The organism is Streptomyces sp. NPDC001508, assembly GCF_040298665.1.
Lineage (GTDB): Bacteria > Actinomycetota > Actinomycetes > Streptomycetales > Streptomycetaceae > Streptomyces.
On the sequence record NZ_JBEPAP010000041.1, the window covers coordinates 1 to 44,971 of the forward strand.

Below are 44,971 nucleotides of genomic sequence, written 5' to 3' on the forward strand. Positions count from 1 at the left end.
GAAGCCGGTTTCCAGAAACGCGAGATCGAACGCAACGCCTACCGCATCGCCCAGGAGACCGACACCGGCACCCGGACCGTCGTCGGCGTCAACACGTTCCGGCTCGACGAGGAAGAACCCTACGAACCACTCCGCGTCGACCCCACCATCGAGACACGACAGGCCGAGCGGCTTGCGGCGCTGCGGGCCGGGCGGGACCGGGGCGCGGTGGACTCGGCGCTGGCCGCGCTGCGGAAGGCGGCCGTGGGCGAGGACAACGTCCTGTACCCGATGAAGGAGGCGCTGCGGGCCCGGGCGACGGTCGGCGAGGTGTGCGACGCGCTGCGGGAGGTATGGGGCACCTACGCCCCGTCGGACGCCTTCTGAGACCCACCGGACCGGGGGCGGGCGGGGTTGTCGTACTCCTGTGCGACACTCCTTTCCGTGTTCGGTGTCATCGATCTCCCCACCTATCTGGCAGGACTCGTCGTGATCGTCCTGCTGCCCGGCCCCAACTCCCTGTACGTGATCTCGGTGGCCGCCCGCCGCGGGATCCGGGCGGGGTACACCGCCGCGGCCGGGGTCTGGTGCGGGGACACCGTGCTGATGACGCTGTCCGCCGCGGGGGTCGCCTCGCTGCTCAAGGCGAACGCCGTGCTCTTCGGCATCGTGAAGTACGCGGGCGCCGGCTATCTGACCTGGCTGGCCATCGGGATGCTGCGGGCCGCGTGGGGCATGTGGCGGACCCGCCGGGAACAGACCGCGGAGGAGGCGGCCCCGGCTCCGGCCGCCGGGGAGCGGCCGTTCAGCCGCGCCCTGATCATCAGCCTCTTCAACCCGAAGGCGATCCTGTTCTTCGTCGCCTTCTTCGTGCAGAAAGTTACAGAATCGGAACGCTCTGACCGGTTGAGCGAGACGATATTGCCCGGCCGGTTGTAGTACACCCAGCTCACGTCCACGCCGACCGGCAGGACATCCAGCACGTATTCGCGTCTCGTGTCCAGGCTCGCGTACGCCTGACGCCCGTCCTCGCGCTGCATCGGGGGGTTGTCAAGAAAGTGCTTGACCATCCAGTCGAGAGCCGCTGTGGCGTCCGGCCAGGTGCGCTCATGGGCCGCCTGGTTCCGCTTCATCAGCCAGTGCCCGGACATCATGGGCGGCAGGTTCGAGGTCGGGAACTCGGCCATCACTTCGCGGTACCGCTGAAGGATGCGGATGGCCACCTTGTCCTCGTGCGCGGGAGGAGCAGGGGGGTCAGGATGCGGAGGCCGCCGGTCGCCTTCCCGGTGGTAGCTGTCCTCAGGTAAAGCACCTGCTGCGCCTTGGGGCTCACGCTGCACCCGTCCCGCTAGGTGACCGTGGGGATCGAGGTGTCGTTCCGGGTGGTGCCCGCCTTCTTGAGGCGGGGGCCGAGGGGGCGCTCCACATAGCGGTGGATCAGCCAGGCGAGGCCCAGCATGCCGAGCACCGTGACCGTGAGCGTCGGCCACGGCGGCAGGCCGAGGCCGCGGTGCAGCACCCGGATGACGCACCAGCCCAGGTGCTCATGGACCAGGTAGAAGGGGTACGTCAGCACGCCTGCCGTGGTCAGCCAGGGCCGGCAGGCCCAACGCGTCCGGCCCAGCGCGACGGCCGCGACCGCGGCGAAGCCGAGCGTCAGCAGCAGCAGGATCACATACGGGCTGCGGTGGAAGTCGCCGGCGGCGCCCGGACGCCACAGCCCGGTCGTCACGGTCTCCTGGCCGAGCAGCCAGGAGACGCCCACGATGCCCCACAGGGTCGGGTTCCCGCCGCACCGGTGGATCAGATACAGCGCGAGCCCGCCGACGAAGAACGGCGCGTGCTCGGGCATGACCAGCTGGGCGGTCAGCTCGTTGCCGGCGCCCTTGCAGATCACCGCGGCCAGCGTCCACACGCAGCAGAACAGCACCACCCGCCGGTAGGTGACGCCCCGCAGCACCACGCACACCGCGAACAGGGCGTAGAAGCGGACCTCGGCCCACAGCGTCCAGCACACGCCCAGCACCCGGGGCACGCCCGTCGGCATCTGAAACATCGTCAGATTGACCAGGACCTGGTCGAGGCGCAGCGGTTGGAGGGCGGCGGGTACGACGAAGGCGGCGCCGGTGACCAGCAGCACGGCCGCCCAGTACGCCGGGTAGAGACGGGCGACGCGGGACCGGAAGAAGTCGCCCGGGCTGCGGCCCCAACTGCTCATGCAGATCACGAAGCCGCTGATGACGAAGAAGAACTGCACGCCGAGACAGCCGTAGACGGCCGCCGTGGCGAGGTCCGGGAAGATCCGGGCCGGCGACTGGCCCCAGGAGCGGGAGATGTCGCCGCCGCGTCCGGCGAAGTGGTAGAGGCAGACCATCAGCGCGGCCAGCAGGCGCAGCCCGTCCAGGGCGGGCAGCCGCTCACGGCGGCCGGCGGGGCCGTGGAGGGGAGCCGTGTCCGCGGCGGGAACGGGGGGAGAGGGAACGGAGGCGAGGGTGGAGGAGGTAGCTGCCATCGTGCGGCACGCCTACCCTCTGCGGTCGGCCCGTCGCGGCTTCGCGTCCGGATGTCCCCAGGACGAAGGAGCGCTCCCACCGGCAGCTGGGGGAATCACAGGATCACCGCGGTCCACCGCCCAACGATTCTTCCGTAGTCCCCGGTGTGTTAACCCGCGCGTCGTTTTTACTTCCTAGTTTCTCCATCCATCCCCACGCGTCGGCAAACGCGCGGCATGCGGCGGTAAATTCAGTCTTTGCTTGGCAAAACAGGAGAGTTATGACGAGGGTCCAGAACAGGCGGGCACCAGCGCGCGGAGGGGAGCTGGACGACTGCCTGCGCGCCTGTGCGGTGCACAGCGGCAAACTCGTCGGCAGCCTCGACCGCCGCCGCGCGGAACTCGCCGAGCAGCTGCGCAAGCTGCTCGTGGTCCACACCACGGTCGGCACGGCCACCCCCGTACCCGCCCCGGCAGGCGGCGCCACCGCCCTGCTCAAGCGCGCCGTCAAGGGCGCCACCGCCCCCGCCGGCGGTATCGGCAACGAGCTGCTGGACGCCCTGCTGGCCGTGGCCAACAAGGCGCTCGAATGCGGCTACGACGACGAGCTGAACCTCGCCCTGGTGATCAGCGAGACCGTCCTCGCCCAGCGGAAGAACTCCCGCGCCGGCTGGCGGCTGCGCGCCCGCGTCCTGGAGGCGGCCGGCGAGGAACGCGAGGCCATCGAGGCCTACGAGCGCTACCTGGAGCTGACCGACGAGGACGGGTTCGGCGTGGCGGCCCGGATCGCCGGGATGCGCCGGGCCGAGGAGCGCGAGCGTGAACTGCTCGACCTGCTGAAGCGTCAGTGCCCGCGCGCCACCGACCACACCCGTGGCCCCGCCACCGACATCTGGGCCGAGGGCCTGGCCCTGCACGCCCTCGGCGACTGGGCGGAGGCCGAGCCCCGGCTGGTCGGCGCCCTGCTCGTGCTCGCCGCCGACGAGGCCCCGGTCGCCGACCGGCAGGAAGTGCTCGGCCAGTACCTCGATCTGCGTACCGGCCTGGCCGACGCCGACCCGGCTGCCCTCGGCGAGGCCGTCGCGCTCTACGCAGAGCAGCGCCGCATCCGGATGCGCGGTCCGGTCGCCGATCCGACGATCGGCGGCGTGCAGTGGATCACCCTCGGCGAGTTCCGCAACCTGATCGCCGGCAAGTCCATCTGTCTGATCGCCAACTCCGGCCGGGTCGGCGCCAGTTCGCTGGGCAAGGAGATCGACGACTACGACCTGGTGGTCCGCTTCAACTCGTACAAGATCGACCCGAAGCACACCGGCACCCGGACCGACATCCACGCCACCATCCACAAGCACGGTTTCAACTGGGACAAGCCGGTGACCACCCGGCTGGTCTTCGGCGGCATCTCCGGCGACTGGAAGCACTCCCTGCGCAACCGCCTGGTGCCCGGTGCCCAGCAGTACCTCGGCGACGAGTCGCTGCGCTGGCCGCTGCGCAACATCGGACACATCGGCGCCGACGCCTGGTCCGGCATCCCCACCACCGGCTTCAACATGCTGTGGCTGCTGGACTTCCTGGACGTCAGCCCCACCCTCGACCTGATCGGCTTCGACTTCTACGAGAGCGGCGCCTACCGCGTCCAGGAGGCCATGAAGCTCGCGATCACGTCCGTGCACGAGTACACCAGCGAGAAGGCATGGGTCATGCAGCGGGCCCAGAGCGTGACCGACATGAGGATATCCCTGCGATGACCACGACCTCCCCCACCGGCGCCGCCATCGTCAGCCCGGCGGCCTCGGCGTCCGCCCACGCCCTCACCGGCAAGCGGCGCATCGCCTTCGCGAGCTACGTCGACGAGAACTACCTGCCCGGATTCCTCGTCCTGCTGCGCAGCCTCGCCCTGTCCAACCCGGGTGTCTGCGAGGACTTCGTCGTCCTCTACGACGATCTGCGCCCCTCCTCCATCGCCCGGATCCGCGCCCTGCACCCGCGCATCGTGCTGCGCCGGGTCGAGGACGAGCGCTACGACTCCTACGTCAAGGGCGACCAGGACAACTACCTGGTACGCAAGGCGTACTTCATCCTCGACATCTTCCGGCTGCGCGACTACGACACGGTCATCACCCTGGACACCGACATGGTCGTCCTCGGCGACCTCGGCGAACTGCTCAAGCTGCGCGAGGGGCTGGCCGCCGTCCCGCAGTTCTTCTACGGGCAGCACAAGCTCAACTCCGGGCTGCTGGTCATCCAGCGCGAGTACCTGTCCGACGAGTTCTGCGCGAAGATCGACCAGACCGGGCGCAGCGGCGAGTACGAGCTGGACAAGCACGACCAGGGCATCCTGAACGCCGTCCTCGACGGCGACTTCGTCCGCCTCGACGCCCGCTACAACTTCGTCAAGCGGCGGCTGTCCGGCGATCTGCCGGTGCCCGAGGACACCGCGATCCTGCACTTCACCGGCCGCCACAAGCCGTGGCAGGGCGGCGAGTCCGGGTACTCCCTGGCGGAGGAGCGCTGGCGCGGCTTCGACATGACCGACGCGGAGTTCCACGCCGCGTACGTGGCGCTCGGCGGCGCCCACCACGATCTGCTCGTGCACTTCGGCACCCCGCATGTGCGGCGCACCGGCGATGTGGAGATCGCCCGCAAGCTGGCCGCCACCCACATCGCGGCCGGCGAGTACCAGGAGGCCGTGGACGTCCTGTCCTCGGTGCGAATACCCCTGGACGCGGCCTGGCCGCACGAGGTGCTGGGCCACGCCCTGATGAGCGTCTCCCGCTACCCGGAGGCGAAGACCCAGCTGCTGATGGCCACGGCCGCCCCCAACCGGGCCGCCACCGCCTACGCCCGGCTCGCCCAGATGGCCTGGGTGCACGGCGACAACGCCGAGGCGCTGCGGTACGCCACCGCCGGTCTGTCCGTCGACCCCACGCACCGCTCCGACCGGCTGTGGGCGCAGCGCGCCGCCGTCGTGCCCCCGCAGGAGCAGGGCGCGCCCGACGACCAGCTCGCGCACGTCGCCTTCTACATGGACCGGCAGGGCAACGCCGGTGACAAGCTGCTGCCGGAGACCGTCCGGCTCGGCTTCGGCCCCGACACCACCTCGCGCCGCTGGCACTCCGTGCACGCCCACCGGCTGTTCGACGCCGCCGCCCTGGAGCGGGTCAACGCCCGGCGCGGACTGGTCATCGGCGGCGGCGGGCTGTTCATCCCGGACACCATGCCCAACGGCAACAGCGCCTGGCAGTGGAACGTCCCGGACGAGCATCTGCGCGCCATCGACGTGCCGATCATGGTCTACGCGGTGGGCTTCAACGCCTTCGACGGCCAGTCCTACCGGGCCACCCGGTTCAATGAGAGCCTGCGCCTGCTGGTGGAGAAGGCCGCTTTCTTCGGGCTGCGCAACCACGGCTCCATCGCGAAGGTCCGCGCGCTGCTCCCGCCGGAGCTGCGCGACAAGGTGGTCTTCCAGCCCTGTCCGACCACGGTCACCCGGCAGCTGATCGCCGGCTGGAGCGACCCGCTGTACCGCGACGACACCGTGATGCTGAACGCCGCCTACGACCGGGCCGGGCTGCGTTTCGGACACGACTACGGGCACTTCCTCGGCCAGATGGCCGAGGCAGTCCGCAAGATCGGCGCGCACACCGAGGTCAAGTGCGTCGCGCACTCCCTCGACGACGAGCGGATCGCCTTCGACCTGCGCCGCGAGCACGGGATCTCACTGCCGGTGATCCCGATGTACGACTTCTCCAACGACGAGATCCGCGAGACCTACGCCAAGGCCCGGCTGGTCATCGGGATGCGCGGGCACGCCGGGATGATCCCCTTCGGGGTCGGTACGCCCATCATCAGCCTGATCTCGCACCCGAAGATGGCGTACTTCCTCAACGACATCGAGCGCCCCGAGTGGGGTGTCTCGGTCCATGAGCGGAACCTGGGCGCGGTGCTCACCGAGCGGGCCCTGCACATGCTGGACAACCACAGCCGGACCGTCGCCGACGTGCACGACCGGCAGGAACTGCTGTGGAAGGTCACGCAGGAGAACGCGGCCCGGATCCAGCAGATCCTGGCCCGCTGACCAGAAGGGCGTGGGGCGGGCCCCGTCAAGGACCCACCCCACGCCCGAAAAGCGCTCACGCGCCCCACGCACCGCGGCCCCCGCGCCGAGGGCGGCACCGACCGGCACATACCAAGCCGAGACAACGCCACGACGGCCGCCCCGTTCAGCGGCGTACCGCCCGGCGCAGGCTGCGGGCCTTGCGGGCGACGCGGCGTACGGTGGCGTTGCGCGGAATGAACGACAACTGCGCCGGGACCCCGCCCGGCAGTGCCAGCGCGGTCAGCCGCTTGCGCTTGAAGTAGCGCAGTGTGTGCGGGTTCAGATGCTTCGCCAGATAGCCCTCGGCCTCGGTGCGCAGCTCCGGGTAGATCTTCGGCTGCATGGTGAAGCCGACGGCCCGGACGAGTTCGCCGAGCGCCGTCACGTCCAAGCCGGGCCGCTGCTCGGTGACCGCGGCGCGGTCCGTCAGATCGGGCAGCAGCGCGTCGACGAGGGTGACCGGGACGCGGTTGCTGTTCTCGAACGGGGACAGCCGGTCCAGCAGGGTGTCCGTGCCCACCCGGGCGGTGGGCAGGCCGTACAGCGCGGACGCGGTCAGCAGCGCCGTGGAGAAGCAGCCGACGACCAGCGCCGGGCGCATCCGCTGGTACAGCACCTCCGCGAGGACCGGCGTGTCGAGGACCGTGAGGTCGGCGCCGAGCCGCTCGGCCTCCCGCTCCAGCGTGCTCGTGAAGCGTGCCGGGGCCGACGGATGCGGCTTGAACACGATGCGCTCGTGGCCGAGTTCGACGGCGCCCTTCAGCATCCGCACATGAAGGTCCTCCTCCTGCTCCGCGCTGAGGATGCCGAGCGCCGACAGATACTGGCCGAGCAGCAGCGCGGGCTCCTCGATGTCCGGCAGCCCCGCACCGCCGCCGGCGAGTTCGGCCAGCACCTTGGTGAACGCGGCCGTCGGCACGATCTGGGCCGGCACGTCGAACTCGGTGAGCAGCAGCGGCCTGAGCCCCGGCACCAGGTCGAGATGGAGCAGCCGGTCCACCCGGGTGCCGACCAGCGGATCGATCTTGTTGCGGGTGGGGCCGTAGCTCATCAGGCCGTCCGCGTAGACCGTCACGGGCGCGCCGGTGAACATCTGCGTGAGGCTGAGCGACGGGTTGACCTGGATCGACTCGACGGCGAGTTCGATGTCGTCGTCGCCGAGACGCCAGGCGAGCCGCAGGTGGCGTTCCCACAGCGGCAGGTCCTCGGGCCGCGGTGCCCAGCCGCCCGGGTGGAACGGGAAGATCGTCTCGTTGTACGAGATCACGTCGTCGAACCGCTCCCGCAGCCGCTCGAAGCCCGGCATCGCGTCCGGGCCGGGCGTCGTCTCGGGCGTCGCGGCGTTGTTGCAGACCAGCAGCACACGCCGGTCGGCGGGGCGGAAGGCGCCTGAGTCCAGGGCGGCGGCCAGCGTGGCGGTGCCGTACAGCGTCGACACCTGGAAGATCTGCGTGGTCACGCGGCGGCCCCCGAGGCGGCGGGGCGGCGGCGCAGCCGGCGCAGCTTCGTGGCGCGCGCCAGGTCCATGGAGTCCAGGGCTTCGTCCAGGACGCCCTGCGGCATGCGCCGCAACGCGGCGGCGCTCAGTGTCTTCAGCTTCTTCGCCACCGCGGGCTCGAACCTTTCGATGGATCCCAGATGATGGGAAATGATGGCGCAGTAGGTGCGAACGGCCTTCGGCAGCAGCGCGTCCGCCTCCGGGTCCTCGGCGGTCTCCTCGATGACCTGATCGAACGCGCGGATGAAGTCGAGCTGCCGGACATCACCGATCTGGGTGAGCGAGGAGGCCACGCCGCGCCGATAGAAGACGCCGAGCAGGCTGCTCACCGCGAACGACTCCGCCTCCCGGTGCAGCTTCCAGATCCACGGCCGGTCCTCGGCCGTGCGCAGCCCGTCGGTGAAGTGCAGCAGCCCGCGGTCCACCAGCCGGCGGTGGTAGATCCCGGCCCAGGCGTAGGCGTAGTCGACGGACGTGGTCCGGTGGGTGGGCAGGATGGCGTCGCGGGGGCGCATCACCACATTGCGCCGGCCGTGCGGCACCAGATGCACCGCGCGCGCCCGCCCCGTGCACTGCACATGGTCGGTGCGCAGGAAGTCGCAGCCCAGGTCGTCCAGGGCGGCGACGAGCCGGGGGTAGTAGCCGGGGGCGAGCCAGTCGTCGCCGTCCAGGAACGTCAGATACTCGCCGCGGGCCCGGTCGATGCCGGTGTTGCGCGCGGTCGCCAGCCCCCCGTTCTTCTCGTGTCTGACATGTACCGCGCCTGGCAGCTCACGCTCGGCGCGCGCAAGGATCTCTGGCGTCCCGTCGTTCGAGCAGTCGTCGACGAGAATGAATTCGAAGTCCTCACGGGCGTTCGCACGCAGGCTTCTGAGCGTGTCTGGCGCGTATTGCTGCACGTTGTAGAACGGCACGATGACGGAGAGCTTGAGCACACGGTGGACGTTAGGGCGGGGCCCGTCATTCGTCTTGACCGTCACCTTGATATCAGGTGAACGACGTGTGGCGAAGCCGTGAACCGGGGCCTTTTCCCGCTGGCTCCCGGGCTGATTCGCCATCCGTCGACGTGCTGTTAACCGTTTGTTGTGTTCGGGTTGGGCGGAACCTCTCAATGCCTTCCTAGCGTCTTCGGCGTGCCAATCAGTGCAACGAAGTCCCTGCGGGTCGCCGTGCTCGCGGATTCCGACACCCGCTGGAAGTGGGGCGCCCTCACCGCGGGCCGCATCGCGGGCGGCGGCCGGGCCGAACCCGTCGAGTCGGGCATCCGCCTCGACGGCTATCTGCTGCGGGGTCGCGCCACCCCCACCGCCCGCCAGCTGCGTGAGGTCGGCGTGCACGCCGACTCCCTGCGTGAGGTGACCGCCGTCGAGTTTCTGCGCGCCATGAACGCCATGAACGACGAGCCGTACGACGTCCTCGTCCTCGCCCTCGTGGGCGGAGGCGTCCAGGCCATGCTGCACGGCCTGAAGCGGGTCTGGGAGGACCGCACCGAGCGGCCCGTCGTCGTCACCGGCTATGTCGGCGTCGTCTACGAGAAGCTCGCCGACGGCCTGCTGCTGCGGCACGGCGCGGACCTCGTCCTCGCCAACTCCCGCCAGGACGCGGACCGTTTCCGCGATGTGTACGAGGGCGTGGGCGCCGACGCCTCCTGCGTGACCGAGGTGGCGCTGCCGTTCCTCGGCGGCGCGCCCTACTCCGGCGAGCCCGCGCCCGCCACCCAGCCGGAGGGCAGGCCCTACACGGTGGTGTTCGCGGCCCAGCCCTCGGTCCCGGAGAGCCGCAAGGACCGTACGTACCTGCTGGACCGGCTGATCCGGCACGCGCAGGCGTTCCCCGACCGCGAGGTGCTGCTGAAGCTGCGCTCCCGGCCGGGCGAGCACACCACGCACATCGAGGAACTGCCGTACCAGAAGCTGGCGCAGAGCCGCGAGCTGCCCGCCAACCTCCGCCTGGTGTACGGGCACATGGGCGAGGTCCTGGACCGCACCGACCTGCTGGTCACCATCAGCTCGACGGCCGCCCTCGAATCGCTGCACCGCCGTATCCCCACGGTCGTCCTGACCGACCTCGGGGTCCGCGAGATGCTCGGCAACCACCACTTCGTCGGTTCCGGCTGCCTCGCCTCCTGGGACCAGCTGGACGCCGGTCACCGGCCCGAGCCCGATCCCGAGTGGGTGGCACGGCAGGGCGTCGCCGCCGACGGCACGTACGGCACGGCCTTCGACGCCGCCCGGCACCGCCTCACCCGGCTGCTGGGCCGGCCCGGCGGGCTGCCGCCGCTGAACCCCTACTACACGACCGAGACCGCGCCCGGCTATCTGCCGGGGATCCTCGCCCGCCACCACCTCGGCCCGGACGGCTCCCCGCTGCCCGGCGCGCCCGCTGCTGACAAGACGCCGGGCCCGGTCCGGCAGATCGTGCGCCGGGCGGCGCGCGGCGCCTACCGCCACGGCGTCCAGCGGGTGGCACCTGTGATCCGACGAATGGGAGAGCTGTGAGCGACCGGATCCCGCGTCAAGGAGGAGAACCCATGTCCAACTCCCGGGCGGGCCAGGGTGCTTCGGTGCGCCGGGTGCTCGCCGTGATCCCCGCGCGCGGTGGCTCCAAGGGCGTGCCCGCCAAGAACCTCGCCCCCGTCGGCGGGGTGCCGCTGGTGGCCCGCGCGGTGCACGAGTGCCGGGCCTCCCGGCTGGTCACCGATGTCGTCGTGTCCACCGACGACCAGGCCATCGCGGCGGCCGCCCGGCAGGCCGGCGCCGAGGTCGTGCTGCGGCCCGCCGCCATCGCCGGCGACACCGCCACCTCCGAGGCCGCCGTGCTGCACGCCATGGACGCCCACGAGGCGCTGCACGGCGCCACCGTGGACGTCGTCCTGCTCGTGCAGTGCACCAGCCCGTTCCTGATCCGCGAGGACGTGGACGGGGTCGCGGCGGCCGTCGTCGAGAACGGCGCCGACACCGCGGTCACGGTGGCCCCCTTCCACGGCTTCATCTGGCGGGAAGCGGGCGACGACCCGGTCGCGGTGGAGCCCGCCCGCGAGCAGGCCGCCGCTGGTCCGGTTGCGGCGGAGTCCATCCGCGAGCAAGCCGCTGGTGGTCCGGTTGCGGTGGAATCCCGCGAGCAGGCCGCCGACGGTGCCACCCGCGTCGCCGACTCCACGGCCACCCGCGGCGGTTACGGCGTCAACCACGACAAGTCGTTCCGCCCGCGCCGGCAGGACCGCCCCCAGGACCTGCTGGAGACCGGCGCCGCCTACGCCATGGACGCCACCGGGTTCCGCGAGCACCGGCACCGCTTCTTCGGCCACACCGAACTGGTCCGCACCGACCCGGCCCGGGTGCTGGAGATCGACGACCCGCACGACCTCGCCCGCGCCCGGGCCCTGGCCCCGCTGTTCGACGCGGCCAGGCCCGGCGCCCTTCCGGCCAAGGACGACATCGACGCGGTCGTCCTCGACTTCGACGGCACCCAGACCGACGACCGGGTGCTGATCGACACCGACGGACGGGAGTTCGTCTCCGTGCACCGCGGGGACGGACTCGGCATCGCCGCCCTGCGCAAGAGCGGCCTGAAGATGCTGATCCTGTCCACGGAGCAGAACCCGGTCGTCGCCGCCAGAGCCCGGAAGCTGCGGATCCCGGTGCTGCACGGCATCGACCGGAAGGACCTCGCCCTCAAGCAGTGGTGCGAGGAGCAGGGCATCGCGCCCGAGCGCGTGCTCTACGTCGGCAACGACGTCAACGACCTCCCGTGCTTCGCCCTCGTGGGCTGGCCCGTGGCGGTCGCGAGCGCCCACGACGTCGTGCGCGGCGCCGCACGCGCGGTCACCACCGTCCCCGGCGGCGACGGCGCCATCCGAGAGATCGCCAGCTGGATCCTCGGCCCCTCTCTCGATTCCCTCACCAAGTAAGGACATCCCCTGATGAGCACCAACTCCCGCATCCGTGCCTTTGGTTCGCGTGAGGCCGGCCCCGGCCGCCCCGTCTACATCACCGGCGAGATCGGCATCAACCACAACGGTGACCTCGACAACGCCTTCAAGCTGATCGACGCCGCCGCCGAGGCCGGCTGCGACGCCGTCAAGTTCCAGAAGCGCACCCCGGAGATCTGCACCCCGCGCGACCAGTGGGACATCGAGCGGGACACGCCCTGGGGCCGGATGACCTACATCGACTACCGCCACCGGGTGGAGTTCGGCGAGGACGAGTACCGCAAGATCGACGAGTACTGCAAGGAAAAGGGCATCGACTGGTTCGCGTCCCCGTGGGACACCGAGGCCGTCGCCTTCCTCGAGAAGTTCGACGTCCCGGCCCACAAGGTCGCCTCCGCCTCCCTCACGGACGACGAGCTGCTGCGCGCCCTGCGCGCCACCGGCCGCACGATCATCCTCTCCACCGGCATGTCGACCCCGAAGCAGATCCGGCACGCCGTCGAGGTCCTCGGCAGCGACAACATCCTGCTCTGCCACGCCACCTCCACCTACCCGGCCAAGGCCGAGGAGCTGAACCTGCGCGTGATCAACACGCTGCAGCAGGAGTACCCGAACGTCCCGATCGGCTACTCCGGCCATGAGACCGGCCTGCAGACCACGCTTGCTGCCGTCGCCCTCGGCGCCACGTTCGTCGAGCGCCACATCACCCTGGACCGCGCGATGTGGGGTTCGGACCAGGCCGCCTCGGTGGAGCCGCAGGGCCTCACGCGCCTGGTGCGTGACATCCGGATCATCGAGGCGTCGCTCGGCGACGGCGTCAAGAAGGTCTACGACTCCGAGCTGGGCCCCATGAAGAAGCTGCGCCGGGTCCCCGGCGCCGTGGCCGAGGCGGAGATCGCCGCGGCGGCGGGCGAGCCGGTCACCGTCTGACCCCGCCCGAGCCCGCCTTGGCCCCCTGCCGAACGCCTCACGGGACGGTCGTACGACGATGAACCGACGCGCCGGTAACGCCGGCCCGAGCCTTCGCACCCTCGCCTTCGTGGAGAGCCCGGTACAGCTGCTGAACGTACTGGAGTGGGCGCACACCCATGCCCTGCGCGGAGCGCCCGGGGCGCGGGCGTCCGGCGCGCCGGCGTCCTTCCCGTCCGTACCACCCCAGGTACGACGCACCCCACACGGCGACGCACCGCCGTCCGGCGCGGAGCCGACCGGGTCGGAGCCGTCCGGGGCGGGGCCGTCCGAGGTGCTGCCGTCGCAGGCGGAACCGTCAGGTGTGGTGCCGCCGGGGGCGGAGCCGTCAGGAGTCGTGCCGTCGGGGTCGGAGCCGTCAGGTGTGGTGCCGTCCGGGGTGCTGCCGTCGGGGGCGGAGCCGTCAGGAGTCGTGCCGTCGGGGGCGGAGCCGTCAGGTGTGGTGCCGTCCGGCGCGCTGCCGTCAGGGTCGGAGTCGATCGGGGCGCTGCCGTCCCGTGGGGTGCCGTCCGGTGCGGAGCTGACCCTTGTCGTCCTGTCCCCGACCGACCCGATGACCCGAGGGCAGCTGCGGCGCATGGCGGACCTGGCCCGGGACGAGGGGTACGAGGTGCGCTGGGAGGAGGCGCGGGGCGGCACGACCGCGCCCTTCCAGACCATCGGCGGCCTCGCCGGGGCGCTGCGCCGGGCGGACCGGATCGTCATGGGCGACCCGTTCTCCCGCTATGTACAACTGCTGCTGACCATCACCAGGGCGCGCGACCTGGTCGTGGTCGACGACGGCACGGCGACGATGGAGTTCGTCGCCCAACTCGCGCGCGGCGAGCGGCTGGTGCGCTGGCACCGCAAGGGCGGCCGGCCGGGGCCGCGCGACCTGCTGTTCGCCCCGGTCTCCTCCTCGGCCCGACGCCGGCTGACACCGAGGGCCGGCCGCCGGGTGGAGGTGTTCTCGTCCATGCCGGTCGAGGAGACCCCGGACGGCGTCACGATCACCGCCAACGACTTCGGCTGGACCCGGGCCCGGTTCGGCCCGCCCCGCATCACCAAGGGCGCCGACATGGTCGGCACGTCGCTGGTGGAGACCGGCGTCGTGGACGGCGACCGCTATCTGGAGGCCGTACGCGGCCTCGCCAAGGCACACGGCGCCGCCCGCTACTTCGCGCACCGCCGCGAGAGCACGGAGAAGCTGCACCGGCTCGCGACCCAGACCGGCCTGGAGATCGTCCGCCCCGACCTCCCACTGGAACTGATCGCCCGCCGCGGCCCGATCGGCCGCACGGTCCTGAGCTTCCCGTCCACCGTCGTCCACACCCTCCCGCTGGCCCTGGCCGGCACCGGCGTCCGCGTCGCCGTCTGCGACATCGACCCGACCTGGCTCACCGACCACGCCTCCCCCCGCGCCCAGGGCTTCCTGTCCGGAGTAACAGACACAGCAAAAGACATCCACCGCCTGTCGACGGTGGCCCTGGCCTGAGGAACCCTGACCGTAAAGGGTCGTCGGGCGCACCCGCGCTTCACTGGTCGGGTGCCGCCCGCTGAGCTGTCCGCCGTCACACGGGTGTGTGTCCGTCCAGGTAGGTGCGGACAACCGTGGAGAGTGCGGCGTTGGTGGTTTCTGTGAACGGGGTCCAGCGGATGTCTTCCGGTGGGAGGCTGGCGCCGTCCGACGGGGACTCGGTCAGCAACTGGCAGACCACGGCGGACACCGTGTCCTGTGGCTCCAGCGTCTGGGAGCCGTCCACGAGGTAACCGGTCAGCTTGTAGACGACGCGCGCCGCGGTGGCCTCGGCCGTCTCGGCCTGGTTCGGGGTGCCCGAGGGCAGCCTCCAGCGGTCCGGCCCTCGGACAAGCAGGGCGGCATACCCGCGGAGGACCTGGCCGCAGTCGGCCGCGCCCTCGCCCTGGTCAAGGAGCACGACAACGCGGAACTCGCTGCGCTGACCACGCCCAGGTGATGTGCGGTTGCCCGCGCGGGTCAGCGACGGGGGCGGCCCTTCAAGCCCTCGACGAAGGCGGCGAAGGCGAAGGCGGAGAAGGTGACGACAGCTCGGGCGGGTGTCTTCGAGTCGCGGACGGCTAAGTGGGTGTCCAGGTCGGCGACTTCGACGCAGTCGTTGCCTTCGCCTCCGCCGGAGTGAGATGACCTCTTCCATGAGGTCGGGGTGTTCATGCTGGTCCTCACGTGTGGTTGCTCGTGGGGGTCAGCGGGTGGGGCTGATCCTTCAAATCCTCCACGAAGGCGGCGAAGGCGAGGATGGGGAAGGTGAGGACGGCCCGGGTGGGTGTCTTCGAGTCGCGGACGGCTATGTGGGTGGAGGCGGTGGCGACCTCCACGCACTCGTTGCCGTCGCCCTCGCCGGAGTATGACGACTTCCGCCAGTTGTCGGGGGTGATCATAGGATGCCTCACAGCTCCTTGGTCAGCTCGTGGATGAAGTCCCGCGACCGGTCGGGCTCAAGGGATACAGCTTCCACTCTATGGAAGCGTGTTCGGTAGATGTTCAGCTGAGCTTCGGAGTTGATGAAGACAGAGCCATGAGGTGCGTCCCGTACCACGGTGTCCAGCTTGGGCAGGGGACCGTTCACATACGTCATCGTGCTGGAGGCTCTGGCGAAGCCGTCCAGGTCGAAGGGGATGATGCGCACGGTGATGTGGTCCGCTTCGGACAGTTCGAGGAGTCGAGCGAGTTGGGCCCTTGAGGTGGCACGGTCGCCGACTCGGATCCGGAGTGCCGCCTCATGGATCACCGCTTCGTACGGGATGGTGAACTCCTGACGCGCCTTTCGGTGCCGGATGCGCAACTCGAGTTCTTCGCTGGTCAGTTCCGGCAGCCTGGACGAGAAGACGGCACGCGAGTAGTCCTCGGTCTGCAGCAGGCCAGGCACGTACAGGATGGCCACGTGACGAAGGAACCCGGCGTGGTGCTCCAGCTCGGACAGGTCCAGGAACGGTGTGGGCAGCATGCCTCGGTACTCCTCCCACCAGCCGCGTGTTCGGTCAGTGGCCATGGCGACGAGCGCGTCGATGAACTGGTCATCCGTGCATGCATAGTTGACTGCAAGGCGACGCAGGCGTTTCTCGCTCACGCCGGTGAGGCCGGACTCGATCTGGTTGATCTGAGTGGAACTCACCCCAAGCAGGGCTGCCGCTTCGCGGCCGGAGAAACCTGCCGCCTCGCGAAGTCGGCGCAGCTCGACGCCCAGGCGCAACTGACGTGCTGTTGGTTCGCGCCTCAACCCAGCCATGAACTGCTCCTCGGTTCAACGCGCCTGTAAGCGCGACTCGTTCGAGGGTCAGATTAGCGATCCACTTGCTAGACCTGGAAATCCAGGTCTACCGTCAGTGATGCAACGCATGCGCAGCGATAGTGCGCCGCTGATGCGGCGATGCCGCCGCACGCAAAACCCCTCACCTCACCGGAGTTGATGTCGCATGCCCGAAACCTGGGACTACACCCTCTCCATCCCCAACGACCTCAGGGCCGTCACGGTGTGCCGCCGTACGCTTCGGCTGATCCTCACCCTGCATGGGCTGATCGGCCTCGTGGACACCGCGGAGCTGATGGCTGCGGAGCTGGTCTCCAATGCCGTACGGCACACCAAGGGGCCCGCAGCTCTCCGGGTGCGGCGCTCCCCGGAGGGCGTTGTGTGGATCGGCGCCTGGGACACGGACCCTGTGCCGCCACCTCCGCCGCAATCGCTCGGTCAGGCCACCGAGTTGGAGGAAGGGCGAGGGCTCGCCCTGGTGACGGCCTGCGCCGACTACTGGGGCTGGCGGCCCTCGGCCCGATGCGGGGAGCGGGGGAAATATGTGTGGTGCGCACTTGCGGTGGCCTGAGCGGGACGGTGCACCCGGTGCGGTGGGGTTCCAAGGGTGTCGGGAGATGCTCCACGGACGGGCGGAGCCGCTTGTTTTGGAGAGATTGAGCCGGGTCGGGGTGTGCTCGGAGCCGTCACACGGGTGTGTGTCCGTCCAGGTAGGTGCGGACAACCGTGGAGAGTGCGGCGTTGGTGGTTTCTGTGAACGGGGTCCAGCGGATGTCTTCCGGTGGGAGGCTGGCGCCGTCCGACGGGGACTCGGTCAGCAACTGGCAGACCACGGCGGACACCGTGTCCTGTGGCTCCAGCGTCTGGGAGCCGTCCACGAGGTAACCGGTCAGCTCGTAGACGACGCGCGCCGCGGTGGCCTCGGCCGTCTCCGCCGGTCCGGGGGCGCCCGAGGGCAGCCCCCAGCCGTCCGCCCGCCGAACAAGCAGCAACTGTCCGTCGTAGCCGACGACTGCCTCCACTGTGCCCGCGGCAACCTGCTCCAGCGTCATGGCTCGACCATCCCTTCCCCCGGTGCCGTCCCGGCCGCCCGTCGGCGAGTGCCGTACCACCGGGTTCTGCACGCCTACCCGGACCCGCCCGGAGAACGCATACCGGTACGCGACGGCCGGACCCACCCGAAGTCATCCCACAGCCGGCGCCCCATTATCCGCGGCCTCACGCGAGGCCGACGCGGGTAGCGTGACAGTAGGGAGGCACCGCATGAACGACCAAGCGAGACGCGCCCGGTTCGCCGCCCACCTGGCGGGCCTGCGCAAGAACGCGGGCCTCTCGCAGCGCTCGCTGGCGCTCCGGCTGTGCGTCACCGCCGGTATCACCACACTCACGCGCAACGAAGTCTCCCGGTGGGAGCGTGGCGAGCGCATCCCGGGCGCGTGGTTACCGCCACTCGCGCAGGTGCTCGGGGTGCCGCTGGACGGCCTGGAGCGGGAAGCCGCGCGGGCCCGGGGCGAAGCAGAGCCGCCAGGGTGCCCGGACCGCGAGCCGGACACCTACGTGCAGGACGCCGTGGGGTGGCTGCTCGCCCACGACAACCGCCACGGCGGGGACGACGTGGCGGACGCCGCCGTACAGGTGTGGGAGGCCGAACGGGGCCGGATCACGGGTGAGGACAAGCAGCACCTCGCCCAGGTAGCGGAGATCGGGGAAGTGGCCGGGTGGCTGCTCCACGACGCCGCCCGGTTTTGCGAGGCACGCGCCACGCTCGCGGAGGCGCACACCCTGGCCCGTCTTGCCGGGGACGGCCCGCTGGAGTGGTTCATCCTGGACCTGATCGCCATGAACGGCGTGCACACCGGCCGCGCCGGTGAGGCCATGGCGATCACGGACGAGTTGCTGACCGGCCGCGAGGTGCCCGGCCGCGTCGCGCTCATGGCCCGCGTACGGCGTGCGCGCAGCTTTGCGCAGGCCGGAGACCGGACGCGCGCCCTGGACGCCCTGGAGCGGGCCACAGGGGGACTCCAGGACTCGATACAGGCCAACGACCCCGCATTCACCTGGTGGATCGACGCCACCGAAGTTGGCCTGCACACAGGGGAGACGCTGCTGAGCCTCGGAGACCCGCGCGCGGCGCTGCCGCACCTCCAGCGCAGTTCGGCGGCCTCCCGTGACGGAGGCCGTCGGGAGTTCGGCAATGTGCTCGCGGAGTTGACCGCTCTGGTGCGGCTCGGAGCGTGGCAGGAGGCCGAAGCGCCGCTGCTGCGGCTCGAACCGATCTTGCGCGCGGTCACGTCGTCCCGGACCCGCGTCCGCCTCCGGTCCACGCTGCGCGCCATCGGCCGGGATGCCCCGTCATGGCTCGCGGACACCGCGCACCAGGTGGCGGCTGCCGGATAGGACGTTTACGCAGCAGAAGCCGCAGCCGGTGAGAGCTGCCGTCTTCCTGGCGTTCAGGCGGCGGGAAGTCCCGGCCGCCCCTCGGGGGCCAAAAAAGGTTCTCCGGCGCACCGAACCTCCCCAGGGCATTGCGCATCTTCAAGTGCGTAGGCGCGCACTGACCTCGCGCGCCGATTCGTACGCGAGGGGAACCCGAAACTTCATGAACAGCAAGCTGACCGCCGTGGCCCTTGCGGCCGTCGTCGTCGCCGGCACTGCCGCTGCCGCCGTTCCGGCCTCGGCCGCCGCCAAGGCCGAGCCGACCCGCTGCCACACCGCCGACCTGAAGGCCGGCTTCGCCCTGGGGGATGACGCGAAGCCGGAGATGGATCAGACCACGAAGCAGACCCAGGCGTACATCTGGTTCACCAACCAGAGCAAGCGCACCTGCACCCTGTCCGGCTTCGCCGGTGTCGACATGATCGGCGCTCAGAAGACCGACGGCACCTGGTCGCTGGCGCGCTCCTCCAAGAAGCCCGAGAAGATCACCCTGGAGCAGGGGGACACGGTGGACTTCAGCATCACCTTGCTCCCGGTGGCGAAGTCCACGCCTCAGAAGGAGAAGTTCGTTCCGGCGAAGTTCCTGGTCACCCCGCCGAACGAGACGGAGCACTTCACCCTGAAGTGGCCGTTCGGCGGCCAGATCCTCAAGCAGGACGGCGCCACCCACCCGGCCACCTTCCTCAACCCGGTCGGCCTGTAACCAACTGGGCAGCCTCTGAGCTTTCCTTTCATTTCATTGTGAGTGAGGCGGAAGGTATCGCGGTCGGCCGCTTGGACCGGTCGACCGCGGGAACCCGGCCGCCTCCAGGATCGCGGCGTACTCGGCCCGGTTGCGCCGATCGGCGGAGACCAGGTACGGGACGAGGGACATGGGCACCACCCAGGCGATGGCTGCGACGGTCACAGCCGTGGTCGGTGACGTCACTCCCATACCGAGCCGCAGACCGAGGACCACGCACGCCACGGTGAGGCCGACGTAGGCGATCACCGCCCGCTGTTTGTCGGTGAACTGGGCCGTGAGATCGAAGCCGATACGGGCCGATCTTGCGTATGTGCCGCCGCCCCATCGGTGACGCCCCCACTTATGCGTGTGCTCTACGCGAGCGAGGCCGTCTTCAATGCGCCGATGAAGGCGGGGGCGGGGAAGGTGAGGACGGCTCTGGTGGGCGTCTTCGAGTCACGGACGGCTATGTGGGTGTCCTGGTCGGCGACTTCCACGCAGGTGTTGCCGTTGCCTCCGCCGGAGTACGACGACTTCTTCCACGAGGTCAGGGTGCTCATGCCGGTCCTCACAATTCCTTCGTCAACTGGTCGATGAGGTGATGCCGGTTGCCCTTGGAGGTCAGGGGTGGGGATGTTCCTTCAAAGCGTCGATGAATACGGTGAAGGCGCGGGTGGGGAAGGTGAGGGCGGCTCTGGTGGGGGTCTTGGAGTCGCGCACCGAGGTGTTGAAGGTTGTCTGGGCTATCTCTACACAGGCGTTGCCGTCGCCGCTGCCGCTGTAGGAAGACTTCCGCCAATGGTCGGGAGTGATCACCGAACGCCTCACAGTTCTCTGGCCAGCTTGTGGATGAGATCACGCGACCGGTCAGGGTCGAGTGACGCCGTCTTCACTCTACGGAACAGTGTTCGGAAGACGGCCAACTGCGCCTCCGAGTCAATGAACAGCGATCCGTGGGGACCGTCCCGGACCACGGTGTCCAGCTTGGGTACAGCCCCGCCGACGTAGACCATGGCGGCCGTGACGTCCGCGAACCCGTCCAAGTCGAAGGGGATGACGCGCACGGTGATGTGCTCCGCCTCCGACATTTCCAGGATGTGGGCGAGTTGTGCTCTGGAACCGGCACGCCCGCCCACTCTGACCCGCAGTGCCGCTTCGTGTACCAGTACGTCGTACGGGACCGGTTGCGGCCCCTCGATGACAACGCGCCGCTGAACACGATGGCGGACGCGCAACGCCAGCTCCTGCTCGGGTAGTGCGGGTACCCGGCAGGAGAAAAGAGCCCGGGCGTAGTCCTCCGTCTGGAGGAGCCCCGGGATGTGCAAGAAGTCCACATCCCATCGGTAGGCGGCGTGGTACTCCAGTTCGGCCAGGTCCAGGAAAGACGTGGGCAACAGGCCCCGGTACTCCTCCCACCAGCCGCACGCTCGGTCGGTGGCCATTGTCACCAGTGCCTCGATCAACCCGGTGTCCGTACAGGCGTAGTGAGCGGCAAGTCGTCGGACGCGTTCCCCGCTCACGCCCGCCGTACCGAACTCGATCTGACTCATCTGAGCCGAGTCCGTCCCCAGCAGCGCTGCGGCTTCGCGTCCCTTGAGCCCTGCCGCTTCCCGCAGTTTTCGCAGCTCGGCGCCCAGACGTTCCTGGCGTGCGGTGGGCTCTTTCCTGCGCGCCACGCTTCCTCCCTGCGCTCAACTGACCTGAAGTAGCACCTCGTTCGAGGGGCAGATTACGGCAACGACTTGCATGGTCCCAAATTATGGCCCTACTGTCGGTGACGTGCCGCCTACACGGCGGAAGTGCACCGCTTCGTCCTGCCGTGACGGCCGCGGCAATGCCACCGCTCGTGATCCCGCTGACACCAACGGAGTTGATGCCGCATGCCCGAAACCTGGGACTACACCCTCTCCATCCCCAACGGCCTCAGGGCCGTCACGGTGTGCCGCCGTACGCTTCGGCTGATCCTCACCCTGCATGGGCTGATCGGCCTCGTGGACACCGCGGAGCTGATGGCTGCGGAGCTGGTCTCCAATGCCGTACGGCATACGAAGGGGCCCGCAGCTCTCCGGGTGCGTCGCTCCCCGGAGGGCGTTGTGTGGATCGGCGCCTGGGACACGGACCCTGTGCCGCCACCTCCGCCGCAATCGCTCGGTCAGGCCACCGAGTTGGAGGAAGGGCGAGGGCTCGCCCTGGTGACGGCCTGCGCCGACTACTGGGGCTGGCGGCCCTCGGCCCGATGCGGGGAGCGGGGGAAATATGTGTGGTGCGAACTTGCGGTGACCTGAGCAGGACGGTGAACCCAGAGAAACGACAGCAACCGTCCGGCTCGCTGGTGTCGCACCGACGTGAACACTGCTGGGCTCTTGTGACAGCCGTGTTGGCCGAGGCGCGCACGAACAGCTTGTGGCGGATGGTTCAGTGCTGGGGGTCGTCGTCGCCGAAGTCGGGGAACTCGGTGGCCAACAGGTGCTCCGCGCCGCCTTCGAGGGCTCGGGCGGTCTCGGCCGAGCGGGGGAGCATCGTCTTCTCGTAGGCGCGGACGGCGTCGTCCACAGTCGCCGCGTTCGCCAGGGCCAGGGCGAGGTCGCTTGCGTCGAGCATGGCGAGGTTGACGCCGACGCCCAGCGGCGGCATGAGGTGGGCGGCGTCGCCGAGCAGGGTCACCGTCGGGTCGTGCTCCCAGGTGTGGGGTACGGGCAGGGCGAAGATCGGGCGGTCCACGTAGGGGCCGTCGTTGTCGGTGATCGTCTGCTTCATGCGGGGCGACCAGTGGGCGTAGCGCTCCAGGAGCCGGGCGCGGATGGCGTCGGTGTCCTTGGGTGTCAGGCCGCTTGCGGCGATCCAGTCGGCCGGGACGCGCTGGATCAGGTAGACGCGGATGTGGTCGTTGCTGTTGCGCTGGGCGAAGATGCCGCGCCGGCCGTCGGCGGCGTGCGCGCCGCCCTGGCCGACCAGTTCGGCGATCTCGGCGTGACGGGATTCGACGTCAGAGAACCACGCCTCCAGAAAGCTGACCCCGCTGTACTCGGGAACCGCCGGCGAGACGGCCGGGCGCACGCGGGAGAAGGCGCCGTCGGCCCCGATGACGAGGTCGGTCTCGGCGGTGGTGCCGTCGGTGAAGTGCAGCAGACGTGGCCCCTGGGCGGGTCCGCTGACGCGGTCGAGGCCGTGGCCCCAGTGCACCGTGTCGGGCTGGAGGGAGCCGAGCAGCAGGTCGCGCAGCTGGCCGCGGTCGATCTCCGGCTTGAACAGCTCGTCGGGCTCGGGGACCTGGTGGGAGGTGATCGTGCCCGTCGGGTCCAGCTGGCGCATCTCCTGCCCTTCGGGGCGGGCCAGCTTGAAGAACTCGTCGAGCAGGCCGGCTTCACGCAGGGCGATCTGGCCGTTGTCGGCGTGCAGGTCCAGGGTGCCGCCCTGGTTGCGTGCGTCGGGGCCGGTGTCGCGCTCGTGGACAGCGACTGCGATGCCGTGCCGCTGAAGGATGCGGGCGCAGGTCAGCCCGCCGGGTCCGGCTCCGATGATGCTGATCCGGGCGTGAGAGGGGTTCGGAGAAACCATGGGTCTGTCCTTCACTGAGGGATGGGTGGGACGTCGCGGCCGGAGATGGCGTTGTTCGGTGCTCGGAACCCGGGGACGCGATGTGCCGCGGCAGGCGGCGGTCGTCGGATCGGTGCCGCGGTCGGACCGCGGTGTCGCGTCCGGGCAGCCCAAGGGCCGGAAGGGCTGTGTCTGCTCTGCCGCTCTTAAAAGTAGAGTACGGAGAAAAGTAGAATGTGGCAACTCTTCTCCGGGTGGCGCTTTCGGATAGGCTCACGGCATGACCGAGCCCGTTGTCAGCCGCCGTGAGCGCAAGAAGGCCGCCACCCGGCAGGCGATCGCCGACGCCGCACTCCGACTCTTCCTGGAGCACGGCTACGACCACGTGAGCATCAAAGACATCGCCGAAACCGCGGACGTGTCGACCGCCACGGTCTTCAAGCACTTCACCGGCAAAGAAGCCCTCGTGTTCGACCGGGAAGAGAGCACAGACGCGCACCTGGCCGCGGCCGTGCGACAACGGCCCGCAGATCAGAGCGTCCTCGGCGCCCTGCGCGAGCACGTACTTGCCACCTGGCTGCCGATCGCCGCCCACCCCCAGACAGCGGAGTTCACCCGCCTGGTCAACACCACCCCGGCGCTACGCGCCTACGCCGAACGCATGTGGACCCGACACACCGACACACTCAGCGCGGCCATCGCCGACGAGTACGGCGTGGATCACGGCAACCTCGCCTGCACCGCCCTGGCTCGCTTCGTCCTTGAAGTCCCCGCGCTGGCCCAACGACAGAAGGACCATAGGGCAGCCGTCGAGGAAGTCTTCGACATCCTCACCAACGGCTGGCAGCCCCCCGGCGGCCACGACACCCCCAGAGGCGCATGAGGCAGCAGACCAGCGCCTGCATGGCGGGTTGCGCCTCTCCGGCGCGCGTATGAGCCCACGTCATGCGATCGAAGAACAGCGCACGCGTCTTGGCAGGGCATCCCGCCCGGCACCCGATTCCCGCCCCGGAAAGTCGTGGCCCGCCGCGCTCCGGGTGGGCCGCTTCCCGGAGGGCGTGGTGTGGATCGGCGTTTGGGGCACGGATCCTTAGCCGCCGCCTCCGCCTCAACTCCAGGGGCAGGCAAGCGAGTTGGAGGAGGCGTTACACGTGGTGCGAACTCGGGGCGGTCTGAGCAAGGGCGGCTCATCCCGACGGAGTTGTCCGTGAACCTGCCCGGAAGTGTCCGCGGTCGGTAACAGACGCATCCCCCGGCCGCCGCCCGTCGTCCTGTCATGTGGTCGGAAGGCGGCCGAGGGCCGGCGAGTAACTGCGGGAAGGCGGGGCGGGCATGACACGGCACGGTGCGAAGCGGGGCTGGTACGGCAAGTTGGTCGGGGCTGCGCTCGGGGTGACGGTGCTGGCCGCCGGTGCCTCGGTATGGACCGCGCAGGCCGGTCCCGTCGGCAGCCCGTCGTCCCATGCCTCCGCGTCGGCCACTCCGGGCAGCGATGTCATGCCGGTGGATGTGACCATCGCGCACGCCTCGGACAAGGGGGAGCGCGGCGTCAACATCACCATCGACGACGGCCCCGACCCCGTGTGGACCCCTCAAGTGCTGGACGTGCTGCGGGAGAACGGGGTGAAGGCCACGTTCTGCATGGTGGGGCCGCAGGCGCAGGCCCACCCGGACCTGGTGAAGAAGGTGGTGGCGGCCGGTCACCGGCTGTGCGACCACACGGTGTCGCACGACACCGCCATGGACACCAAGTCCCAGGCGTTCCAGTCGCAGCAGATACTCGACGCCGAACGCATGATCACCGAGGCATCCGGGGGCCTACGGCCGATGTACTACCGGGCACCCGGCGGCGCCTTCACCCCGTACAGCCGCAAACTGGCCGCCTCCCGGGGCATGCGTCCGCTGGGCTGGAACGTGGACACCAAGGACTTCGAGCGGCCGGGCGCGGACGCCATCGTCGCCACCGTCGAGCGGGAGCTGCCGGGCGGTCCGACGCTCCTCTTCCACGACGCGGGCGGCGACCGCTCCCAGACCGTCGAGGCCCTGCGCCGTGTCCTCCCCTGGCTCAAGGAGCAGGGCCGCTCCTTCGGCTTCCCGGTGCGCTGAGCCCCGGCCGGTGCGACAGACGGGCTACGCCGCCCGCGCGGGCTACGCCACCCCCGGCTTGCGGGCCAGGACGAAGGCCCGGGGGAGTCTCCGCCCGGCCTCAGGCTCGGCCTCGGGCTCGCGCAGGACGCGGGCGTGGGGCTCCAGTCCCGCCGCCGCGAGCAGACCGCAGACGGTCTCCGGCGTGCGCCAGTGGAAGTCGAGCGAGATCTCGTGGCCGTAGCGCTCGGTGAGGTGCGTACGGCGGTCCTCGTCGCCGGAGGCGCCGGACTGGAAGCCCAGCAGCACCTGGCCGCCAGGCATCAGCGTGCGGTGGATCTCCGCGAACGCGGTCGGCAGGTGGTCGTCGGGCACATGGATGGTCGAGTACAGCGCGAGCACGCCGCCGAGGGTCCGGTCCGGCAGGTCCAGGCGGGTCATGGAGCCGACGTGGAAGCGGAGGCCGGGGTGGGCCGCACGGGCCAGCGCGACCATGCGCGGGGAGAGGTCGATCCCGAACACCGGCACGCCCAGCGCATGCAGTCGGGCGGTGACGTGTCCGGGGCCGCTGCCGAGGTCGGCGACCGGGGCGGGGCCGTTCGCCCGCACCAGTTCGGCGAAGGCGGTGAGCAGGGCCACGTCCAGCGGGTTCTCCGCGAGTCCGTCGGGGACGTGGGCCGTGTAGTCCCGGGCGATGGTGTCGTAGGCGGAACGGGTGGCCTGGAGGAAATCCGGGGTGGGATCGGTCACGTCGGCGCAGGCTACCGGCGCCGGGGCCGGCGGGGCGGAGGTTTCGGTGGGTGGACGCCCCGGCCCCCGGGGAGGCCGGACATGGTATCCGTGGAGGGAACAACCGTTGGGTTCATGATCAACACGGTCGACGGACGGGCGAGCGAGTTTACCCACCTTTGTCGAGGGCTATGCGGCCAGTGGTCAGAATTTCTTCGCCTAACGGGCTGAAGTTTTGTTGATCGAGGGGTAGTTGACGGGCCGGTCGGCATACCCTTCAGAGGGTGAACCAACTGATGTCCACAGAGTCCGAGGCCGATCTTCCCGAGGATGCCGTGCTCCCCGGCACGCTGAGCGAGGCGCTCTACGCCGAGCTGGTGGCGTTCCGGCGCGACCTGCACAGGCACCCCGAACTCGGCAACCAGGAGTTCCGTACGACCGCGGCGATCAAGGCCCGGCTCGAACAGGCCGGGCTCGAACCCCGCGTCCTGTCCCTCGGAACCGGTCTCGTCTGTGACATCGGCGTGGGCGGGGGAGCCGCCCCCGGGCCCACCCCCGCCCCCGGGCCCGCCTCCACCCCCGCCCCTGCGTCCGCTTCCACCTCCGGGTCCGCCCCGGCCTCGGCCTCCGGGCCCACCCCCGGTTCCGTCCTCGCCCTGCGCGCCGACATCGACGCCCTGCCCATCCCGGACACCAAGACCGAGTGCGCCTACCGCTCGACCGTGCCGGACCGCGCCCACGCCTGCGGGCACGACGTACACACCACCGTGGTGCTGGGCACCGGTCTGGTCCTCGCCGAACTGCACCGGCAGGGCCTGCTGCCGCGGCCCGTCCGGCTGATCTTCCAGCCCGCCGAGGAGGTGCTGCCCGGCGGCGCCGCCGACGCCATCGAGTCCGGTGTGCTCGACGGGGTGGGGCGGATCATCGCCGTGCACTGCGACCCGCGGGTGGACGCCGGCCGGATCGGGCTGCGGGAGGGCGCGATCACCAGTGCCTGCGACCGGCTGGAAGTGGCCCTCGACGGGCCCGGTGGGCACACCGCCCGGCCGCATCTCACCACCGACCTGGTGACCGCCGCGGCCCGGGTCGCCGTCGACGTGCCGGCGCTGGTGGCCCGGCGGGTGGACAGCCGCGGCGGGCTCGCCGTGACCTGGGGGCGGATCGAGTCGGGGCACGCGCCGAACGTGATCCCGCAGCACGCCGAACTGTCGGGCACCGTGCGCTGCCTGGACCTCGCGGCCTGGCGGCTGGCCCCCGACGTGGTGCACGCCGCCATCGACGAGATCGCCACGCTGCACCGGGCGAAGTCGGAGATCACCTATGTGCGCGGGGTGCCGCCCGTCGTCAACGATCCGGCGGTGACCGAGCTGCTGCGGGACGCCATGGTCGCGCGGCGCGGCGCGGAGTCCGTCGAGGGCACCGAGCAGAGCCTGGGCGGTGAGGACTTCTCCTGGTACCTGGAGTATGTGCCGGGGGCCATGGCCCGGCTCGGCGTGCGGCCGCCCGGGGAGCGTCAGGTGCGCGATCTGCACCAGGGCGACTTCGACGTGGACGAGTACGCCATCGCGGTGGGCGTGGAGCTGTTCACCGCCGCCGCCCTGCTCGACGCGGCACGGTAGCGCCGCGGACCGAAGGGGTGCCGGATCGGCACCCCCTCGTCCCCTTGTGTCACCCGGGCGTAACCGGTGATGCGCGGCCGTGACCCGGGGGCGGCACGAATCGATAACGGCCGGCTGCAATCCCGTCCCCCTCCGCTTCTACGCGCGTTACTGTGCGCCGGCATCGCCACCAGAGGCGGCACATTGGGGAAGATGCGGGACCGGTGACGGTGCCGTGGGGACAAAGGGGTGCTTGCTGTGCGTCTGATCTCTCGGAGGACGAGGTTCTCCCACGTTGCGGCGACCGTCGCGGTCGTCGCCCTCGCGGCCGCCGGATGCGGCAAGTCCAGCAGCGATTCCGCCGGCTCGTCCGACGACGGCACGTACTCGGGCAAGGGCATCGGCCTCGCCTACGACGTCGGCGGCAAGGGCGACCAGTCGTTCAACGACGCCGCCTACGCCGGCCTTCAGAAGGCGGAGAAGGAATTCAAGATCGGCGGGCGGGACATCGAGCCGCAGGACGGTGAGTCCGACGCGGACAAGGTGCAGCGTCTGGAGACGCTGGCCAAGCAGGGCTACAACCCGATCATCGGGGTCGGCTACTCCTATGCCCCGGCCGTCAAGGAGGTCGCGGCGAAGTATCCGAAGGTCACCTTCGGCATCATCGACGACGACACGATCAAGGCGAAGAACGTCGCCGACATGGTCTTCCATGAGGAGCAGGCGTCGTATCTGGCGGGCGTGGCCGCGGCCAAGACCACCAAGAAGAACCACATCGGTTTTGTCGGCGGTGTGGACATCCCGCTGATCCACAAGTTCGAGGCCGGGTTCATCCAGGGCGCGCGTTCCATCAACCCGAAGATCAAGATCGAGAAGCAGTATCTGACGCAGACCGCTCAGGAGGGCGGCTTCTCCAGTCCCGACAAGGGCAAGGACGCGGCCAACGGCCAGGTCGAGGCCGGCGCGGACGTCGTCTACCACGCGGCCGGACTCTCCGGCCAGGGCGTCATCCAGGCCGCCGCCGAGCACAAGGTGTGGGCGATCGGCGTCGACTCCGACCAGTACGAGCAGAGCGCGCTGGCCGAGTACAAGGACTACATCCTCGGATCGGCCCTGAAGAACGTGGGCGGTGCCGTGTACGACCTCGCCAAGTCCGTCGTCGACGGCAAGCCGCTCAGCGGCGAGGTGCGCGGCGACCTCAAGTCGGGCCAGGTGGGCTTTGCGGACAGCAACCCGAAGTACCAGGCGATGAAGGACGTCGTCGCCGCCGTGGACAAGGCCGAGCAGGACATCGTCGACGGCAAGGTGACCGTCAACACCCGGTGATCCCGCGGCGCTGACGCGGCCGGCCCGGCCGCGCAGACATCGTCGCAGCGTGCGCCCCTTGCCATCGGCAAGGGGCGCACCGCTGTGTGTCATTAGGGCCCCTACTGCGGCCACAGCTCGGTAACGGACCGGACAGAAGGGGTTTTCCGTCTGGTCTACGCGCGTTACGCTGCGGCGGAATCAGCGCCTGGAATGGGCGCTTGCACGAAGGAGTGTCGTTCCATGCGCCGGGTGTCCCGTATCGCGGTTGCAGGCGTTGCTACCGCAGCCCTCGCCGTCACCGTTTCCGCCTGCGGCAGCTCGTCCACCTCGTCCAAGGGCGGTGGGGAGTCCAAGGGCATCGGACTGGCGTACGACGTCGGCGGCAAGGGCGACCAGTCGTTCAACGACGCCGCCTACGCCGGCCTTCAGAAGGCGGAGAAGGAATTCAAGATCGGCGGGCGGGACATCGAGCCGCAGGACGGTGAGTCCGACGCGGACAAGGTGCAGCGTCTGGAGACGCTGGCCAAGCAGGGCTACAACCCGATCATCGGGGTCGGCTACTCCTATGCCCCGGCCGTCAAGGAGGTCGCGGCGAAGTATCCGAAGGTCACCTTCGGCATCATCGACGACGACACGATCAAGGCGAAGAACGTCGCCGACATGGTTTTCCATGAGGAGCAGGCGTCGTATCTGGCGGGCGTGGCCGCGGCCAAGACCACCAAGAAGAACCACATCGGTTTTGTCGGCGGTGTGGACATCCCGCTGATCCACAAGTTCGAGGCCGGGTTCATCCAGGGCGCGCGGTCCATCAACCCGAAGATCAAGATCGAGAAGCAGTATCTGACGGAGACCGCTCAGGAGGGTGGCTTCTCCAGTCCCGACAAGGGCGAGAACGCAGCGAACGGGCAGATCGACGCCGGTGCCGACGTCGTCTACCACGCGGCCGGTCTCTCCGGTCAGGGCGTCATCAAGGCCGCCGCCGCGCACAAGGTGTGGGCGATCGGTGTCGACTCCGACCAGTACGAGCAGTCCGCGCTGGCCGAGTACAAGGACTACATCCTGACCTCGGCGCTGAAGAACGTCGAGGGCGCGGTGTACGACCTCGCCCAGTCCGTGATCAAGGACAAGAAGCCGCTCACGGGCGAGATCCGCGGCTCCCTGGACAACGGCGGTGTGGGCCTCGCGGACACCAACCCGACCTTCAAGGGCAACGCCGGCCTCCAGGCCGCGCTCAAGAAGGCCGAGGACGGCATCAAGGACGGCAGCATCAAGGTCAAGACCTCCTGACCGAGGGGGCCCTGCTTGTCCGGGGCATGGTCAAAAGAGCGCTGTAATGGCAGCGTTACGGCCATGGAGCGGGGTGCGGGGAGGATGTCCTCTCCGTGCCCCGTTCGCACCGCAGAATGCTCGGAACGGATCGAGTGAAAAAGGTCGATCGGTGCCGAGCACTATTTGAAGTAGGGGCGCTATGCGCGTAGAGCGGCCCCTTTCCTGAGGAGAGTGCGCCATCGACGCGTCCAGCAGCCCTCCGCCCACCGCTCCGACGACAGCCGCAGTGCAGCTCGCGGGCATCACCAAACGCTTCCCGGGTGTCGTCGCCAACCACGACATCCACCTGACCGTCCACAAGGGCACCGTGCATGCCCTCGTCGGCGAGAACGGCGCCGGCAAGTCGACCCTGATGAAGATCCTCTACGGCATGCAGAAGCCGGACGAGGGCACCATCTCCGTCGACGGCGAGCAGGTCGCCTTCTCCAGCCCCGCCGACGCCATCGCCCGCGGCATCGGCATGGTCCACCAGCACTTCATGCTGGCGGACAACCTGACCGTCCTGGAGAACGTGGCGCTCGGCAGCGAGAAGCTGTACGGCATCGGCGGCGCCGCCCGCAGGAAGATCAAGGAGATCTCCGACCGGTACGGCCTGGGCGTCCGCCCGGACGCGCTGGTGGAGGACCTGGGCGTCGCGGACCGGCAGCGCGTGGAGATCCTCAAGGTCCTCTACCGCGGTGCCAGGATCCTGATCCTCGACGAGCCCACCGCCGTCCTCGTACCCCAGGAGGTCGACGCGCTCTTCGGCAATCTGCGGGAACTCAAGGCCGAGGGCCTGTCCGTCATCTTCATCTCGCACAAGCTCGGCGAGGTGCTGTCCGTCGCGGACGACATCACCGTCATCCGGCGCGGTACGACGGTCGGCACCGCGATCCCCGCCGAGACCACCTCGCGCCAGCTCGCCGAGATGATGGTCGGCAGCGAACTGCCCACCCCGGAGACCGCCGAGTCCACCGTCACCGACCGGGTCGTGCTGGAGGTGGAGAACCTCACCGTCTATGCCGGCGGCGCCGCCCGCGGCGCGGAGGCCGAGCCCGCCGGCGACGGGCTCACCACCTTCGCGGGCACGGGCGAGACCAAACGCGTCCTCGACGACGTCTCCTTCACCATCCGCGCCGGTGAGGTCATGGGCATCGCCGGCGTCGAGGGCAACGGGCAGACCGAGCTGATCGACGCGCTGATCGGCACCAAGAACGCCGACTCCGGCCGGATCCGCTTCCTCGGCGAGGACATCACCCCCTGGCCCACCCGCAGGCGCCGCGAGTCCGGCGTCGGCTACATCCCCGAGGACCGCCACCGCCAGGGCCTGCTGCTGGAATCCACGCTGTGGGAGAACCGCATCCTCGGCCATGTCACCGAGAAGCCCAACGCCAAGGGCTTCTGGCTCGACCCCAAGGGCGCCCAGGCCGACACCCGCCGGATCGTCGAGGCGTACGACGTCCGCACCCCCGGCATCGATGTCACCGCGGCCTCCCTGTCCGGCGGCAATCAGCAGAAGCTGATCGTCGGCCGCGAGATGAGCCACGACCCGAAGTTCCTGATCGCCGCCCACCCCACCCGCGGCGTGGACGTCGGCGCCCAGGCGCAGATCTGGGACCGCATCCGCGAGGCCCGCCGCGAGGGCCTGGCCGTGCTGCTGATCTCCGCCGACCTGGACGAGCTGATCGGCCTGTCGGACACCCTGCGGGTGATCTACGACGGCAGGCTGGTCGCGGACGCCGACCCGGCCGCCATCACCCCGGAGGAACTGGGCTCGGCCATGACGGGTGCCGCCTCCGGTCACCTCGAACACGCAAGCGCCGGTCCGGAGGACGAGGCCCGATGAAGAAGTTCGACAAGGAGCGGGTGCTCCTCGCGGTGGCCGGACCGGTCATCGCGCTCGTCCTCGCGATCGCGCTCACCTCGATCGTGCTGCTCGCCTCGGGGAAGAACCCGTTCGAGCCGTACCGGCTGATGCTGGAGCAGCTGCCGTACTCGGACATCCAGGTCCTGATCATCAACCAGGCGTCCCTGTACTACATCGCCGCCCTCGCGGTCGCCCTCGGCTTCCGGATGAACCTGTTCAACATCGGCGTCGACGGCCAGTACCGGCTCGCCGTGGTGATGACCGCCGTCGTCGGCGCGAACATCGCCCTGCCGGGCTTCCTGCAGATACCGCTGCTCCTGCTGGTCGCCATGTGCACCGGCGCCTTCTGGGCCGGCATCGCGGGCGTCCTGAAGGTCACCCGGGGCGTCAGCGAGGTCGTCGCCACGATCATGCTGAACTCCATCGCGACCTCCCTCATCGGCTATGTCACCCTCGCCGATGTCTGGGGCGTCCAGGTCGGCAACAACATGACGACCGGCGTCATGGAGAAGTCCGGCTGGTTCCCGGGCATCGACCTGGGCTCCGACGTCGGCGAGATCTACGGCCTGGTCTTCCTCGCCGTGCTGCTGGGCGTCCTGTACTGGATCGTCCTCAACCGCACCCGGTTCGGCTTCGACCTGCGCGCCACCGGCGCCTCGGAGACCGCAGCCGCGGCCTCCGGCGTCAACGCAAAGCGGATGGTGCTGACCTCCATGCTGCTCTCCGGCGCGGTCGCGGGCCTGTCCGGCCTGCCGCTGCTGCTCGGCGACACCCACACCTACAGCCTGAGCTTCCCGGCGGGTCTCGGCTTCACCGCCATCGGCATCGCCCTGCTCGGCCGCAACCACCCCGGCGGCATCGCCCTCGCCGCCCTGCTGTGGGCCTTCCTCGACAAGGCCTCGCCCGCCCTCGACTACGCGACCCCGGTGGCGTACGAGAAGGAGATCGCCACGATCATGCAGGGCCTGATCGTCTTCGCGGTCGTCATCTCGTACGAGGCCGTACGCCAGTGGGGTCTGCGCCGCCAGCAGCGCCAGGTGGGCGCCGAACTGGCCGCCGCCGCCCTCAACGTCAAGAAGGAAGAGGTGGCGGCCCGATGAGCACCGCGACCGTCGCGAAGCCGAAGGCGAAGCAGCCCACCAGGGGCAGCCGCCGTCTGTCGCTCCCGGTACTCCTGCTGGTCATCGCGGGCGTCCTGGTGCTGACCTCGATCGTCCGCCTCATCACCGGCGCGGACGGCATCACCTCGACCGGCCAGATGTCCACCGCCCTGCGCCTGGCCGTGCCGATCGGCCTCGCGGGCCTCGGCGGCCTGTGGGCCGAGCGCTCCGGCGTCGTCAACATCGGCCTCGAAGGCATGATGATCCTCGGCACCTGGTTCGGCGCCTGGGCCGGCTACCAGTGGGGCCCGTGGGCCGGTGTGCTCTTCGGCGTGATCGGCGGTGCCCTCGGGGCCGTGCTGCACGCCATCGCCACCGTCACCTTCAACGTCAACCACATCGTCTCCGGTGTGGCCCTCAACATCCTCGCCCTCGGCACCACCCGCTATCTGTCGAAGTTCACCTTCGCCGACGCGCCGCAGGGCTCCGCCAAGCAGTCCCCGCCGATCAGCTCCCTGGGCAGCTTCGACATCCCCGGCCTGTCCGGCTGGCTGGACACCCTCAACCAGAAGCACTGGTTCCTCGTCTCGGACATCGCAGGACTGCTCGGCGGGCTGGTCACCGATCTGTCGCCGCTCACCGTCATCGCGGTGGCCCTGGTGCCGCTCAGCTGGTGGGTGCTGTGGCGCACGGCCTTCGGTCTGCGGCTGCGCTCCTGCGGCGAGAACCCGGTCGCGGCCGAGTCCCTCGGCGTCAACGTGTACAAGTACAAGTACATCGCGGTGATCATCTCGGGCGGCTTCGCGGGCCTCGGCGGCGCGTTCCTGTCCATCGTCGCCTCGAACGTCTACCTCGACGGCCAGACCGCCGGCCGCGGCTACATCGGCCTCGCCGCGATGATCTTCGGCAACTGGATGCCGGGCGGTCTCGCGCTGGGCGCCGGCCTGTTCGGCTACACCGACAGCCTCAATCTGCGCGGCGGCACGGTGAACGTGCACGCGCTGATCCTGCTCCTCGCCATCCTGCTGGTGTTCGGCGCGGCCTACCTCGCCTGGAAGAAGAGGTACGTACCGGCCGTCGTCACCGCCGTGGTCGCGGCCCTGATGTTCGTCTGGTACGCCACCACCAACGAGGTGCCGCGCCAGCTCGTCACCGCCACCCCCTACCTCGTCACCCTGCTCGTGCTGTCGCTGTCCGCGCAGTCCCTGCGGATGCCGAAGGCGGACGGTCTGCCGTACCGGAAGGGACAGGGCAAGTGACCGGGCCCGCCGCCGTCGACTGGGAGGCGCTGCGCGCCGAGGCACGGGAGGCCATGACCCACGCATACGCCCCCTACTCGGGCTACCCCGTCGGGGCGGCGGCCCTGGTCGACGACGGGCGCACGGTCTCCGGCTGCAACGTCGAGAACGCCTCCTACGGTCTCGGCCTGTGCGCCGAGTGCGGCCTTGTCTCCGAACTACGGCGCACCGGGGGCGGCCGGCTCACACACTTCACCTGCGTGGACGGCACGGGCGCGCTGCTCGTGCCGTGCGGCCGCTGCCGCCAGCTGCTGTACGAGTTCGGCGGGTCCGGCCTGCTCCTGGACACCCCCGAGGGCGTCCTGCCGCTGTCCCGGATGCTGCCCCAGGCATTCGGCCCCGACCACCTCACCAAGTAACTCCCGTGCGGCCCCTTCGACTTCGCTCAGGGGGCCGCACTCCTGCGCAACTCCGGAAGGAAGGCCATGGCCATGGACGCCGTCTCCGTCATCCGCACCAAGCGGGACCGCGGAGAGCTGACCGACGAGCAGATCGACTGGGTCATCGACGCCTACACCCGCGGGGAGGTTGCCGACGAGCAGATGTCCGCGCTCGCCATGGCCATCCTGCTCAACGGCATGAACCGGCGGGAGATCGCCCGCTGGACCGCCGCGATGATCGCCTCCGGCGAGCGCATGGACTTCTCCTCGCTGTCCCGCCCGACCGCCGACAAGCACTCCACCGGCGGCGTCGGCGACAAGATCACGCTGCCGCTGGCGCCGCTGGTGGCGGCCTGCGGGGCCGCCGTGCCCCAGCTGTCCGGCCGCGGCCTCGGCCACACCGGCGGCACCCTCGACAAGCTGGAGTCCATCCCCGGCTGGCGGGCGCTGCTCTCCAACGAGGAGATGCTGGACGTCCTCGACACCACCGGCGCGGTGATCTGCGCGGCGGGCGACGGCCTGGCCCCCGCGGACAAGAAGCTGTACGCGCTGCGGGATGTCACCGCCACCGTCGAGGCGATCCCCCTGATCGCCTCCTCCATCATGTCGAAGAAGATCGCCGAGGGCACCGGCTCGCTCGTGCTGGACGTCAAGGTGGGCACCGGCGCCTTCATGAAGACCATCGAGGACGCCCGCGAGCTGGCCTCGACCATGGTCGGCCTCGGCACCGACCACGGGGTGCGGACCATCGCGCTCCTGACGGACATGGCGACCCCGCTCGGCCGCACGGCCGGCAACGCCCTCGAGGTCCGCGAGTCCGTCGAGGTGCTGGCCGGCGGCGGACCCGCGGACGTGGTGGAGCTGACCCTCGCCCTGGCCCGGGAGATGCTGGCCGCGGCGGGCATCACGGACGCCGACCCGGCCAAGGCCCTGGCCGACGGCTCCGCCATGGACGTCTGGCGCCGGATGATCGCGGCCCAGGGCGGCGACCCCGACGCCCCGCTGCCCACATCGCGCGAACAGCACATCGTCACCGCCCCGGCCGGCGGTGTCCTCACCCGCCTCGACGCCTATGACATCGGCGTCGCCGCCTGGCGCCTCGGCGCGGGCCGCGCCCGTAAGGAGGACCCGGTGCAGGCGGCGGCGGGCGTCGAACTGCACGCCAAGCCGGGCGACGAGGTGACCGCGGGCCAGCCCCTGCTGACCCTGCACACGGACACCCCGGAACGCTTCGCGTACGCGCTCCGGGCGGTGGAGGGTTCCTACGACATCGCGGCACCGGGTACGGCCTTCACTGCGTCCCCCGTGGTGCTGGAACGTATCGACTGACCTGCGGTTTCCCCGTTCGGGTGAACGGGATCGGTGGACCTGCACAGGTCCTATTGGGCATGCTGGGATCGGTGACGTACCGATTGGAGACCGCCATGAGCGCACTCACCGTCAGCCAGAACCCTGACCAGACCTGGGACGACCTCGTTCGGTACTGGGAGGAGATGGAATGGCCCGAGGGCAGCAAGGTGGAGATCATCGAGGGGATCATCACCGTGTCACCTTCTCCCGCGTCCCGTCACAACGTGATCGCGGAACGTATCCAGCGTCGCCTGTACTCCGTGATCCCCGAGGACTGGGGGATCTTTCAGACACTGGCGATCGCCGTACCGTCACGCATGGGCATGCTCATCCCGGACCTGGTGGTGGCTCCCGTCCAGGATTGCCTGGAGGCGGACTCTCACATCCCAGCCGCCCTGGCCGAACTGGTTGTCGAGGTGACCTCCAAGTCCAACGCCCGCCACGACCGCGTCACCAAACCCGCCGCCTACGCCACCGCGGGCATCCCTCTCTACCTGCTCGTCGACCCTTGGGCTCCCGGCGGTCCCACCGTGACGCTCTACGGAGAGCCGAAGGGCGAGGTCTACCGGGTTCTGAGCGGCCTGAAGTTCGGTGATCCCGTCACGCTGCCTGAGCCGTTCGGCGTCACGATCGACACCGGCGAGTTCCCGGCCGAGTAGGGCCGCGCGGTAACGCCCCTGGGCGCCGATGAGTTGAGGGGGTTCCGGCGGTCTGACAGTACGTGGATGCCAGGACACCGGCCGTGCTCGTGCTGACCGGCCCCGTCGCCCGGGACGAGGTGACGGGGCTCTGCGCCGACCTGCGAGGGCTGCTGGAGGTCAGCGGGTCCGGGATCGTCGTCGTGGACGTGGGCGGGCTCGGACCTCCGGGGCTCTGGGCGGTGGATCTGCTGGCCCGGCTGGAACTGACCGCCCGCAGAGCCGGCGGACGGACCCGGCTGCGGGCCGCCGACCCCGCGCTACGCGCCCTCCTCGACCTCGTCGGCCTCCGCTTCCAGATGGAGCGGCAGGTCGAACAGGGGGAACCAGCGGGCGGTGTCGAGGAAGCAGTGCAGACCGGTGATACGGCCCTCTGACACCTCCAGCACCTGCACCGCCCAGGGGATGAAACCGCCCTTCTCCGGGTCCGGCTTGTAGTGCGCGAAGGCCGGCAGGCCGTTGGCCTCGACCCTCCGCAGGCGGGAACCCGCGCAGGAGGCGCCGAGGGTGGTCATGAAGCCGGTCATGTCGGCCGGGCCGCTCAGCCACAGGTCGAACGGCGGCATCGTCATGACGGCGTCCTCGTGGAGCAGGGCGGTGAGCGCCGCCATGTCGTACCCCTCGAACGCCTTCACATAGCGCTCCAGGAGTCTTTGCTGCTCCTCGTCGAGCGGGTCGGAGACGGCCGCGTCCGCGCCCTGTCCCGCCCGCTCGGCGAGCGTCGCGCGGGCCCGCTGCAACGCGCTGTTCACGGACGCCACCGTGGTGCCGAGCAGTTCGGCGACCTCGCTCGCCCTCCAGGCCAGCACCTCGCGCAGGATCAGCACCGCCCGCTGCTTGGGCGGCAGTTGCTGCAGGGCGGCCATGAAGGCCAGCCGGACCGATTCCTTGGCGACGGCGGCCTCCGCCGGGTCGTCGACGGTGGGCAGTACACGGGCGTCCGGCATCGGCTCCAGCCAGGTGTTGTCCGGGCGGGGGGTGAGGGCCGCCTGGGCGAGCGGCGTCGCGCCGGTCAGGTCCATGGGCCGCGCCCGCTTGTTGCCCGCCGTCAGCATGTCCAGGCAGACGTTCGTCGCGATCCGGTACAGCCAGGAGCGGAGGCTGGAGCGGCCCTCGAACTTCGCGTAGCTCCGCCAGGCGCGGACCAGGGTGTCCTGTACGGCGTCCTCGGCCTCGAAGGAGGACCCGAGCATGCGGTAGCAGTAGCCGGTCAGCTCGACCCGGTGCTTCTCCAGTGCGACGTCGAGATCCGTCGTCGCGGTGTTGTCGCTCATCGTCCACCCACCCCTGTGGCCGTTCCTGTTCGCGCACCCTTGCGCCCCAGCACTCCGGAAGCTACAGCAGCCCACTGACAACGGCCCCCCGAGCCAATAAACGCCCAGGTCAGACCGATTCGTTTCGAAAAGATTGCCTTACTGACAACCACCCGGGACCGGGCACCGCGACGGGCTCGGAAGGGGGGCGGGGGCAACGCGCCGGCGCGCGCACGGAGCGCGCCCATCATCACGCGGCCGGGACCGCCCGCCGGGATGGCCCGCCTTTACGCGCGGGGGCCGCCCGGGTCTGGCCGGTGATGCTCATGAGCGGGTCAGCCCATCCTCACGCGCGGGGGCGCCCACACTCACGCGCGGAAGTTCCCATGCTGCTGGGCACCGATTTCCAAGCGCGACCGTGCCCGCCCGCACATGGGCCAGGGCCGCCCACTCCCACAGTCAGGGACCGCGGACCCCCACGTGCCGGCGCTCGCTGCCCGCGCTCGCGTGCCGAGGGTCGCTGCCCACGCTCCCGTGCCGGGGCTCGCCGCCCGCGCTCGTGTGCCGGGGTCGCCGCCCGCCCTCCCGTGCGGGGGGCCGCTGCCCGCCCTCCCGTGCCGGGGGTCGTCACCCACCGTGCCGGGGTTCGCTGCCCGCGCTCGCGTGCCGGGGGGCGCCAGCCACGCTCGCGTGCCGGGGTTCGCTGCCTCCCGTGCCGGGGCTCGCCGCCCACCCTCGTGTGCCGGGGGTCGCTGCCCACGCTCGTGTGCCGGGGGCCGCTGCCCACCCTCCCGTGCCGGGGATCGTCGTCCGCGCTCGTGTGCCGGGGCCGGTGGCCCCGGGGCGGGCGGGGCGGGGGCGGGTTCAGCGAACGGCTGGAAGCGGCTCGGTCCGGGTGGCGAGTCGGGCCGCTCGGGAGCCGAAGGCCGTGATCGTCACGACGCCGAGGACCGCGAGTACCCCGACCCCGACCGTCCCGGCCCAGCCGTTCGCGTGGAAGGCGATGGCGCCCACGGTGCTGCCCGCGCTGGAGCCGATGTAGTACGCCGACTGGTACAGCGCCGCGGCCTGCGCCCGGCCGTGCGTCGCCGTCTTGCCGACCGCGGAGGACGCCACCGCGTGCCCCGCGAAGAAGCCCGCCGTGATCAGCACGAGGCCCAGCAGGACCAGGGGGAGCGAGGGCGCCAGCGACAGCAGCAGACCGGCCGCGGTCGTGCCGCCCGCCAGGTACAGGGCGCCCCGCCGGCCGAGGCGCACGACCAGCCGGCCCGCCGTCGACGCCGACACGGTGCCGACCAGGTACACCAGGAAGATCGAGCCGACGATGCCCTGCGGCAGCCCGAACGGCGCCTCCGTCAGCCGGTAGCCGATCACCGTGTACACGCCGCCGAACACCGTCATGAACAGCGCGCCGATCGCGTACAGACGGCGCAGCAGCGGGTCGGCCAGGTGGTCGCGGACCGCATGGGCGAGGACCCGCGGCCGCAGCGAGCCGGCCTTGAAGTGCCGCGGCGTCGGCAGCAGCATCCGGAACGCCACCGCGCAGCCCACCGCGATCACGCCGATCACGCCGACCGCGACCCGCCAGCCCCACTCCTGGGCGACCCAGCCGGTGATGACCCGGCCGCTCATCCCGCCGACGCTGTTGCCCGCGACGAACAGCCCGATCGCCGTGACCAGCGCCCGCGGCCGGACCTCCTCGGCGAGGTACGCCGTCGCCGAGGCGGGCAGCCCGGCCAGCGCCGCGCCCTGCACCGCCCGCAGCGCCACCAGTGCGCCCAGCGAGGGGGCGAACGGGACCAGCACGCCGACCGACACCGCCACCGCCAGCGATGCCGTCATCACCGTACGACGGCCGAAACGTTCCGACAGGGCGCTCATCGGCAGCACGAACAGTGCCAGGCCGCCGGTCGCGGCGGCCACCGTCCAGCTCGCCTCGCTCGCCGCGACCCCGAACTCGCCGGAGATGAGCGGCAGCAGGGCCTGAGTGGAGTACAGGAGCGCGAAGGTCGCGACACCGGCGAGGAAGAGAGCGAGGCTCATCCGGCGGTAGCCGGGGCCGCCCGGGGTGAGACGGGAGTCGGAGTCGTCGACGACGGGAGCGGCGGCGGACACGGCGGCGGACACGGGCGGGGCGGCGTCCACGTCGGTGGACGCCCCGGTACTGGCGGGAGACATGCTTCGAAGCTACGGAGCCCGCCGCTGATCCGTCCAATGCATGGAATCGGCATAATCGTTCCCATGGTGCATCAGCAAAGGCCACAGCCTCGTATGTCACCGTTCAGTGACACAGAAGACATGACCGACATGGCGCGGCTGCTCGCCCCGCGGCTCGCCTACTTCGCCGCGGTCGCCCGTACCGAGCATGTGACGCGGGCCGCGCTGGAGGCGCAGGTCCCGCAGTCCACCCTGTCCCGGGCCATGGTCCGCCTCGAACAGGACCTCGGCGTCGACCTCTTCGCCCGCCGCGGCCGCACCCTCTCGCTGACCCCGGCCGGCCGCACCTTCCTCACCTCCGTCGAACGCGCCCTGGCCGAGATCGGGCGGGCCGCCGACGAGGTGCGCGCCGACGCCGACCCGGCCTCCGGCAAGGTCGCCTTCGGTTTTCTGCACACCATGGGCGCCGAGACGGTCCCCGGCCTCATCCACGCGTTCCGCGCCGATCATCCGCGCGTGCGCTTCAGCCTGGTGCAGAACTACGGCGAGGCCATGCTGGAGCGGTTGCGCGCGGGTGAACTCGACCTCTGTCTGACCTCGCCGGTCCCCGACGCCCCGGATCTGGTGGCGCGCCGCCTGGACGAGCAGCGGCTCCGCCTGGTCGTGCCCGCCGACCACCCTGTCGCGGGCCGCCGCCGGATCCGGCTCGCGGAGGCCGCCGACGAGGTCTTCGTCACCCTGGAACCCGGCTACGGCCTGCGCCGTATCACCGACGCCGTGTGCAAGGAGGCCGGCTTCAAGCCGCGGATCGCCTTCGAGGGCGAGGAGGCGGAGACCCTTCGGGGGCTGGTGGCGGCGGGGCTCGGAGTGGCCCTTCTGCCACCGCCCGCGGTCCCGCGCCCCGGCGTCGTCGAACTGACGGTGACGGCCCCCCGCGCGGTACGGGAGATCGGCGTGGCCTGGCTGGACGGCCACCCGGACACCCCACCGGTGGCCGCGTTCAAGAAGTTCCTCCTGTCCAAACGCGGCAGCCTGCTGCCCTGACCGCACCCACCGCCGCCGGCCGGGCACGCAACGACCGGCGAGCACACCCACGCCCAGCGGCGGCCCCGTCACCAGGAGGTAGGGGAGGGGAGCCGGTCGGCGCGGAGTCGGGTCAGATCCGGCGCAGGGAGCGGCCGAAGCCGGTGGCGAGGGGCATGCGCAGGCCGATGGGCGGGGGTGCGGCCAGGGCGTCCTCCACGGGGCGGGACAGCGCGTGCCCGAACAGCGCCCCCATCGCGAAGTCCGCGACGAGCGCCAGTACTTCGTCCCGGTGCTGGTGCAGCCCGTGCCCGTCGGAGTGCACCTCGAACCGGCACACCTCCCGGTTGGCCTTCTTCGCCCGGGCGGCCAGCCGGAACGACAGCTCCGGGTCGGTCCGCTCGTCGTTCGTGCCGTGCACGATCAGCACCCGCCGCCCCACCAGTTGCCGCACCGGCTCCGGGGGCGCCGCCACGTCCTCCTCGGGCAGCCAAGGGGCGATGGCCACAACGGAGTCGACCGCCTCGTGGCCGCCCGCGCGCAGCGCCGCCCGGCCGCCCATACCGACCCCGACCAGGCACACCGGCACATCGCCGTAGCGGCGTACGACCTCGTCGACCGCCCAGGACGCGTCCCCCGCCAGATGCGCCTCGCTGCCGTTCCAGCCGCGGTAGCGGTAGTGCACGGCGTGAATCGCCAGGCCCTCGCCGCGGCCCGCCCGGGCGAGCGTTCGGCCGAGCGCGCGGACGAACGACGTCGCCCACACGGGCGAGGGCCTGCGAGCGGAGACCTCCTCCCCGCCGGGCAGGATCAGCACCGCCCCGCTCACCGCCGTCGGCTCCCGGCCGACTGCCCTTCCCAGTCTGGCTGTTCGCACCGGCGTCAGTTGCTGTGCCATGGCAGAACAGTGTCAGAAGGACCGGTGTACGCGACCCTTCCGTGCGGTCACCGTTGCGTATCGACGGCAGCCCGCGACGCGTGATCTACGCGCGTAGGAGTTAGAGTGCGGAAATGACGAGCCAGACTTCACCGACCGGGAACGTGCCGACACCGGACCAGATCCGCCGCGCCCCCAAGGTCCTGCTGCACGACCACCTCGACGGCGGCCTGCGCCCCGACACCGTCGTCGACCTCGCCCGGGAAGCCGGCTATTCCCAGCTTCCCGAGACCGACCCCGACAAGCTCGGCATCTGGTTCCGTGAGGCCGCCGACTCCGGCTCCCTCGAGCGGTATCTGGAGACCTTCTCGCACACCGTGGGTGTGATGCAGACCCGCGACGCGCTGATCCGCGTCGCCCGCGAGTGCGCCGAGGACCTGGCCGTCGACGGCGTCGTCTACGCCGAGGTGCGCTACGCCCCCGAGCAGCATCTGGAGGGCGGGCTCAGCCTGGAGGAGGTGGTCGAGGCCGTCAACGAGGGCTTCCGGCAGGGCGAGGCGCTCGCCCGGGAGAGCGGCCACCGCATCCGGGTCGGCGCCCTGCTCACCGCCATGCGGCACGCCGCCCGCGCCCTGGAGATCGCCGAACTCGCCAACCGCTACCGGGACCTGGGCGTCGTCGGCTTCGACATCGCGGGCGCCGAGGCCGGCTACCCGCCCACCCGGCACCTCGACGCGTTCGAGTACCTCAAGCGCGAGAACAACCACTTCACCATCCACGCCGGCGAGGCCTTCGGGCTGCCGTCCATCTGGCAGGCCCTCCAGTGGTGCGGCGCCGACCGGCTCGGGCACGGGGTGCGGATCATCGACGACATCCAGGTCGACGAGGACGGCTCGGTGCGGCTCGGACGGCTCGCCTCGTATGTGCGGGACAAGCGCATCCCGCTGGAACTGTGCCCCAGCTCCAACCTGCAGACCGGAGCCGCCGCCTCCTACGCCGAGCACCCGATCGGGCTGCTGCGCCGGCTGCACTTCCGGGCCACCGTGAACACGGACAACCGGCTGATGTCGCACACCAGCATGAGCCGGGAATTCGAGCACCTTGTCGAGGCATTCGGTTACACGCTCGACGACATCCAGTGGTTCTCCGTCAATGCGATGAAATCAGCGTTCATTCCTTTCGATGAACGACTGGCCATGATCAATGACGTCGTCAAGCCCGGATATGCCGAGCTGAAATCCGAATGGCTGTTCCGGCAGACCGCTTCCACCAGCGGTTCTGCCGCTCGGGAGGGCTGAATACACCCGCTGGGCGGTGCGCGGAACGGGGGCGGGCTTCACCATCCGTCCGCATTTCGATGTTTGCGGCGGGCGGTGCGCCGTGTTTACGGTCGGGGACCGCTGAACCCCGTCATCGCATGCAAGGACGCATTCCCCATGAAGCAGTCTGCTGTCAAGACCCTCGGTGTCGCCGCCCTCGGTGCCGCCTTCGCCGCGGCCGGCGCGGGTGCCGCCGACGCGGCCCCGGCCGTCCCGGACGCCACCCAGGCGCTCGACGGCATCACCCGGACGCTGCCGGCCGAGAACGTCGCCTCGGCGCTGCCGGGTGCGGGTACGGCGCTCGCCCAGGGGCAGTCCGCCGTCGGCGCCGGACTGGCCGCCGCCCAGCCCGCCGCCCAGAAGGTGCTCGCCCAGGGCCCGACCGCTCCGGTCGGCGGCCTGCTCGGCGGACTGCCGGTGCAGGGCCTGCCCACGCACGGCCTGCCGGTGAACGGGATCCCGCTCGGCTGAGCCGCACCTCCACGACGCGCCGTCGGAGCACACCCCCTCCTCCCGGGGTGCGCTCCGACGGCGTTCTCGCGCTCGGACGGCTTCACGGCGTTCTCGCGCTCGGACGGCTTCACGGCGTTGTTCGCGCTCGGACGGCGTTCTTCGGCTCGGACCGCGTTCTTCGCGCTCGGAGCGCGTCGGGCGGCTACCAGGCCGCCGACCGGGACTTCCCCTCCGAGGGCAGCAGGATCCACAGGGCGAGGTAGAGCAGGAACTGCGGGCCCGGCAGCAGGCAGGAGACCAGGAAGATCACCCGCATCGTCGTCGCGGAGGTGTCGAAGCGCCGTGCCAGCGCTGCGCACACTCCGCCGAGCACGCGGCCGTGGGTGGGGCGGGCGAGGGCAGTCATCTCACCACTCCTTCTTGACGTGACACCGGTGGTGTGTGGGCTCGGCTGCCCAACTGACTGCAACGGTACGGAGCGGTGGGCGGCGGGGCGTCGCTCTACGGTGCGATGCCGACCCTGGGAATCGTCGGGGTCCGGCCCTGAGCCGCTTCCTCCTGATGGAGGGGCGTACGCCGTACGCGCTCGCCCCTGCGGCGGAGCCAGAAGCGGCCCGCGGGGACCACGGCGAGATGCGCCAGCGCCACGCCCACCGTGTTCAGCAGCAGCGAGTCCACGTCCACGACCCGGCCCGGCACCCCGGTCTGCAACAGGGCGATGCCCAGCGAGAGCAGGGCGCCCGCCGCCGCCGTACGGATCAGGGAGGCGAGCGGGGAGACGGTGAGCCGGCCGTGCACCATCGGCAGCAGCACGCCCAGCGGCGCGAGCAGGGCGACCCCCTCGCCGATCGGCCGGGCCGCCTCGGGCCAGCCCAGGGCCAGATCGGCCCGGATACCGGCGAGCGGGTGCAGGTTGGCGGGCATCACCCAGGGGACGTTCAGCGGGCGCAGCATCAGCCAGGCGACGAGCGTGAGATGGGCGACGAGGAGGACACCCCCTGTCACCCGGATGCGGATCGCGGCGCTGCCGCCGATGGAGCCTTGACGCTGCACGCCCCCCTAGACGCGCCCCCGCGCACGATCGGTTCCGGATCGCCCCCGCACGGGCCGGTGAGGCGTGCGACACATCAACGGCACCGATGCCGCATCCCTTGGACCGGTCGCCCCCCGGTGGCCCGTCGAGTGTGTGATACGCCCATGGGGTCTGGGGGCACGCCTGGGTGGTGGGCCTGTGGTGT

46 protein-coding genes and 1 pseudogene are annotated in these 44,971 nt (G+C 70.5%); 28 read left to right on the forward strand and 19 right to left on the reverse strand.

Annotated features, from left to right (window positions below; translation table 11 throughout):
* The 3 genes and pseudogenes from ABT245_RS29845 to ABT245_RS29855 form a co-directional block, all read left to right on the forward strand.
* On the forward strand, positions 1-366 hold a 366-nt coding region (locus ABT245_RS29845), incomplete at its 5' end, for a methylmalonyl-CoA mutase family protein (RefSeq protein WP_351739268.1).
* A gap of 57 nt (positions 367-423) precedes the next feature.
* Positions 424-903, forward strand: a pseudogene (gene leuE, locus ABT245_RS29850) (leucine efflux protein LeuE); the annotation flags it as partial.
* A 138-nt stretch (positions 904-1,041) separates the two neighbouring features.
* Positions 1,042-1,185: a hypothetical protein gene (locus ABT245_RS29855; RefSeq protein ID WP_351739271.1), complete on the forward strand. Its 144-nt coding sequence runs from the start codon at positions 1,042-1,044 to the stop codon at positions 1,183-1,185.
* A gap of 142 nt (positions 1,186-1,327) precedes the next feature.
* On the opposite strand, the gene ABT245_RS29860 is transcribed toward ABT245_RS29855, so the two are convergent.
* On the reverse strand, positions 1,328-2,491 hold the full coding sequence (locus tag ABT245_RS29860; RefSeq protein ID WP_351739274.1) for an acyltransferase family protein: 1,164 nt from the start codon (positions 2,489-2,491) through the stop codon (positions 1,328-1,330).
* Between the two features lie 260 nt (positions 2,492-2,751).
* On the opposite strand from ABT245_RS29860, the gene ABT245_RS29865 reads away from it, so the two are divergent.
* Both ABT245_RS29865 and ABT245_RS29870 read left to right on the forward strand, forming a co-directional pair.
* Complete coding sequence (locus ABT245_RS29865) at positions 2,752-4,218, forward strand: glycosyltransferase family 29 protein (RefSeq protein WP_351739277.1); 1,467 nt, start codon at positions 2,752-2,754, stop codon at positions 4,216-4,218.
* Positions 4,215-6,548 carry a glycosyltransferase gene (locus ABT245_RS29870; RefSeq protein ID WP_351739279.1) on the forward strand — a complete coding sequence of 778 codons (2,334 nt, stop codon included), beginning with the start codon at positions 4,215-4,217 and terminating at the stop codon, positions 6,546-6,548. Before ABT245_RS29865 ends, ABT245_RS29870 begins: the two co-directional genes overlap by 4 nt.
* Before the next feature lie 145 nt (positions 6,549-6,693).
* On the opposite strand, the gene ABT245_RS29875 is transcribed toward ABT245_RS29870, so the two are convergent.
* Positions 6,694-8,028, reverse strand: coding sequence for a polysialyltransferase family glycosyltransferase (locus ABT245_RS29875; protein WP_351739282.1), 1,335 nt, complete (start codon positions 8,026-8,028; stop codon positions 6,694-6,696).
* Positions 8,025-9,002, reverse strand: a complete 978-nt coding sequence (locus ABT245_RS29880; protein ID WP_351739285.1) for a glycosyltransferase family 2 protein — start codon at positions 9,000-9,002, stop codon at positions 8,025-8,027. The genes ABT245_RS29875 and ABT245_RS29880 overlap by 4 nt, the downstream gene beginning before the upstream one ends.
* Positions 9,003-9,200: 198 nt before the next feature.
* Here ABT245_RS29880 and ABT245_RS29885 point away from each other — a divergent pair, with 198 nt between their 5' ends.
* The 4 genes from ABT245_RS29885 to ABT245_RS29900 all read left to right on the forward strand — a co-directional run bounded on the left by ABT245_RS29885 (position 9,201) and on the right by ABT245_RS29900 (position 14,441).
* Positions 9,201-10,565 carry a DUF6716 putative glycosyltransferase gene (locus tag ABT245_RS29885; RefSeq protein ID WP_351739288.1) on the forward strand — a complete coding sequence of 455 codons (1,365 nt, stop codon included), beginning with the start codon at positions 9,201-9,203 and terminating at the stop codon, positions 10,563-10,565.
* Positions 10,566-10,597: 32 nt separating this feature from the next.
* A complete protein-coding gene (locus tag ABT245_RS29890; protein ID WP_351739290.1) occupies positions 10,598-11,977 on the forward strand; it encodes a cytidylyltransferase domain-containing protein in 1,380 nt (459 codons plus the stop codon).
* Between the two features lie 12 nt (positions 11,978-11,989).
* On the forward strand, positions 11,990-12,928 hold the full coding sequence (locus tag ABT245_RS29895) for an N-acetylneuraminate synthase family protein (RefSeq protein WP_351739293.1): 939 nt from the start codon (positions 11,990-11,992) through the stop codon (positions 12,926-12,928).
* A gap of 496 nt (positions 12,929-13,424) precedes the next feature.
* Positions 13,425-14,441, forward strand: coding sequence for a hypothetical protein (locus ABT245_RS29900; RefSeq protein ID WP_351739446.1), 1,017 nt, complete (start codon positions 13,425-13,427; stop codon positions 14,439-14,441).
* Between the two features lie 76 nt (positions 14,442-14,517).
* On the opposite strand, the gene ABT245_RS29905 is transcribed toward ABT245_RS29900, so the two are convergent.
* The 4 genes from ABT245_RS29905 to ABT245_RS29925 are packed head-to-tail and all read right to left on the reverse strand — an operon-like array spanning position 14,518 to position 16,212.
* The gene (locus ABT245_RS29905) at positions 14,518-14,883 is read right to left on the reverse strand and encodes a hypothetical protein (protein WP_502982224.1); all 366 of its coding nucleotides are present in this window, start codon (positions 14,881-14,883) and stop codon (positions 14,518-14,520) included.
* A 59-nt stretch (positions 14,884-14,942) separates the two neighbouring features.
* A complete protein-coding gene (locus ABT245_RS29915; protein WP_351739295.1) occupies positions 14,943-15,137 on the reverse strand; it encodes a DUF397 domain-containing protein in 195 nt (64 codons plus the stop codon).
* Positions 15,138-15,145: 8 nt separating this feature from the next.
* Positions 15,146-15,364, reverse strand: a complete 219-nt coding sequence (locus ABT245_RS29920) for a DUF397 domain-containing protein (protein ID WP_351739298.1) — start codon at positions 15,362-15,364, stop codon at positions 15,146-15,148.
* 8 nt (positions 15,365-15,372) lie between these two features.
* Entirely contained in the window at positions 15,373-16,212 is an 840-nt protein-coding gene (locus ABT245_RS29925) for a helix-turn-helix domain-containing protein (RefSeq protein WP_351739300.1), read from the reverse strand.
* A 187-nt stretch (positions 16,213-16,399) separates the two neighbouring features.
* Between ABT245_RS29925 and ABT245_RS29930 the strand changes: the two genes are divergently transcribed.
* Positions 16,400-16,804, forward strand: a complete 405-nt coding sequence (locus ABT245_RS29930) for an ATP-binding protein (RefSeq protein ID WP_351739302.1) — start codon at positions 16,400-16,402, stop codon at positions 16,802-16,804.
* 115 nt (positions 16,805-16,919) lie between these two features.
* Here the strand turns inward: ABT245_RS29930 and ABT245_RS29935 are convergent, their stop codons facing one another.
* A complete protein-coding gene (locus ABT245_RS29935; protein ID WP_351739305.1) occupies positions 16,920-17,285 on the reverse strand; it encodes an NUDIX domain-containing protein in 366 nt (121 codons plus the stop codon).
* A gap of 211 nt (positions 17,286-17,496) precedes the next feature.
* On the opposite strand from ABT245_RS29935, the gene ABT245_RS29940 reads away from it, so the two are divergent.
* Both ABT245_RS29940 and ABT245_RS29945 read left to right on the forward strand, forming a co-directional pair.
* The gene (locus ABT245_RS29940) at positions 17,497-18,630 is read left to right on the forward strand and encodes a helix-turn-helix domain-containing protein (protein ID WP_351739307.1); all 1,134 of its coding nucleotides are present in this window, start codon (positions 17,497-17,499) and stop codon (positions 18,628-18,630) included.
* 202 nt (positions 18,631-18,832) lie between these two features.
* Entirely contained in the window at positions 18,833-19,372 is a 540-nt protein-coding gene (locus tag ABT245_RS29945; protein ID WP_351739310.1) for a DUF4232 domain-containing protein, read from the forward strand.
* A gap of 33 nt (positions 19,373-19,405) precedes the next feature.
* On the opposite strand, the gene ABT245_RS29950 is transcribed toward ABT245_RS29945, so the two are convergent.
* The 4 genes from ABT245_RS29950 to ABT245_RS29965 form a co-directional block, all read right to left on the reverse strand.
* A complete protein-coding gene (locus ABT245_RS29950; RefSeq protein WP_351739313.1) occupies positions 19,406-19,660 on the reverse strand; it encodes a hypothetical protein in 255 nt (84 codons plus the stop codon).
* 107 nt (positions 19,661-19,767) lie between these two features.
* Positions 19,768-19,953 carry a DUF397 domain-containing protein gene (locus tag ABT245_RS29955; RefSeq protein WP_351739315.1) on the reverse strand — a complete coding sequence of 62 codons (186 nt, stop codon included), beginning with the start codon at positions 19,951-19,953 and terminating at the stop codon, positions 19,768-19,770.
* Positions 19,954-20,014: 61 nt separating this feature from the next.
* The gene (locus ABT245_RS29960) at positions 20,015-20,209 is read right to left on the reverse strand and encodes a DUF397 domain-containing protein (RefSeq protein WP_351739317.1); all 195 of its coding nucleotides are present in this window, start codon (positions 20,207-20,209) and stop codon (positions 20,015-20,017) included.
* An 8-nt stretch (positions 20,210-20,217) separates the two neighbouring features.
* Positions 20,218-21,069 (reverse strand): helix-turn-helix domain-containing protein, encoded by an 852-nt coding sequence (locus ABT245_RS29965; RefSeq protein WP_351739320.1) that lies wholly within the window; start codon positions 21,067-21,069, stop codon positions 20,218-20,220.
* A gap of 204 nt (positions 21,070-21,273) precedes the next feature.
* Between ABT245_RS29965 and ABT245_RS29970 the strand changes: the two genes are divergently transcribed.
* Positions 21,274-21,678: an ATP-binding protein gene (locus tag ABT245_RS29970; RefSeq protein WP_351739323.1), complete on the forward strand. Its 405-nt coding sequence runs from the start codon at positions 21,274-21,276 to the stop codon at positions 21,676-21,678.
* A gap of 130 nt (positions 21,679-21,808) precedes the next feature.
* Here ABT245_RS29970 and ABT245_RS29975 read toward each other — a convergent pair whose 3' ends face one another.
* Complete coding sequence (locus ABT245_RS29975) at positions 21,809-22,951, reverse strand: FAD-dependent oxidoreductase (RefSeq protein WP_351739326.1); 1,143 nt, start codon at positions 22,949-22,951, stop codon at positions 21,809-21,811.
* A gap of 259 nt (positions 22,952-23,210) precedes the next feature.
* Here ABT245_RS29975 and ABT245_RS29980 point away from each other — a divergent pair, with 259 nt between their 5' ends.
* Together ABT245_RS29980 and ABT245_RS29985 are read left to right on the forward strand one after the other, a co-directional pair.
* Positions 23,211-23,813 (forward strand): TetR/AcrR family transcriptional regulator, encoded by a 603-nt coding sequence (locus ABT245_RS29980; protein WP_351739328.1) that lies wholly within the window; start codon positions 23,211-23,213, stop codon positions 23,811-23,813.
* 449 nt (positions 23,814-24,262) lie between these two features.
* Positions 24,263-25,036, forward strand: coding sequence for a polysaccharide deacetylase family protein (locus ABT245_RS29985; protein WP_351739330.1), 774 nt, complete (start codon positions 24,263-24,265; stop codon positions 25,034-25,036).
* Positions 25,037-25,078: 42 nt separating this feature from the next.
* Here the strand turns inward: ABT245_RS29985 and ABT245_RS29990 are convergent, their stop codons facing one another.
* Entirely contained in the window at positions 25,079-25,765 is a 687-nt protein-coding gene (locus ABT245_RS29990) for a class I SAM-dependent methyltransferase (protein WP_351739332.1), read from the reverse strand.
* Positions 25,766-26,040: 275 nt separating this feature from the next.
* Here ABT245_RS29990 and ABT245_RS29995 point away from each other — a divergent pair, with 275 nt between their 5' ends.
* From ABT245_RS29995 to ABT245_RS30040, 10 genes are all read left to right on the forward strand, one after another.
* The gene (locus tag ABT245_RS29995; RefSeq protein WP_351739335.1) at positions 26,041-27,363 is read left to right on the forward strand and encodes an amidohydrolase; all 1,323 of its coding nucleotides are present in this window, start codon (positions 26,041-26,043) and stop codon (positions 27,361-27,363) included.
* 246 nt (positions 27,364-27,609) lie between these two features.
* Positions 27,610-28,668 carry a BMP family lipoprotein gene (locus tag ABT245_RS30000; protein WP_351739452.1) on the forward strand — a complete coding sequence of 353 codons (1,059 nt, stop codon included), beginning with the start codon at positions 27,610-27,612 and terminating at the stop codon, positions 28,666-28,668.
* 222 nt (positions 28,669-28,890) lie between these two features.
* Positions 28,891-29,937 carry a BMP family lipoprotein gene (locus tag ABT245_RS30005; RefSeq protein WP_351739337.1) on the forward strand — a complete coding sequence of 349 codons (1,047 nt, stop codon included), beginning with the start codon at positions 28,891-28,893 and terminating at the stop codon, positions 29,935-29,937.
* A gap of 268 nt (positions 29,938-30,205) precedes the next feature.
* A complete protein-coding gene (locus ABT245_RS30010; RefSeq protein ID WP_351739340.1) occupies positions 30,206-31,804 on the forward strand; it encodes an ABC transporter ATP-binding protein in 1,599 nt (532 codons plus the stop codon).
* Entirely contained in the window at positions 31,801-32,925 is a 1,125-nt protein-coding gene (locus ABT245_RS30015) for an ABC transporter permease (RefSeq protein ID WP_351739343.1), read from the forward strand. The genes ABT245_RS30010 and ABT245_RS30015 overlap by 4 nt, the downstream gene beginning before the upstream one ends.
* Positions 32,922-34,184 (forward strand): ABC transporter permease, encoded by a 1,263-nt coding sequence (locus tag ABT245_RS30020; protein ID WP_351739346.1) that lies wholly within the window; start codon positions 32,922-32,924, stop codon positions 34,182-34,184. Before ABT245_RS30015 ends, ABT245_RS30020 begins: the two co-directional genes overlap by 4 nt.
* Complete coding sequence (locus tag ABT245_RS30025) at positions 34,181-34,582, forward strand: cytidine deaminase (RefSeq protein WP_351739349.1); 402 nt, start codon at positions 34,181-34,183, stop codon at positions 34,580-34,582. Before ABT245_RS30020 ends, ABT245_RS30025 begins: the two co-directional genes overlap by 4 nt.
* A gap of 66 nt (positions 34,583-34,648) precedes the next feature.
* Positions 34,649-35,932, forward strand: coding sequence for a thymidine phosphorylase (locus ABT245_RS30030; protein ID WP_351739351.1), 1,284 nt, complete (start codon positions 34,649-34,651; stop codon positions 35,930-35,932).
* 95 nt (positions 35,933-36,027) lie between these two features.
* Positions 36,028-36,612 carry a Uma2 family endonuclease gene (locus tag ABT245_RS30035; RefSeq protein WP_351739353.1) on the forward strand — a complete coding sequence of 195 codons (585 nt, stop codon included), beginning with the start codon at positions 36,028-36,030 and terminating at the stop codon, positions 36,610-36,612.
* Between the two features lie 83 nt (positions 36,613-36,695).
* Positions 36,696-37,028, forward strand: coding sequence for an STAS domain-containing protein (locus ABT245_RS30040; RefSeq protein WP_351739356.1), 333 nt, complete (start codon positions 36,696-36,698; stop codon positions 37,026-37,028).
* Here ABT245_RS30040 and ABT245_RS30045 read toward each other — a convergent pair.
* Positions 36,912-37,925, reverse strand: coding sequence for a sigma-70 family RNA polymerase sigma factor (locus tag ABT245_RS30045; protein WP_351739359.1), 1,014 nt, complete (start codon positions 37,923-37,925; stop codon positions 36,912-36,914). The genes ABT245_RS30040 and ABT245_RS30045 overlap by 117 nt on opposite strands.
* Positions 37,926-38,768: 843 nt before the next feature.
* On the reverse strand, positions 38,769-40,082 hold the full coding sequence (locus ABT245_RS30050) for an MFS transporter (protein ID WP_351739362.1): 1,314 nt from the start codon (positions 40,080-40,082) through the stop codon (positions 38,769-38,771).
* A 63-nt stretch (positions 40,083-40,145) separates the two neighbouring features.
* Here ABT245_RS30050 and ABT245_RS30055 point away from each other — a divergent pair, with 63 nt between their 5' ends.
* The gene (locus ABT245_RS30055; RefSeq protein WP_351739364.1) at positions 40,146-41,105 is read left to right on the forward strand and encodes a LysR family transcriptional regulator; all 960 of its coding nucleotides are present in this window, start codon (positions 40,146-40,148) and stop codon (positions 41,103-41,105) included.
* 112 nt (positions 41,106-41,217) lie between these two features.
* Here the strand turns inward: ABT245_RS30055 and ABT245_RS30060 are convergent, their stop codons facing one another.
* Positions 41,218-41,982, reverse strand: a complete 765-nt coding sequence (locus ABT245_RS30060; protein ID WP_351739367.1) for an alpha/beta hydrolase family protein — start codon at positions 41,980-41,982, stop codon at positions 41,218-41,220.
* A gap of 113 nt (positions 41,983-42,095) precedes the next feature.
* Between ABT245_RS30060 and ABT245_RS30065 the strand changes: the two genes are divergently transcribed.
* Positions 42,096-43,259 (forward strand): adenosine deaminase, encoded by a 1,164-nt coding sequence (locus ABT245_RS30065; protein WP_351739370.1) that lies wholly within the window; start codon positions 42,096-42,098, stop codon positions 43,257-43,259.
* Between the two features lie 138 nt (positions 43,260-43,397).
* Positions 43,398-43,751 carry an ATP-binding protein gene (locus ABT245_RS30070; RefSeq protein ID WP_351739373.1) on the forward strand — a complete coding sequence of 118 codons (354 nt, stop codon included), beginning with the start codon at positions 43,398-43,400 and terminating at the stop codon, positions 43,749-43,751.
* Positions 43,752-43,935: 184 nt separating this feature from the next.
* Here the strand turns inward: ABT245_RS30070 and ABT245_RS30075 are convergent, their stop codons facing one another.
* Together ABT245_RS30075 and ABT245_RS30080 are read right to left on the reverse strand one after the other, a co-directional pair.
* Positions 43,936-44,139 (reverse strand): PspC domain-containing protein, encoded by a 204-nt coding sequence (locus tag ABT245_RS30075; RefSeq protein WP_351739376.1) that lies wholly within the window; start codon positions 44,137-44,139, stop codon positions 43,936-43,938.
* Positions 44,140-44,234: 95 nt separating this feature from the next.
* Entirely contained in the window at positions 44,235-44,786 is a 552-nt protein-coding gene (locus ABT245_RS30080) for a VanZ family protein (RefSeq protein WP_351739379.1), read from the reverse strand.
* Positions 44,787-44,971: the final 185 nt, after the last annotated feature.

Bases quoted from the DNA above. Each gene is read 5' to 3' on its own strand.
- ABT245_RS29860 (WP_351739274.1), bottom strand. From the start codon at position 2,491: ATGGCAGCTACCTCCTCCACCCTCGCCTCCGTTCCCTCTCCCCCCGTT.
- ABT245_RS29865 (WP_351739277.1), top strand. From the start codon at position 2,752: ATGACGAGGGTCCAGAACAGGCGGGCACCAGCGCGCGGAGGGGAGCTG.
- ABT245_RS29870 (WP_351739279.1), top strand. From the start codon at position 4,215: ATGACCACGACCTCCCCCACCGGCGCCGCCATCGTCAGCCCGGCGGCC.
- ABT245_RS29890 (WP_351739290.1), top strand. From the start codon at position 10,598: ATGTCCAACTCCCGGGCGGGCCAGGGTGCTTCGGTGCGCCGGGTGCTC.
- ABT245_RS29895 (WP_351739293.1), top strand. From the start codon at position 11,990: ATGAGCACCAACTCCCGCATCCGTGCCTTTGGTTCGCGTGAGGCCGGC.
- ABT245_RS29915 (WP_351739295.1), bottom strand. From the start codon at position 15,137: ATGAACACCCCGACCTCATGGAAGAGGTCATCTCACTCCGGCGGAGGC.
- ABT245_RS29920 (WP_351739298.1), bottom strand. From the start codon at position 15,364: ATGATCACCCCCGACAACTGGCGGAAGTCGTCATACTCCGGCGAGGGC.
- ABT245_RS29925 (WP_351739300.1), bottom strand. From the start codon at position 16,212: ATGGCTGGGTTGAGGCGCGAACCAACAGCACGTCAGTTGCGCCTGGGC.
- ABT245_RS29930 (WP_351739302.1), top strand. From the start codon at position 16,400: ATGCCCGAAACCTGGGACTACACCCTCTCCATCCCCAACGACCTCAGG.
- ABT245_RS29935 (WP_351739305.1), bottom strand. From the start codon at position 17,285: ATGACGCTGGAGCAGGTTGCCGCGGGCACAGTGGAGGCAGTCGTCGGC.
- ABT245_RS29940 (WP_351739307.1), top strand. From the start codon at position 17,497: ATGAACGACCAAGCGAGACGCGCCCGGTTCGCCGCCCACCTGGCGGGC.
- ABT245_RS29945 (WP_351739310.1), top strand. From the start codon at position 18,833: ATGAACAGCAAGCTGACCGCCGTGGCCCTTGCGGCCGTCGTCGTCGCC.
- ABT245_RS29955 (WP_351739315.1), bottom strand. From the start codon at position 19,953: ATGAGCACCCTGACCTCGTGGAAGAAGTCGTCGTACTCCGGCGGAGGC.
- ABT245_RS29970 (WP_351739323.1), top strand. From the start codon at position 21,274: ATGCCCGAAACCTGGGACTACACCCTCTCCATCCCCAACGGCCTCAGG.
- ABT245_RS29975 (WP_351739326.1), bottom strand. From the start codon at position 22,951: ATGGTTTCTCCGAACCCCTCTCACGCCCGGATCAGCATCATCGGAGCC.
- ABT245_RS29980 (WP_351739328.1), top strand. From the start codon at position 23,211: ATGACCGAGCCCGTTGTCAGCCGCCGTGAGCGCAAGAAGGCCGCCACC.
- ABT245_RS29985 (WP_351739330.1), top strand. From the start codon at position 24,263: ATGACACGGCACGGTGCGAAGCGGGGCTGGTACGGCAAGTTGGTCGGG.
- ABT245_RS29995 (WP_351739335.1), top strand. From the start codon at position 26,041: ATGTCCACAGAGTCCGAGGCCGATCTTCCCGAGGATGCCGTGCTCCCC.
- ABT245_RS30005 (WP_351739337.1), top strand. From the start codon at position 28,891: ATGCGCCGGGTGTCCCGTATCGCGGTTGCAGGCGTTGCTACCGCAGCC.
- ABT245_RS30015 (WP_351739343.1), top strand. From the start codon at position 31,801: ATGAAGAAGTTCGACAAGGAGCGGGTGCTCCTCGCGGTGGCCGGACCG.
- ABT245_RS30020 (WP_351739346.1), top strand. From the start codon at position 32,922: ATGAGCACCGCGACCGTCGCGAAGCCGAAGGCGAAGCAGCCCACCAGG.
- ABT245_RS30030 (WP_351739351.1), top strand. From the start codon at position 34,649: ATGGCCATGGACGCCGTCTCCGTCATCCGCACCAAGCGGGACCGCGGA.
- ABT245_RS30035 (WP_351739353.1), top strand. From the start codon at position 36,028: ATGAGCGCACTCACCGTCAGCCAGAACCCTGACCAGACCTGGGACGAC.
- ABT245_RS30045 (WP_351739359.1), bottom strand. From the start codon at position 37,925: ATGAGCGACAACACCGCGACGACGGATCTCGACGTCGCACTGGAGAAG.
- ABT245_RS30050 (WP_351739362.1), bottom strand. From the start codon at position 40,082: ATGTCTCCCGCCAGTACCGGGGCGTCCACCGACGTGGACGCCGCCCCG.
- ABT245_RS30055 (WP_351739364.1), top strand. From the start codon at position 40,146: ATGGTGCATCAGCAAAGGCCACAGCCTCGTATGTCACCGTTCAGTGAC.
- ABT245_RS30060 (WP_351739367.1), bottom strand. From the start codon at position 41,982: ATGGCACAGCAACTGACGCCGGTGCGAACAGCCAGACTGGGAAGGGCA.
- ABT245_RS30065 (WP_351739370.1), top strand. From the start codon at position 42,096: ATGACGAGCCAGACTTCACCGACCGGGAACGTGCCGACACCGGACCAG.
- ABT245_RS30070 (WP_351739373.1), top strand. From the start codon at position 43,398: ATGAAGCAGTCTGCTGTCAAGACCCTCGGTGTCGCCGCCCTCGGTGCC.
- ABT245_RS30075 (WP_351739376.1), bottom strand. From the start codon at position 44,139: ATGACTGCCCTCGCCCGCCCCACCCACGGCCGCGTGCTCGGCGGAGTG.